The sequence below is a fragment of the Saonia sp. genome, from assembly GCF_056326165.1.
In genome coordinates this window covers 49,254-106,924 of record NZ_JBWFBN010000011.1, presented here as the reverse complement: position 1 = coordinate 106,924, position 57,671 = coordinate 49,254, and the positions used below count along the sequence as shown (strand labels likewise).

At 35.8% G+C, this 57,671-nt stretch carries 56 protein-coding genes (1 of these 56 only partly in view); 29 read left to right on the top strand and 27 right to left on the bottom strand.

Annotated elements, in window-relative coordinates; all coding sequences use genetic code 11:
• A protein-coding gene (locus AC000W_RS11165) for a Crp/Fnr family transcriptional regulator (protein ID WP_474748346.1) crosses the window boundary here: on the bottom strand, positions 1–83 show its beginning. Its footprint begins 493 nt before the window's first position; 83 of the gene's 576 nt are visible here — the first part of the coding sequence; its start codon is at positions 81–83; the stop codon falls past the left edge of the window.
• 135 nt (positions 84–218) lie between these two features.
• A complete protein-coding gene (locus AC000W_RS11160) occupies positions 219–998 on the bottom strand; it encodes a hypothetical protein (protein WP_474748345.1) in 780 nt (259 codons plus the stop codon).
• 132 nt (positions 999–1,130) lie between these two features.
• On the opposite strand from AC000W_RS11160, the gene AC000W_RS11155 reads away from it, so the two are divergent.
• Positions 1,131–1,895, top strand: coding sequence for a LexA family transcriptional regulator (locus tag AC000W_RS11155; protein WP_474748374.1), 765 nt, complete (start codon positions 1,131–1,133; stop codon positions 1,893–1,895).
• Between the two features lie 79 nt (positions 1,896–1,974).
• On the opposite strand, the gene ggt is transcribed toward AC000W_RS11155, so the two are convergent.
• Positions 1,975–3,657, bottom strand: a complete 1,683-nt coding sequence (gene ggt, locus AC000W_RS11150; protein WP_474748343.1) for a gamma-glutamyltransferase — start codon at positions 3,655–3,657, stop codon at positions 1,975–1,977.
• On the bottom strand, positions 3,645–4,238 hold the full coding sequence (locus AC000W_RS11145) for an acyl carrier protein phosphodiesterase (RefSeq protein WP_474748342.1): 594 nt from the start codon (positions 4,236–4,238) through the stop codon (positions 3,645–3,647). The genes ggt and AC000W_RS11145 overlap by 13 nt, the downstream gene beginning before the upstream one ends.
• Positions 4,239–4,333: 95 nt before the next feature.
• Here AC000W_RS11145 and glmM point away from each other — a divergent pair, with 95 nt between their 5' ends.
• Positions 4,334–5,722 (top strand): phosphoglucosamine mutase, encoded by a 1,389-nt coding sequence (glmM, locus tag AC000W_RS11140; RefSeq protein WP_474748341.1) that lies wholly within the window; start codon positions 4,334–4,336, stop codon positions 5,720–5,722.
• Here the strand turns inward: glmM and AC000W_RS11135 are convergent.
• Positions 5,719–6,609 carry a lysophospholipid acyltransferase family protein gene (locus AC000W_RS11135; protein ID WP_474748339.1) on the bottom strand — a complete coding sequence of 297 codons (891 nt, stop codon included), beginning with the start codon at positions 6,607–6,609 and terminating at the stop codon, positions 5,719–5,721. The two genes, glmM and AC000W_RS11135, sit on opposite strands and share 4 nt — an antisense overlap.
• Positions 6,610–6,666: 57 nt before the next feature.
• On the opposite strand from AC000W_RS11135, the gene AC000W_RS11130 reads away from it, so the two are divergent.
• Together AC000W_RS11130 and AC000W_RS11125 are read left to right on the top strand one after the other, a co-directional pair.
• Complete coding sequence (locus AC000W_RS11130; RefSeq protein ID WP_474748337.1) at positions 6,667–7,314, top strand: rhomboid family intramembrane serine protease; 648 nt, start codon at positions 6,667–6,669, stop codon at positions 7,312–7,314.
• Between the two features lie 116 nt (positions 7,315–7,430).
• On the top strand, positions 7,431–9,074 hold the full coding sequence (locus AC000W_RS11125; RefSeq protein WP_474748336.1) for an LVIVD repeat-containing protein: 1,644 nt from the start codon (positions 7,431–7,433) through the stop codon (positions 9,072–9,074).
• A gap of 73 nt (positions 9,075–9,147) precedes the next feature.
• Here the strand turns inward: AC000W_RS11125 and AC000W_RS11120 are convergent, their stop codons facing one another.
• Entirely contained in the window at positions 9,148–10,257 is a 1,110-nt protein-coding gene (locus AC000W_RS11120; RefSeq protein ID WP_474748335.1) for a redoxin domain-containing protein, read from the bottom strand.
• A 96-nt stretch (positions 10,258–10,353) separates the two neighbouring features.
• Positions 10,354–10,836, bottom strand: a complete 483-nt coding sequence (locus tag AC000W_RS11115) for a hypothetical protein (RefSeq protein ID WP_474748333.1) — start codon at positions 10,834–10,836, stop codon at positions 10,354–10,356.
• An 88-nt stretch (positions 10,837–10,924) separates the two neighbouring features.
• Here AC000W_RS11115 and AC000W_RS11110 point away from each other — a divergent pair, with 88 nt between their 5' ends.
• A complete protein-coding gene (locus AC000W_RS11110) occupies positions 10,925–13,834 on the top strand; it encodes an FAD-binding and (Fe-S)-binding domain-containing protein (protein WP_474748372.1) in 2,910 nt (969 codons plus the stop codon).
• Here AC000W_RS11110 and AC000W_RS11105 read toward each other — a convergent pair.
• Positions 13,831–14,712, bottom strand: coding sequence for a UDP-2,3-diacylglucosamine diphosphatase (locus AC000W_RS11105; RefSeq protein ID WP_474748332.1), 882 nt, complete (start codon positions 14,710–14,712; stop codon positions 13,831–13,833). The two genes, AC000W_RS11110 and AC000W_RS11105, sit on opposite strands and share 4 nt — an antisense overlap.
• A 183-nt stretch (positions 14,713–14,895) precedes the next feature.
• Between AC000W_RS11105 and aroC the strand changes: the two genes are divergently transcribed.
• Genes aroC through AC000W_RS11080 form a run of 5 tightly spaced genes read left to right on the top strand, consistent with a single transcriptional unit; the run spans position 14,896 to position 20,384 of the window.
• Positions 14,896–15,960 carry a chorismate synthase gene (gene aroC / locus AC000W_RS11100; protein WP_474748330.1) on the top strand — a complete coding sequence of 355 codons (1,065 nt, stop codon included), beginning with the start codon at positions 14,896–14,898 and terminating at the stop codon, positions 15,958–15,960.
• A 57-nt stretch (positions 15,961–16,017) separates the two neighbouring features.
• A complete protein-coding gene (locus AC000W_RS11095; RefSeq protein WP_474748329.1) occupies positions 16,018–17,343 on the top strand; it encodes a dicarboxylate/amino acid:cation symporter in 1,326 nt (441 codons plus the stop codon).
• A gap of 17 nt (positions 17,344–17,360) precedes the next feature.
• Entirely contained in the window at positions 17,361–18,392 is a 1,032-nt protein-coding gene (gene gshB / locus AC000W_RS11090) for a glutathione synthase (RefSeq protein ID WP_474748328.1), read from the top strand.
• Positions 18,385–19,212 (top strand): N-formylglutamate amidohydrolase, encoded by an 828-nt coding sequence (locus tag AC000W_RS11085; protein WP_474748326.1) that lies wholly within the window; start codon positions 18,385–18,387, stop codon positions 19,210–19,212. The genes gshB and AC000W_RS11085 overlap by 8 nt, the downstream gene beginning before the upstream one ends.
• Entirely contained in the window at positions 19,209–20,384 is a 1,176-nt protein-coding gene (locus AC000W_RS11080) for a flavohemoglobin expression-modulating QEGLA motif protein (RefSeq protein ID WP_474748325.1), read from the top strand. The genes AC000W_RS11085 and AC000W_RS11080 overlap by 4 nt, the downstream gene beginning before the upstream one ends.
• A 21-nt stretch (positions 20,385–20,405) precedes the next feature.
• On the opposite strand, the gene AC000W_RS11075 is transcribed toward AC000W_RS11080, so the two are convergent.
• From AC000W_RS11075 to AC000W_RS11065, 3 genes are all read right to left on the bottom strand, one after another.
• The gene (locus AC000W_RS11075; protein ID WP_474748323.1) at positions 20,406–21,653 is read right to left on the bottom strand and encodes a mechanosensitive ion channel family protein; all 1,248 of its coding nucleotides are present in this window, start codon (positions 21,651–21,653) and stop codon (positions 20,406–20,408) included.
• Between the two features lie 90 nt (positions 21,654–21,743).
• Entirely contained in the window at positions 21,744–23,834 is a 2,091-nt protein-coding gene (locus tag AC000W_RS11070) for a mucoidy inhibitor MuiA family protein (protein WP_474748322.1), read from the bottom strand.
• 106 nt (positions 23,835–23,940) lie between these two features.
• Complete coding sequence (locus AC000W_RS11065) at positions 23,941–24,351, bottom strand: thiol-disulfide oxidoreductase DCC family protein (RefSeq protein ID WP_474748370.1); 411 nt, start codon at positions 24,349–24,351, stop codon at positions 23,941–23,943.
• A 276-nt stretch (positions 24,352–24,627) separates the two neighbouring features.
• Here AC000W_RS11065 and AC000W_RS11060 point away from each other — a divergent pair, with 276 nt between their 5' ends.
• A complete protein-coding gene (locus tag AC000W_RS11060) occupies positions 24,628–24,768 on the top strand; it encodes a hypothetical protein (protein WP_474748320.1) in 141 nt (46 codons plus the stop codon).
• 11 nt (positions 24,769–24,779) lie between these two features.
• Here AC000W_RS11060 and AC000W_RS11055 read toward each other — a convergent pair whose 3' ends face one another.
• A complete protein-coding gene (locus AC000W_RS11055) occupies positions 24,780–26,663 on the bottom strand; it encodes a hypothetical protein (RefSeq protein ID WP_474748319.1) in 1,884 nt (627 codons plus the stop codon).
• Positions 26,660–28,546, bottom strand: a complete 1,887-nt coding sequence (locus tag AC000W_RS11050) for a tetratricopeptide repeat protein (RefSeq protein WP_474748318.1) — start codon at positions 28,544–28,546, stop codon at positions 26,660–26,662. The genes AC000W_RS11055 and AC000W_RS11050 overlap by 4 nt, the downstream gene beginning before the upstream one ends.
• 283 nt (positions 28,547–28,829) lie before the next feature.
• Between AC000W_RS11050 and AC000W_RS11045 the strand changes: the two genes are divergently transcribed.
• The 5 genes from AC000W_RS11045 to AC000W_RS11025 all read left to right on the top strand — a co-directional run bounded on the left by AC000W_RS11045 (position 28,830) and on the right by AC000W_RS11025 (position 34,753).
• Positions 28,830–30,863 (top strand): thiol-activated cytolysin family protein, encoded by a 2,034-nt coding sequence (locus tag AC000W_RS11045; protein WP_474748316.1) that lies wholly within the window; start codon positions 28,830–28,832, stop codon positions 30,861–30,863.
• A gap of 108 nt (positions 30,864–30,971) precedes the next feature.
• The gene (locus tag AC000W_RS11040) at positions 30,972–31,349 is read left to right on the top strand and encodes a hypothetical protein (protein WP_474748314.1); all 378 of its coding nucleotides are present in this window, start codon (positions 30,972–30,974) and stop codon (positions 31,347–31,349) included.
• Between the two features lie 344 nt (positions 31,350–31,693).
• A complete protein-coding gene (locus AC000W_RS11035) occupies positions 31,694–32,179 on the top strand; it encodes a T9SS type A sorting domain-containing protein (protein ID WP_474748313.1) in 486 nt (161 codons plus the stop codon).
• A 2-nt stretch (positions 32,180–32,181) separates the two neighbouring features.
• The gene (locus AC000W_RS11030) at positions 32,182–32,826 is read left to right on the top strand and encodes an outer membrane beta-barrel protein (RefSeq protein ID WP_474748312.1); all 645 of its coding nucleotides are present in this window, start codon (positions 32,182–32,184) and stop codon (positions 32,824–32,826) included.
• A 10-nt stretch (positions 32,827–32,836) separates the two neighbouring features.
• Positions 32,837–34,753, top strand: a complete 1,917-nt coding sequence (locus AC000W_RS11025; protein ID WP_474748310.1) for a hypothetical protein — start codon at positions 32,837–32,839, stop codon at positions 34,751–34,753.
• 5 nt (positions 34,754–34,758) lie between these two features.
• Here the strand turns inward: AC000W_RS11025 and AC000W_RS11020 are convergent, their stop codons facing one another.
• The 7 genes from AC000W_RS11020 to AC000W_RS10990 all read right to left on the bottom strand — a co-directional run bounded on the left by AC000W_RS11020 (position 34,759) and on the right by AC000W_RS10990 (position 41,093).
• Positions 34,759–36,930 carry an endonuclease MutS2 gene (locus AC000W_RS11020; RefSeq protein ID WP_474748309.1) on the bottom strand — a complete coding sequence of 724 codons (2,172 nt, stop codon included), beginning with the start codon at positions 36,928–36,930 and terminating at the stop codon, positions 34,759–34,761.
• Positions 36,931–36,994: 64 nt separating this feature from the next.
• Positions 36,995–37,690 (bottom strand): helix-turn-helix transcriptional regulator, encoded by a 696-nt coding sequence (locus AC000W_RS11015; RefSeq protein ID WP_474748307.1) that lies wholly within the window; start codon positions 37,688–37,690, stop codon positions 36,995–36,997.
• Positions 37,691–37,740: 50 nt separating this feature from the next.
• Positions 37,741–38,112 carry a VOC family protein gene (locus AC000W_RS11010; RefSeq protein ID WP_474748305.1) on the bottom strand — a complete coding sequence of 124 codons (372 nt, stop codon included), beginning with the start codon at positions 38,110–38,112 and terminating at the stop codon, positions 37,741–37,743.
• 275 nt (positions 38,113–38,387) lie between these two features.
• Entirely contained in the window at positions 38,388–38,813 is a 426-nt protein-coding gene (locus AC000W_RS11005; protein WP_474748304.1) for a VOC family protein, read from the bottom strand.
• A 181-nt stretch (positions 38,814–38,994) separates the two neighbouring features.
• Complete coding sequence (locus tag AC000W_RS11000; protein WP_474748302.1) at positions 38,995–39,336, bottom strand: nuclear transport factor 2 family protein; 342 nt, start codon at positions 39,334–39,336, stop codon at positions 38,995–38,997.
• A gap of 59 nt (positions 39,337–39,395) precedes the next feature.
• A complete protein-coding gene (locus tag AC000W_RS10995; RefSeq protein ID WP_474748300.1) occupies positions 39,396–39,734 on the bottom strand; it encodes a cupin domain-containing protein in 339 nt (112 codons plus the stop codon).
• Between the two features lie 3 nt (positions 39,735–39,737).
• Positions 39,738–41,093, bottom strand: a complete 1,356-nt coding sequence (locus AC000W_RS10990; protein ID WP_474748298.1) for a Gfo/Idh/MocA family protein — start codon at positions 41,091–41,093, stop codon at positions 39,738–39,740.
• Between the two features lie 111 nt (positions 41,094–41,204).
• On the opposite strand from AC000W_RS10990, the gene AC000W_RS10985 reads away from it, so the two are divergent.
• Together AC000W_RS10985 and AC000W_RS10980 are read left to right on the top strand one after the other, a co-directional pair.
• A complete protein-coding gene (locus AC000W_RS10985; protein WP_474748297.1) occupies positions 41,205–42,476 on the top strand; it encodes a DEAD/DEAH box helicase in 1,272 nt (423 codons plus the stop codon).
• Positions 42,477–42,478: 2 nt separating this feature from the next.
• Entirely contained in the window at positions 42,479–42,709 is a 231-nt protein-coding gene (locus AC000W_RS10980; protein ID WP_474748295.1) for a VF530 family protein, read from the top strand.
• A gap of 36 nt (positions 42,710–42,745) precedes the next feature.
• Here AC000W_RS10980 and AC000W_RS10975 read toward each other — a convergent pair whose 3' ends face one another.
• Complete coding sequence (locus AC000W_RS10975; protein WP_474748294.1) at positions 42,746–43,093, bottom strand: DUF6249 domain-containing protein; 348 nt, start codon at positions 43,091–43,093, stop codon at positions 42,746–42,748.
• Between the two features lie 180 nt (positions 43,094–43,273).
• On the opposite strand from AC000W_RS10975, the gene AC000W_RS10970 reads away from it, so the two are divergent.
• Both AC000W_RS10970 and AC000W_RS10965 read left to right on the top strand, forming a co-directional pair.
• Complete coding sequence (locus tag AC000W_RS10970; protein WP_476658678.1) at positions 43,274–43,864, top strand: RNA polymerase sigma factor; 591 nt, start codon at positions 43,274–43,276, stop codon at positions 43,862–43,864.
• A complete protein-coding gene (locus tag AC000W_RS10965; RefSeq protein WP_474748291.1) occupies positions 43,845–44,258 on the top strand; it encodes a hypothetical protein in 414 nt (137 codons plus the stop codon). Before AC000W_RS10970 ends, AC000W_RS10965 begins: the two co-directional genes overlap by 20 nt.
• Positions 44,259–44,263: 5 nt before the next feature.
• On the opposite strand, the gene AC000W_RS10960 is transcribed toward AC000W_RS10965, so the two are convergent.
• Positions 44,264–45,592, bottom strand: a complete 1,329-nt coding sequence (locus tag AC000W_RS10960; RefSeq protein ID WP_474748289.1) for a hypothetical protein — start codon at positions 45,590–45,592, stop codon at positions 44,264–44,266.
• A gap of 99 nt (positions 45,593–45,691) precedes the next feature.
• Here AC000W_RS10960 and AC000W_RS10955 point away from each other — a divergent pair, with 99 nt between their 5' ends.
• Complete coding sequence (locus AC000W_RS10955) at positions 45,692–46,357, top strand: uracil-DNA glycosylase (protein ID WP_474748287.1); 666 nt, start codon at positions 45,692–45,694, stop codon at positions 46,355–46,357.
• A 77-nt stretch (positions 46,358–46,434) separates the two neighbouring features.
• A complete protein-coding gene (locus AC000W_RS10950; protein WP_474748286.1) occupies positions 46,435–46,851 on the top strand; it encodes a response regulator in 417 nt (138 codons plus the stop codon).
• Here AC000W_RS10950 and AC000W_RS10945 read toward each other — a convergent pair.
• The 5 genes from AC000W_RS10945 to AC000W_RS10925 form a co-directional block, all read right to left on the bottom strand.
• Positions 46,840–47,688 (bottom strand): substrate-binding domain-containing protein, encoded by an 849-nt coding sequence (locus AC000W_RS10945; RefSeq protein ID WP_474748284.1) that lies wholly within the window; start codon positions 47,686–47,688, stop codon positions 46,840–46,842. The genes AC000W_RS10950 and AC000W_RS10945 overlap by 12 nt on opposite strands.
• A complete protein-coding gene (locus tag AC000W_RS10940) occupies positions 47,688–48,557 on the bottom strand; it encodes a nucleoside phosphorylase (protein ID WP_474748282.1) in 870 nt (289 codons plus the stop codon). Before AC000W_RS10940 ends, AC000W_RS10945 begins: the two co-directional genes overlap by 1 nt.
• A gap of 1 nt (position 48,558) precedes the next feature.
• Positions 48,559–49,491 (bottom strand): DUF1835 domain-containing protein, encoded by a 933-nt coding sequence (locus AC000W_RS10935; RefSeq protein ID WP_474748280.1) that lies wholly within the window; start codon positions 49,489–49,491, stop codon positions 48,559–48,561.
• A gap of 72 nt (positions 49,492–49,563) precedes the next feature.
• On the bottom strand, positions 49,564–49,893 hold the full coding sequence (locus AC000W_RS10930; RefSeq protein ID WP_474748278.1) for a translation initiation factor: 330 nt from the start codon (positions 49,891–49,893) through the stop codon (positions 49,564–49,566).
• A gap of 2 nt (positions 49,894–49,895) precedes the next feature.
• The gene (locus AC000W_RS10925; RefSeq protein WP_474748276.1) at positions 49,896–50,846 is read right to left on the bottom strand and encodes an isopenicillin N synthase family dioxygenase; all 951 of its coding nucleotides are present in this window, start codon (positions 50,844–50,846) and stop codon (positions 49,896–49,898) included.
• Between the two features lie 120 nt (positions 50,847–50,966).
• On the opposite strand from AC000W_RS10925, the gene AC000W_RS10920 reads away from it, so the two are divergent.
• The 7 genes from AC000W_RS10920 to AC000W_RS10890 all read left to right on the top strand — a co-directional run bounded on the left by AC000W_RS10920 (position 50,967) and on the right by AC000W_RS10890 (position 57,621).
• The gene (locus AC000W_RS10920) at positions 50,967–52,943 is read left to right on the top strand and encodes an alpha-ketoacid dehydrogenase subunit alpha/beta (RefSeq protein ID WP_474748274.1); all 1,977 of its coding nucleotides are present in this window, start codon (positions 50,967–50,969) and stop codon (positions 52,941–52,943) included.
• Between the two features lie 88 nt (positions 52,944–53,031).
• Positions 53,032–53,517 carry a lipocalin family protein gene (locus tag AC000W_RS10915; RefSeq protein WP_474748272.1) on the top strand — a complete coding sequence of 162 codons (486 nt, stop codon included), beginning with the start codon at positions 53,032–53,034 and terminating at the stop codon, positions 53,515–53,517.
• Positions 53,518–53,522: 5 nt separating this feature from the next.
• Complete coding sequence (locus AC000W_RS10910) at positions 53,523–54,206, top strand: YiaD family glycine zipper/OmpA-like lipoprotein (RefSeq protein ID WP_474748270.1); 684 nt, start codon at positions 53,523–53,525, stop codon at positions 54,204–54,206.
• Between the two features lie 226 nt (positions 54,207–54,432).
• The gene (locus AC000W_RS10905) at positions 54,433–54,777 is read left to right on the top strand and encodes a hypothetical protein (protein WP_474748268.1); all 345 of its coding nucleotides are present in this window, start codon (positions 54,433–54,435) and stop codon (positions 54,775–54,777) included.
• Between the two features lie 87 nt (positions 54,778–54,864).
• Complete coding sequence (locus AC000W_RS10900; protein WP_474748266.1) at positions 54,865–55,962, top strand: hypothetical protein; 1,098 nt, start codon at positions 54,865–54,867, stop codon at positions 55,960–55,962.
• Positions 55,962–57,056 (top strand): Ig-like domain-containing domain, encoded by a 1,095-nt coding sequence (locus tag AC000W_RS10895; protein WP_474748264.1) that lies wholly within the window; start codon positions 55,962–55,964, stop codon positions 57,054–57,056. The genes AC000W_RS10900 and AC000W_RS10895 overlap by 1 nt, the downstream gene beginning before the upstream one ends.
• Before the next feature lie 67 nt (positions 57,057–57,123).
• Positions 57,124–57,621, top strand: a complete 498-nt coding sequence (locus AC000W_RS10890; protein ID WP_474748262.1) for a DUF4251 domain-containing protein — start codon at positions 57,124–57,126, stop codon at positions 57,619–57,621.
• Positions 57,622–57,671: the final 50 nt, after the last annotated feature.

Here is a 57,671-nt window from a genome sequence, read left to right as displayed (position 1 = left end):
GGCTTAAAGCACTTTTGGAGTTCTTTAAGAGCATCTGCTTCTATAACATTAATTTTATTTATATACTCTAAGAATTCACTCATTTTTTTGGCCTTCCTGTTTTGTTTTTTTTCTTGTCTAAGGAAAAATTCAAATGATTTTGCGGACAACATAAAAATACACAAACCTTTTAATTAAGTCAGAAGCATGTTTTGTTTATGAACTGTGTTCTAAACGTTTTAGAAGTCCACTCCGCAATCACATTCAGTTATATAATCTGATTTGTAGTGATTCATGAATTTTGCAACAGCAATTAATGCCTTATCATATTTAAAGTTCAATGAAGATTTTATTAAATCTTCGTAATGTAATGGTTGTGAACCTTGTTTTGTGTGCACAATATCGTCTCGAAATTCTTTCAGTTTCCAAATTATTTGATTTGTTGGGGTTATTTTTCCAAAAAAATTTTTTCCAGTTGCCTCTTTTAAAACTTTGGTTATTTTGGTTTTGAAATCCAAAAACTCTTGTATTTGAGTTTTATCATAAAGTTCTGTTCTTTTAGAGACTTCAACTACATATACAAAGTCATCTCGAATCAGTTGATTAACATAAGATTCAATTGCCGTAAATAGGAATATAATAAATGCACTCGTTATACCGTAGAAATTATATATTTCATTAAGAGCTGGTTCGGTAAGTGGCTCGTCTAAATCTAGTTTGTTGAGTAAAATTACTTTTCGTTCTTTGATTGTTTTTAGACTAGTTTGAGCGTTATTGAAATATATAAGAGTTAGGTCTGGAACTGGAAAAACGTAACTCCTACCATTAACCTTATGTATAAACCCCCCAATTATTAAATCATCTTTAGTTTGAAGAAATGCGATGAGATTTTTTTTCCCTGCTAATTTCTTCTCGTTCGATTTTCCATCTGATAAGTTAATTAATTCAGCTTTATTGTGGTTAAACTTTACATTTTCTTTTTTCTCCTGAATTAAGAATCTCTTTTTAATGTGCTTCATTCATTTTTTAATTGTTCTACGATTTATTAATGTAGCGGCTATATTTCTTATATAAAACTACATAAAAATAAGTGTAAAAAGGAATTTTTCCATTTTTTATTTGGAATTATTCCATAATGTGTATATTTGAGGGTGGAGAACGAACTTACCATAAAACGTTTTATAGAAATACGCAGAGAACTTGGGTACACTCAGGCTGAGTTTGCAGCGCTTTTGTGTATTAAAAATACCACCGCAGATATTGAGCGCGGTAAGACCAAATTGTCTGGTAAATTAGTGGCGGAGCTTTTACAGCGCTTTAAGATAAACCCTATGTGGCTCTATGGAAACAGTGAGCAACAGTATTTGGAAACATCTAAAACCAGCGTTATTCCTAAAGTAGTTACTGTAGATACCAGTGATAATGAAAATATGGTTTTGGTGAATGCCAAAGCTGCTGCTGGGTATCCCCAAAACATACAGGACACCAGCTGGTACAAACAATTACCTGCCTTTGACCTTCCTATTCCAGAATTTAGAAACGCCACCTATAGAGGTTTTCAGGTAGAAGGGGACAGTATGCTACCCAATCTTAAACCAGGGGAGTGGGTATTAGCAAAGGCTGTTGATGATTTGGACGAAGTAAGTCCCAATAAAATTTATGTGGTAGTTTTGGAAGATGCGGTATTGGTCAAAAAAATAGAACGTTTACCAAGATCCAATGACATTACTCTAATTTCCTTGAACGAAAGCTATCCACCCTATAAAATAAAGCCTTTTCAGATTCAAGAATTATGGCAAGTAAACAGTAGAATCACTTTTGGTGTAGATGCCACAACAGAAAAAGGCCTGTTAAAGCAGTTACAAGAATCCATGGAGGATTTAAAAAAGCAATTGGGAGCTACCAGTAAAGCGTAATATTTGTTATTCCGCACCTGATGCGGAATCAATTCAATATTGTAGATTCCTGCCTTTGCAGGAATGACAATGTTTTATTTTAAAAACCTACCGCTGTATCATCACCACGCTTGTCCGCGCCACCTTCTAATTTACCGTTTGGCAATACACGAATTGCATCTACCTTACCAATAATAGGTGTGCGTTCTTCATTAATGATATAACCTTTGCCTTTTAGTTCTTCTTTAAGTTCTGGAGAAAATCCTTCAGGTTCAAAAATGACCATATCTGGTAACCATTGGTGGTGAAAACGAGGAGCATTCACGGCATCTTGCATGCTTAGGTTAAACTCATAGGTGTTAAGAATGGTCTGCGCCACAGCAGTAATTATGGTAGAACCTCCTGGGGTACCTACTACCATCCATAATTTGCCATCTTTTTCTACAATAGTGGGGGTCATGCTACTTAACATACGTTTTTCTGCTGCAATGCTATTGGCTTCGGCCCCAATAAGCCCAAACATATTGGGTACGCCTGGTTTGGCACTAAAATCATCCATTTCATTGTTAAGGAAAAAACCAAGCTCATCACAGTAAAGTTTGGAACCATAGGCTCCGTTCAGCGTTTCGGTAACCGAAACGGCGTTGCCTTCTTGGTCCACAATAGAGTAGTGAGTGGTTTCCATACTTTCTACCACCTCAATATTGCCTCTTTCCATATCCGATGATTTTGTAGCGGTATCAAAAGAGAAATTTTCCATACGTTCTTCTAAATATTTTTGGCTCAATAATACGTCCAACGGAATATCAACAAAATCTGGGTCACCTAAAAAGTAATTTCTATCAGCATACGCCCTACGAGAAGCTTCGGTAAATAACTGAATGGTCTTGGCAGAATTATGACCAAATTCTGAAACATCATAAGGTTCCATCATTTTTAGAATCTGGTTCATGGTTACACCGCCGCTACTTGGAGGGCTCATGGAAATCACTCTTAAATCTTTGTAATTAAATATGATAGGTTGTCTCCATTTGGCTTCATATTTAGCCAAATCTTCTTCAGTGACATAACCACCATGTTCTTGTATAAAAGCCGCTAGTTTTTGGGCTATTTCTCCTTTGTAAAACCCATCGTGCCCCTCTTTGGCTATGGTTTTTAATGTATTGGCCAAAGCGGGATATTTAATAGTATCCCCCGCCACAAATTTTGTGGCGAATTTGGTGCTATCACCACTGACCTCAACAATTTTTTCTCTGGCATAATCCAGTCTTCTAGCTTGGTTTTCTGTTACTACCAGCCCTTTTTCGGCAAGTTGAATCACTGGCTCCAATATATCTTTAAGCGGTAGGGCCCCAAATTTTTCGTGAATCTCTAAAAGCCCAGCAACACCACCTGGCACACCAACTGCCGTTGCACCAACAGTACTTTTACCTGGGATAACATTACCCACTGAATCCAAATACATATCCTTATGGGCAGATAAAGGTGCTTTTTCTCTATAGTCTATACTACCAACATCACCATTACTTTTTCTATATACCATAAAGCCACCACCGCCCATGCTCCCAGCAAAAGGATAGGCTATGTTCAGGGCCATTTCTGTTGCCACCATGGCATCAAAAGCATTACCGCCTTTTTTTAAAATTCCCAAGCCTATATTGGATGCTTCTTCCCTGGCAGATACCACCATAGCTTTATCGGCCACTAAGCCTGTAGGTTCAGCAGGTTGTTTTTTACAGTTGATAAATAAAAGGATGGTCAGTAAGAGAATCAGTTTTCGCATAGTGATATATATTTTTGTTTGGAAAAGATAATTAATTCTTCAAAAAAAGAGGTAAACTCAGCTTCAAATTCCGAGTAATGTTCTTCTAAATCTAGAATTGCAAAGTTCATTTTAGATTTATTCTTGGTTCTACGATTCATACCGTTCAAAACCCGTGATATACCATCCATTTTGGAATAGTTGTAAATCCAATTATCCGCAATCATGTATGGCATCATTCTCTTTACTCCGTCTGGCAGTATTTCATAATTGTCTTCAAGTAAATCATAAAAATTCTCCACAAATTCATCCAAAGGAATATCAGAATAGGTTTTCCAATTTTTTGCCAAGTAGTGGTCATAGAAAATATCTACAATTACGCCGCTGTAATGACCATAATTTTCATGAAGTCTTTTGGTACTTTTTCTTACGGTTGGGTGTTTATCTGTAAAAGTATCTATGTGCCTGTGCAGAATAATTCCCTTTTGGACTTTCTCTGGCAGATGTTTGTATTTATTGCCACGAATGCTATCCGCCATAAAGTTTCCAAGAGTAATCTCATCATCATTAAAAGAAAGATAAATATGCGCCAGGAAGTTCATTCGCGGAAATTAGGATTTCTTAAAACCGAATTTACAAAGAAGCAATTTCATTGAGAAGACATCGTTGTATATTTGCAAAAACTTTTTAACAATCTATGACACTTATAAAATCTATTTCTGGAATTCGTGGCACCATTGGTGGCCAACCTAATGACAATTTAACCCCAATTGATGCTGTAAAATTTGCTGCTGCTTATGGAACTTGGTTAAAGGAGTATTCCAAGAAAGAGAAACTTAGGGTTGTCATAGGAAGGGATGCCCGTTTGTCTGGGGAAATGATTCAGAACTTGGTAGTGTCTACTTTAGTTGGACTTGGGATAGATGTGGTGGATTTAAGCCTTTCTACAACGCCAACTGTTGAAATAGCAGTTACTTTGGAAAAAGCTGATGGAGGTATTATTCTTACTGCCAGTCATAATCCTAAACAATGGAATGCTTTAAAGCTATTGAATGAAAAGGGAGAATTTTTAGATGCTGCCCAAGGGGCCATTATTTTAGAATTGGCAGAAAAGGAAAATTTTGATTTTGCTGAAGTGAATGATTTGGGTACCATTACAAAAAATGATTCTTATATAGATATTCATATTGATGAAGTGCTGAACCTTTCTTTAGTTGATGCAGATACTATTAGGGCTGCTAAGTTTAAGGTGGTGGTAGATGGTGTTAATTCTACGGGAGGGATTGCTATACCTAAATTATTGGAAGAACTAGGAGTGGAGGTAGTTAAGTTATATTGCGACCCAACAGGACACTTTCCACATAACCCAGAACCTTTAAAAGAACATTTAGGGGATATATGTGAGTTGGTGGTTAAGGAAAAAGCAGATTTTGGTATTGTGGTAGACCCAGATGTGGACAGACTGGCTTTTATTAGTAATGACGGCGAAATGTTTGGCGAGGAATATACTTTGGTAGCCTGTGCCGATTATGTGTTGAGTAAAACAAAAGGAAATACGGTTTCTAATTTATCCTCTTCCCGTGCTTTGCGAGATATTTCCCAAAAACATGGTGGTACCTACGAAGCCGCAGCTGTAGGAGAAGTGAATGTGGTCACAAAAATGAAAGCCAATAACGCTATTATTGGTGGCGAAGGAAACGGCGGAATTATATATCCAGAAAGTCATTATGGACGAGATTCTTTAGTTGGTTCTGCTTTATTTTTAATGTTAATGGCAGAAAAAGGCGGAACTGTGGCTGAGTTACGGGCTAGTTACCCAAGTTATTTTATGAGTAAAAAGAAGATTCAGTTAACACCAGAACTAGATGTTGATGCTCTTTTGGTTGCGATGCACGATAAGTATAAAAATGAAGAAGTTTCTACCATAGATGGTGTAAAGATTGATTTTGAAGACAATTGGGTACATTTAAGAAAATCCAACACAGAGCCTATTATTCGTATTTATACTGAAGCTCCAAGTCAAACAGAAGCGGATGGTCTTGCAGACCGAATTATTGGAGAAATAAAGGAGATAGCTGGGCTTTAAAACTTAAACTCTGTTGGAACTTTGTCCCTGTGTTTCCAACGTCTGTGTGTCCATAAATAGTATTGCGGCGCTTCTTTTATTTGTTGTTCTGTAAGGCGTAGAAAGGCATCCGTAATTTCATGTTCTTTAGTCTTCTTTCCAGATGTTGTGATTGGAATAAATTCCGCATTGTAAAAACCACGCTTTACCTTAGTGACTTTTAAAAAGACTGCTGCCAAATCAAACTTTCTGGCTAGGGTTTCCACACCAGTATGGATGGGTACGGTAATACCCATAAAATCTGACCAATACTTAGTGTGCGATATTTGTGGCGATTGGTCACTTACCATGCCAAAAACCCCTTTTATTCCTTCTTTCTGATTCCTAAGAACCGTTTTTACGGTCTCTTGTTGTATAATAAGTTCTGTGTTCCATTTGCTTCTCACTTTTTTTATCAGTCTATCAAAATACTTGTTCCCCACTTTTTGATACACGGCGTATCCTTTGGCATTGGAATGAAGACTAAGACTTACATTCCATTCCCAATTGGCATAATGCGCACAGGGAATCAATATTGTTTTTTCTTTTTCAATCTCTTTTAAAACATCAATATTGACAATGTTGTACCTTTTTTTTATTTCTGAGGGAGACATGCCCATAGGCTTTATCATTTCTAGAAAAGTATCGCACAAATGCCCATAAAACTGTCGCTGTATTGTTTTTAATTCTGCCTCTGTTTTCTCTGGAAAAACCAATTTTAAATTGTTCCAAACTACTTTTTTTCTATAGCCAAAAACAGTATAGACCAAAAAGAAAATAAAGTCCGAAAAGAGATATAAAAGTTTAAAAGGTAATTTGGAAATCAACCATAAAAGTGGATATGCCAAAATGTAAATAACTAGCTGCATTCTAATAAAAAGTATGGGCAAATATAGCTATATTTGAGACCAAACCTTGAATGTATCATGAATTTGCACGCTGCCACTATTGCTATTATTGCTGCCAATGTACTTGTTTCCTTAAAAGGCTTTAACGACAATCTATTTTTTAATAGATATAAGTTTGAAATTGGCCCAATAAAAGCTGGGCAAAAGGAACGCATGGCCACATCTGGGTTTTTGCATGTGGATATGTCCCATTTGCTGTTCAACATGCTTACGCTCTATTTTTTTGCCAATGTGGTCATTAATTGGTTCGGTCCAACCAAATTTGCTATTATATATTTAGTGAGTTTGTTGGCGGGTAGCTTATTGGCACTGTTTTTCCATAAAGATGAACCCTATTATAGTGCTGTAGGAGCAAGTGGTGCGGTAACGGGAATCTTATATGCCGCAATTTTATTGCAACCAAACATGCAACTAGGTATTATGTTTATCCCAATTCCTTTACCTGCCTACGTAATTGGTATCGGTTACTTGCTTTACTCTATTTATGGAATGAAAAACAAAGTGGGAAATATTGGGCACACTGCTCATTTTGGCGGTGCTATGGGGGGCTATGTAACTACCTTGCTTTTTAAGCCAGAACTACTGGTTACAGACACTTTAATGGTTGCTTTACTTGCAGTACCTATCATCATCCTTTTTGCCTTAGAAAAAATGGGAAAAATATAATATTTCTTCAAAAACGGCTCTAGCCCACATTTTTAGACTGGTTTACAACATTTTTTTGCCCTGTACCTGGGGGCTACGTTATATTTATTGCCATATTTAATTAAACCTACTTTAAGATGAAGAAGATTTCTTTACTGCTGATGGCCGTAACAATGTTGATTATTTCCTGTTCGGATGAAACTACTATTTTTCACGATCCTTTAACCGATGAGTCTAGTGTTAGCGTAGAAGCTAGTGAACAAGTACTAGAAAATAGTATAGTTTTTGACAATGCTGGTGTAATAAGTATTTTTGAAGAAGATAAAGCTACCGGAAAATTCTCTAAAGCCGGTGAGGAAGAATTAGCTGGAGACTATCCACTTACATTGGTTGCACAAGTTGCTCCACCTTCTTTTAGTGGCGGTGAAAATCTTACAGCTACACATGTACACGTAGTAGGAAACTTTGCTTATGTTTCTTATAACACTGTAAATGCAGTTTATGCTGGGGGTCTAGATATTATAGATGTTAGTGACCCAAATAATCCAAGAGTTTCATCCAGACTTTATTATAGCAATGCAGATATAAATTCTTTAAAATATGACAACGGATATGTTTATGCCGTTGGTGGAGTAGATGCAGACTTATCAGTAAGAGCAACATCTAATTCTTTCTTAGCAAAAGTACCTGTCGTTAATGGAAGGTTCGACACTAATAATATTAGCTATGGTTTTCACCAAGGTTTTGTTAGTACAGATGTTGAAGTTACTAATAATACCGTATTGGTAACTAGTGGTAAAGATGGTTCTTTAACTGTTTATAATAAAAGTGACCTAGAAATTTTGGAAGAAATTCCATTTGCAGATTTGCGTTCAGTAGCACTAAAAGATGACAAAATTGCTGTATTAGATGGTAGCAAAGGTGTTAGTATTTTAGACCAAAGCTATGGTTTGATTAGAGAAATAGGTATTGATACTGATTTTGGTATAGCAAAGCGTACGATAGACTTTTCTGGAAATAAAATTATTGTATCTGAAGGAGCAAAAGGAGCTGGAGTATATGATTATACTACAGGGACATTTTTGGAATATGTACCTATATTGATAAATCCAGAAGGTGTTGACCAATCTGATATTGTGACCAATGCAGTAGCAGTCAACGAAAATGTGGTCTTAATGGCTAACGGAGGAGCTGGACTTTGTCTTTCTGAAGAGCAAAATGACAATACAGATTTAGTAGGTATTGTAGAACTAAATGGTTCAATCAACTTTGTGGAAACTAAAGACGATTATGTTTTTGCAGCTTCTGGTAAAGAAGGTTTGCAAATTATAAAAATGAACAAACCAAATGAAAGCTTAGAGACTAAATGTGAAGGGGCTGAAAGATATAGAGGAAGTTCTTGGCTAAATGTAAACCAGGGCGATGTATTGTCATATAGTGGTTATACTAGGCTTAATGGAATCAATATAGGAGGAAGCTTATTGTTATGTGGATCATGGACTGTAAGGAACGATGTAAACATGAACAGTGATGGACTATTTGAGATGAGTGGAACATTGGCTGTAGGTAGAAATTATAGTAGAAAGAATATTGTTATAAACCAGGGAGCTACCTTTAGAGTAGAAGGAAACCTTACAATCTACGGTGACTTAATACTGAACGATGGCGCAACCTTAGAATTTGTTGGAAGTGATTCCGTAGTTGATATTTTTGGATCGGTTCACAAAAATGGAGATGTTACCGTAACGGGAACTTTTGATGATGTAAGAAATAAGTTTTAACCAACCGCTTAATATAAAAATAAAAAAGCCCGAGACTATTTAGTTTCGGGCTTTTTGTTTATTTATGATGTTTTTACTGTAAAAGCTCAGCCATTTTTTCTTCCAAAGCTGGGCCTCGTAAATCCCTAGCAATGATTACACCGTTTTCGTCTAATATAAAAGTCGCTGGAATTGCATTGACATTATACAATGCAGCTATTTCATCAAAATAATTTACATTGGAAACATGATTCCACACCAGACCATCATCGTTAATGGCCTTAATCCAATCTTCCGCTTTTCTATCTAAGGAAACACCAAGAATGTTTAAGCCTTTTTCATGGTATTTATTATAAACATTTACAACATTTGGATTTTCTGCCCTGCATGGTTTGCACCAAGCTGCCCAAAAGTCAATAATAGTCACTTTACCCAAAACATCGTGTAACGCAAGTTTCTCACCCTCAGGGGTAGGAGCAGAGAAGTTTGGAGCTACGGCACCTATAGTGGTAGTTTCACTTTTTTTTAATTTATCCATCAGAGATTTACCAACACCTGTGGCTTTAATTTCTGGTGATAAGGCTTCATACATTTCTCTTAATTCATCTTCTGGCAAGGCTTTTGCACCTAAAGCTTTGTCTATTAATAAGGCGGTTATTAATGCATTGGGGTTGTTTTTAATAAAATCAAGTTCAAAATTCTTTGCTTCTTCCTGTAATTCAAAATACTCATCACGTAAAGAAATCATAGTGGCTGTGTCTCTGGCAGATTGAGCATTTCTCATATCGTTTTGCATAGATACCACTCTGCCAGACATTGCTCTAGAGCTTTCCAGATAATCAGCAAAAATGTCATTTTGTAAAGTCCCTTTTATTTTTGCAAATGCAATACTGTCCTTTTGCGCTTCTAATACAATCTCTCCATTTTCTAAAATAACAGGTATAAACCCTCTTAGTTTGTCAATAGCTATATAATGTACCTCTGGTGATTCTTGTATCCCTCCGGTAAACAGGAATTTTCCATTCTCTACGGTGGCAGTATCAATATCAATAGGTGGTTTGTTTCCTTCGGATTTTTTTAAATACACCATAGTGCCTTCTTCCAGCTCTCCTGTTAAAGTACCATCAATTGAAAAACCTTCAGGAGTGCTATTACATGCCATAAGCACTGTTATGGCACTAAAAAATAATACAAACTTTCTCATTATTTATTTTATTAAGATGTAAAGGTACTTATATAGGAATAATAAAAAAAGCCGTTGATAGAAGTCAACGGCTTTTTTTAAAGAGTATATATTTTGTTAAAATTGATACCGAATTCCCAAGGCTATGTCAAAATCAAATCCATCATCAAATCCATCATACCCTACAAGGCCAATTTCTGGTCTAAAATCAAGAGAAATTAACAATGGTATATCAAAATTATATTCGACTCCAATATCTCCTGCACCAAATATAAAAAGGCCATCCTCTGCAGGAGTAGAGAAATCAACATTTCCAAGTCCCCCACCAACACCATAGAACCAATTAAAGTTACCGTCTAGGGCATGTACCCATTGGTAGACTCCAGCTAGTTTAAATGCATCAAAATCACGATGGTCTCTCCATCCAAGGTCAACTTCCAATCGGTTGTAACGACCAATAGATTTTTGATACGAAATTTCCGCACCAAAACCATCACTATCTCCCATACGTAGACCTAGCGCATGGTCAGAGATTTCTTGCGCACCAACAGATGCAGCGGTTAAAAAAAGAAAGAAGGTAAATACTTTTACAATTTTCATAGTTTCTGTTTTAATTAGTAAATATCAGTATTTTGTTTTATGTCTGAGACAATAAAAACTTAAATTTGTGTCCAAAAATTGTTCCAAGTTGGATAAATATTTATTAAAAAGTTTAGAAAAGGAATTAGAAGGCGAGTTGTTGGCCGATGATTTATCCACTACATTGTATGCTACAGATGCCTCTGTGTATAGAAAAACACCTGTTGCCGTTTCTTATCCAAGGACAACAAACGACATAAAAAAACTTATACATTTTGCCAACAAACATAAGGTTGGGCTTATTCCTAGAACAGCTGGCACTTCTCTGGCAGGACAATGTGTCGGTGATGGCATTGTTGTAGACGTGTCCAAACATTTGACCAGAATCATTGATTTAGATGTAAATAAAAAGCAAGTTAAAGTTCAACCAGGAGTAATTAGGGATGAGCTAAATCAATATTTGGCCCCACATGGACTATTTTTTGGACCTAATACTTCTACATCTAATAGATGTATGATTGGGGGCATGGTTGGTAATAATTCTTCTGGAACCACATCCATTCAATATGGGGTAACAAGAGATAAGCTAGTTGCTTTAAAAACTATCTTGTCCGATGGCAGCGAGGTGGAGTTTAAATCACTATCAAAGGCTGAGTTTAATAAAAAAACGAACCTCCAATCTCTTGAAGGAACTATTTATGATAGCATACATAAAGAACTATCAAATAAAGAAATACAAAAAAATATTTTCAAAGAATTTCCCAAACCTGAAATTCATAGAAGAAATACAGGTTATGCCGTAGATGAGCTGTTAAAAAATGATATTTTTAGTGATGAAAGTGGAGAAATTAACCTTTGTGATTTACTAAGTGGTAGTGAGGGAACATTGGCTTTTTCAACTGAAATTACATTGCAATTGGATGACTTGCCCCCTAAACTTTCGGCAATGGTGGTTACCCACTATAAAACTTTAGAGGATTGTTTAAGTGATGTTGTCCCTGTGATGGAGCATAGCTTGCACACCTGTGAAATGATGGACAAGGTTATTTTGGATTGCACCAAAAATAACAGGGCTCAATTGGCTAATCGTTTTTTTGTTGAAGGTGACCCCGCTGGCTTGTTAATGTTGGAAGTGAAGGCGGATTCTGAAAAAGACTTGCAAAAACAGTTAAATGATTTATTAAAAAGCATAGGCGATTCTGGTCTTAGCTATGCAAACCCTATTCTTAAAGGCGCGGACATTAATAAGGCAATTGAACTTAGAAAAGCTGGCCTTGGTCTTTTAGGGAACATGGTAGGCGATAGAAAAGCTGTTGCTTGCATTGAGGACACGGCAGTGGCTTTAGTTGATTTGAAAGATTTTATAGGTGAGTTTTCGCAGATAATGAAAGGGTATGACCAACAAGCTGTTTATTATGCCCACGCTGGTGCTGGCGAACTGCATTTGAGGCCTATTTTAAATTTAAAGAAGAGTGATGATGTCGGCTTGTTTAGAGCTATCACTACGGATGTTGCCAAGTTGACAAAAAAGTACAGAGGTTCTTTTAGTGGAGAGCATGGAGATGGTATTGTACGAGCAGAATTTATTCCGTTAATGATAGGAGATGAGAATTATGAGCTTCTAAAACGCATTAAATCTTACTTTGATCCTAATAACATTTTTAATCCAGGAAAGATTGTGAACGCTTTTCCTATGGATGAGTCTCTTAGGTATGCAATTGATAGGGAGGAGCCCACGATTGATACTCTTATGGATTTTTCGGATAGCGAAGGAATTCTTAAAGCTGCGGAAAAATGTAATGGCAGTGGTGATTGTCGTAAGACCCACCATATGTCTGGCGCAATGTGCCCAAGTTATCATGCTACCAAGAATGAAAAGGACACAACTAGGGGTAGAGCAAATGCGTTGAGGGAATTTTTAACCACTTCCGAAAATGCAAATAAATTCAACCAACCAGAATTAAAAGAGGTGTTTGATTTATGCCTTAGTTGCAAAGCATGCTCTAGTGAATGCCCTAGCAATGTAGATGTAGCAACATTGAAGGCAGAATTTTTATATCAATATCAAGAATCAAATGGGTATTCTTTTAGAAGTAAATTGTTTGCTCATAACACCAAGATTAATAGAATAAATAGTAAAATAGCTGGGCTTGTTAATGCGGTATATAGATCAAAAGGCGTTGGTAGTTTTATAAAAAAGTCTAGCGGTGTAGCCGTTGAAAGAACCCTTCCTTTTGTTTCAAGTTTTAATTTTGATAAATACTTACAAAAATCTAATAATCAAATAAATAAAAATAACAATAAAGTAATTCTATATATTGATGAATTTACCCAGTACATGGATGTGGAATTAGGTAAAGATGCCATAGAGGTATTAGTGAAATTAGGTTACAATGTAGAGCTTTTTTATGCTGAAAGCGGTAGAACATATCTTTCCAAAGGGTTTTTAAAGCAAGCTAAAAAATTAGCTGAAAAGAATGTTGTAAAATTAAGCCAATTAGCTGACCAGGGGTATCCCATTCTTGGTTTGGAACCAAGTGCTATTTTAACTTTTAGGGATGAATACAAAAGATTGGTCGGGGATGTTGAAGTGGTAAATAAGATTGCAAAGCATTCTTTTTTAATTGAAGAATTTTTTGCTTCAGAAATAGAAAAAGGAAAGATAACATCAGATTGCTTTACGAAAGAGTCAAAAATCGTAAAAATTCACAATCACTGTCATCAAAAGGCACTGTCCAATCAAAAAGTAACTTTTGATATGCTGAATCTACCAGAGAATTACTCGGTTTCAATTATTTCTTCGGGTTGTTGTGGTATGGCAGGTTCTTTTGGGTATGAAAAGGAACATTATGAGGTAAGCATGCAGGTAGGGGAATTAAAATTGTTTCCGGCTGTACGTAAAAGTGATGAAGGTGTAGTTATAGCTGCCAATGGAACAAGTTGTAGGCATCAAATTTACGACGGGACTAAGCGTATCGCCCAACATCCTATTACAATTTTTAAAGAGGCTTTGCTTTAATCAAAAGCTGCATCACCTTCCTTTTCCTTTTCCTTTTCCTTTTCTTTTATGTTTGTGGGTTCTTTGGTGATAGCAGAAATAAGGTCCTGTATATCTAGGTTTTTTAAATCATCATCAACAAAGAAGGGAAGCAATTTGTCATGGTTGTATCTATATATTTTCCAGCGTTTAAAGGAGTATTCTAGTGCAGTTAGGTTTTCCACCCAATCACCGGAATTTAGATAGGTACAGCTGCCATTTCTGTTCTCGTAAATTTCTTTTTTTGGTTGGTGTATGTGTCCGCAAATAACATAATCATACCCATTCTCAATAGCTAAATCTGCTGCAGTTTTTTCAAAATCACTTATGTACTTTAAGGCACTTTTCACCCCGTTCTTTATTTTCTTGGACAGGGAGTACTTTTCTCTTCCCAATTTTGAGAGTGCCCAATTCACTACTCGGTTGATAAGGATTAACAAATCATATCCATATCCGCCTAGCTTAGCCAACCATTTTGCATTTTGAATGGAAACATCAAACACATCACCATGGAAGAACCATGCTCTTTTCCCATCTAGATTCATGGTAAGCTTATTGACAATTTTAAAGTTCCCCATGGATGTGTCAGTAAACTTCCTAAGCATTTCGTCATGGTTACCTGTTATGTAATATACTTCAGTACCATTAGAAGCCATCCCAATGACTTTCTTCAATGCTTTTAAATGCGAAGGAGGAAAGTAACGCTTGCTAAACTGCCAAATGTCTATTATGTCTCCATTTAATATCAATTTATTGGGCTTTATACTGTTTAGATAGGCTATGAGTTCATCTGCATGACAACCATAGGTGCCTAAATGCACATCGGATATTACGGCTACCTCTAATTTTCTTTTCCTCAACAGATATATTTTTTACAAAATAAACCTATGGGTATAAATTTATCATGAAGTTGAAATCAAATATTGATAAGCATATGGTTAAGTAATCATCATGTAGATTGATGTATGTTAAGCCAATATTAAGAAAGGCGTAATTTTGGTTTGCAATAATTTAAAAATTACCTTTGACACAAATACAAATTAATGGCAGGAAATTCTTTCGGAAATCTTTTTAAACTTACCACTTTTGGTGAATCGCACGGAGTGGCAATTGGTGGTGTGTTAGATGGATGTCCTGCTGGTTTGGAATTGGATTTGGATGCGATACAATTGGATTTGAACCGTAGAAAACCTGGTCAGTCCGCAATTGTTACACAAAGAAAAGAACCCGACACGGTTGAATTTTACTCAGGACTTTTTGAAGGGAAGACCACAGGGACACCAATAGGCTTTGCTATACACAACACCAATCAAAAATCTAAAGATTACGGACATATCAAAGATTCGTACAGGCCATCACATGCCGATTATACCTATGATCAAAAATATGGTTTTAGAGATTATAGAGGTGGCGGACGTAGCTCTGCAAGAGAAACAGCAAGTAGGGTAGTAGCTGGGGCTATTGCTAAGCAGTTTCTAAAGAATATTAAAATAAACGCCTTTGTTTCTCAAGTAGGCGCCTTGAAACTGGATAAAAACTATACCCAACTAGATTTGTCTTTAACGGAATCTAATCCAGTACGTTGTCCAGATGCTGCAACGGCTTCCAAAATGGAGGAGTATATAAAGGGAATTAAGAAAGAGGGCGATACGGTTGGCGGAGTTATTACTTGTGTACTTCAAAATGTTCCTATAGGATTGGGAGAGCCTGTTTTTGATAAATTGCATGCCGATTTAGGAAAAGCCATGTTGTCCATCAATGCTGTAAAGGGATTTGAATATGGTAGTGGTTTTGCTGGCGTAAGCATGAAGGGTAGTGAGCACAACGACCAATTTAATCCTGATGGTTCTACAAAAACAAACTATAGTGGAGGCATTCAAGGTGGTATAAGTAATGGAATGGATATATACTTTGACATTGCTTTTAAACCGGTTGCTACTGTTATCCAAGCCTACGAAACCATTGATAAAGAGGGTAATATTGTAAAAACCCAAGGAAAAGGAAGGCATGACCCATGTGTTGTTCCAAGAGCGGTGCCTATTGTAGAGGCAATGGCTGCTTTGGTTTTGGCAGATTTCACTTTACTGCAAAGAACAAATAAATTATAATAGTTCATTTAGGGCTTTTCACTCCAAAATAGTATCTTTCTATCCTAAAATAGGTATATGAAGAAATTGGAACTGCATTGGAAGATTCTAATAGGAATGCTTCTTGGGATTGTATTTGGTTATGCAATGACTCAAATTGGATGGGGAAAAGATTTTGTTCTTGATTGGATAAAGCCTTTTGGGACCATATTTGTTAAGCTATTAAAACTTATAGCCATCCCTCTAATACTTGCTTCGCTGATTAAGGGAATATCGGACTTAAAAGATATTTCCAAGTTTAGAAACATTGGACTTAGAACTATTATCATCTATATATGCACAACCATTGTTGCTATTGTATTAGGTCTTTTGCTTGTAAACGTATTACAGCCTGGAGAAGGTATTTCTGAAGAGACCATTGCTAAGCTTACGGAAACCTATGCAAATGATAGTGGGGTTGTTTCAAAAATGGAAGAGGCCGCGCGACAAAAAAGTGCTGGCCCACTTAAGTTTTTAGAGGACATGGTACCAGATAACGCTTTGGCCGCTATGACCAATAATAAAATGATGCTTCAGGTAATTTTCTTTACCATTTTCATGGGCATTTCTATGCTGTTGATTGGGGAGAAAAAAGCAAAACCACTAAAAAAGTTTTTTGACTCGCTTAATGATGTTGTATTAAAGATGGTGGATTTAATTATGCTAACCGCACCTTATGCAGTCTTCGCATTACTAGCAAATGTCATAGTTTCATCTGGTGACTCCGAACTGTTGCTTGCCTTGCTAAAATATGCAGGAGTGGTTGTATTAGGTCTTTTCTTAATGATAGTCTTTTACTGCATTGTAGTTTCTACGGCAACTAAAAAGAACCCATTTTGGTTTTTAAAACAAATAAGCCCAGCGCAATTACTAGCTTTTTCAACCAGCTCCAGCGCCGCTACCTTACCAGTAACTATGGAAAGGGTAGAGGAGCATATAGGAGTGGATAAGGAAGTATCCAGTTTCGTCTTACCAGTAGGAGCAACAATTAATATGGACGGCACAAGCTTGTATCAAGGAGTTGCGGCTGTGTTTATTTCACAAGCCTTAGGGTTTGATTTGACCTTGAGCGATCAACTTGTAATTGTTTTAACTGCTCTGTTGGCATCAATTGGTACCGCAGCGGTTCCTGGAGCTGGAATGGTTATGCTGGTCATTGTGTTAGAAGCTGTTGGCTTCCCTGCAGAAAAACTAGCTATAGGATTGGCACTTATATTTGCCGTGGACAGACCGTTGGATATGTTTAGGACGGTAGTAAACATTACAGGTGATGCAACGGTTTCTATGGTTGTTGCAAAATCCGTCGGGAAATTAGGGAAACCAAATGTAAAAAATTGGGATGACCATTTGGATGAAGTAAAATAATGGTAAACAAACAGAAGATGAATATTTGTTTTTTAATGTACCCGTGGGAAGATATAGATCCCGAAAATGACACAAGTTTAACATTGATACATGAATGTGTAAAGCGCAATCATGGAGTGGCTATTTGCAGCCCAATGAATTTAACAATCAGAAATAGTGTAACCAATGCCTTTTGCACAGTTGTTAATAGGATGGAGAAGGTTCCTAATAGCATGAAATCCTTTTATAAACAAGCAAAACTACGAGAAGAAATGCTGCCGCTAGCGGGTTTTGATGTGATTTTTATGCGCGCCAACCCGCCATTGGACCCCATTATGCTTAACTTTTTGGATTCAGTAAAAGATGATGTATTTATTATGAATTCGTTGCAAGGATTGCGAGAAGCAAATAATAAATTGTATACAGCGGCATTTGGGGATTCTCATAGTAACATCATTCCAGCTACCCATGTTTCTAAAAACAAGAACTATCTCATTAACCAGATTAAAGATTCCACTGCTGATAAAATGATATTAAAGCCATTGAACGGGTACGGGGGTTCTGGGGTGATATTGATTGAAAAGTCAGCGATGTCCAATATAAAATCATTATTAGATTTTTATGTAACTAACTCAGATGGAAGCTCTAATTATGTAATACTTCAAGAATACATTGAAGGTGCGGACCAAGGAGATGTTCGTATTTTATTACTTAATGGCGAACCTATTGGCGCTATGAGGCGTATTCCTGGATCAGATGACCATCGTTCTAATGTTTCCGCAGGTGGTTCTGTTGCAAAACATAATATGACCAAAGAAGAAAAGGCTTTGTGTAAACAAATAGGACCAAAGTTGGTTAAAGACGGTCTCTTCTTTGTTGGATTGGATGTTATCGGCGGAAAACTGGTTGAAGTAAACGTAATGTCGCCAGGTGGAATTTCTTATATGAACAAGGTGTACAAAACCAAAATTCAATCAAAAGTTATAGACTTTGTTGAAAGCAAGGTAATAGCCAAGCTGAATGCTTTTGATAGACGTTCTAGATTACGTAGTGAAGTAGAAAATGCATAGGCTTTCCATACAAGAAATCATTAAAAAAATAGAATCGCAACAGCATTTCGAAGCAGTTGCGGACGACTACTCATTTACCCTTAAAATTAAGGCTTACATACCCTACATATGTGGAGCTGTACATGACGGACATCAGTTTAGAAAATCACTTTGGGGAAATTGCACCCATACAGAGCATGAGCGTTGGTATGAAGAGGACCCTTGCACCAAAGAAATGGTGCAAACACACCCAATTGTCATAGCTGGCTGCGATAGTCGTTTCGTATACGATTTAAACAGAACACCTGAAAGTGCTATATATGACGATGCTTGGGGGAAACCACTATGGAAGAAAAAACTACCCCAAGAAGAGAAAGTGACCAGTATGCTACAACATACCAATTTTTACAAAGTCGTACATGCCTTGGTCCAAAAACTGGAAGAATTACATGGTAAAGTCATTGTTTTTGATATGCACAGCTACAATTGGAAAAGGTGGACAAAGCCCGTACCCACTTGGAATTTAGGAACGGCTAATATTGACAATGAAAGGTTTGGGAAAATTGCAAAATCATGGAGTGAAAAACTTGGAAAAATGATGTTTCCAAATGAAATTGAATCAACATCAAAAATCAATGATACTTTTCAGGGAAATGGGTATTTTTTAAAGTACATAACTCAGAATTTTAAGAACACTTTAGTTTTGGCTACAGAAATTTCAAAGGTTTATTGCGATGAAGAGACTGGTGTTATTTTTCCAGAAGTTGTACGTGCCGTAGAAGAACAATTAAAAGAACTTATACCTTTGCAGGTAGAAGAATTCCACAGTTCCATAGTATGATTTCAGAAAAAGAAGCACAAGAAGTCCGTCACACATATTCAGATTTATTTGAAATCGACGCCAATCTTGATCGATTGGTTAGGCGTATTGAATTGCTGACACATGTAAATCCTTTGAACAGTGAAAAGGAAAAGCACAAGTTTTTCGCATCCAAGTACTCAGAAAACCCAAGTTTTAAGTACCCAAAGTTAAAGTTTGACCCCTATAAACTCCATAGACTGTTCTTTTCACAGCGTTTGGAGCGCATTACAGACGATTACATAAGAGAACTCTACCAAGACGTTATCTATTACTACAGCAATATGATTCAGTGCATAGAAAGCATTGGAGAGGGTAAAAAGTTCTATTTTAATTCGCTTAGGGTCTATGGCACCCCCACGGAGAAAGATGTGCAAAATGCCAAATACATTCTGCATTATGCGGATGAAGCCCCAACAACGGACATGGAGACCGTTTTTACATCAGAAGAGGCCAAAGCTTATTTTGAGGACTTTGTAAAGCAATACGATTTTCCCTTAAAAATAAAGTTCTCCATACATATTGCTGCAGATGCTATGGTGAGCAACAGCTCACAGACCCTTTTGCTTAAGAAGAATGTCAAGTTCAGTAAGAACCAATTATTGACCTTGGTTAACCATGAAATAGGGGTGCACATGGTGACCACCTACAATGGATTGGAGCAACCCCTAAAGATTTTTTCAAACGGATTCCCCAAAAATGTAGAGACCCAAGAAGGTTTAGCTGTTTTTAGTGAATACATGAGTGGAGCCTTAACATTAAAAAGACTTAAAGAGTTGTCTTACAGGGTTCTGGCATCTGATAGTTTAATTAAAGGTTATAGTTTTTCAGATACGTTCGATTTAATCCATAATCAGTACAAACTCAATAGAAATGATGCTTTTTCCATTACATTGCGTGCGCATAGGGGTGGGGGGTTTACTAAAGATAGATTGTATTTAAGTGGGTTGAGAAAAATTTATAAGAGGTACAGAAAAGACGGGGATATGGATGTATTGCTGTCTGGCAAGGTGACATTGGAATACGAAGACCATATCAATTATTTAAAAAATTTGGGACTAGCAAAGGAAATTACACATCAAAATTTGGCATTTAAAGAGAACTTAAACTCCAATGCCGACCTTGATTTTATCCTGAAGAATTTAAAACAGTAATTTCCTGCGATTCGCCCTGTGTTATTTCAATTTAAAATTGGTGCTACTGGGCAATTCAAAGCCCTCAAGATAAAAATAAGGGATAGAGGCCAAAAGATGGTCAAAAATATCCGCCATAATATATTCATAGTTTTCCCAACGCTTATCACTACTAAAGGCATAGACTTCTATCGGCAAACCTTGTGTAGTAGGGGCAAGTTGCCTAACCATAATCATCATTTCCTTGTTAATTCCTGAATGCTGATTTAAATAGGCATCAATATACTTTCTGAAAACACCAATATTGGTCAGGTTTCTTCCGTTCACCATCAAATTTTTATCAATAGTGTTTTGTTCATTGTACTGATTGATATCTACTTGTTTTTTATCCAGATACTTGGCTATTAAGCTAATTTTTCCAAGTTCATTGATGTCATCTTGACTAAGAAATTTTATACTTTCCTGTTTAATTAACAAAGCCCTCTTTATACGCCGCCCTTCGGAATTGGTCATTCCTCTCCAGTTTCTGAACGAATCGGAAATCATGGCATAGGTTGGTATGGTAGTAATGGTCTTGTCAAAATTTTGAACCTTTACTGTAGCTAGGTTTATTTCAATAACATCTCCATCTGCACCATATTTGTCAAAAGTAATCCAGTCACCAATGCGTACCATATCATTGATAGAAACCTGTATACTGGCCACGAATCCCAATATGGTATCACGAAAAATCAGTATAATTACCGCTGAGGCCGTACCTAATGCAGTTAAGAACTTCCATAACTCTATACCTGTAACTATTGAGAAGGCATAAAACATACCAATGGCCCACGAGAAAATCATAAAGACCTGGATATAACTATCTATAGGCTTATCCTTAAGGCTTGGAAACGTTTTAAGGTAGTCTTTAAACGTATTCAGCACACTCTTGATAACCCAAAGAAAAAGAACAATACCAAATACCTCTATTCCCTTTAAAATAACATTTTCCGCTATAGGAAAATCGCGAAATATATTGGGAATTGCCTTATAGGCCAAAAGAATTGGAAAAATATGCGCTATGTTCCTTGGCACCTTGTTTTTGACCAATAAATTGTCAAAGTTGGTTTTGGACGCAATGGATAGCCGGTTAAAAATACCTATGATGATTTTCCTAACTAAAAAATCCAATACAAACATGGTCAATAGGGTTGCCAATAGTAAAACAAACATGTTTATATATGCTGCCCATTCTTCGGACAAGCCCTTACTGGCCAAAAAATCATAGATCCAATGAGATATTTTATTCATCTGATACTGTTTTAGGGTTCATTATGGTTTAATGAACCCTAATTAGTGTATGCAAAACTAGTGGATTAAGAACGATTTAATACAATTGTTTTAAAGAGAAATATTCCTATACTTTGGATATTTCACTTGAAAAGAAAAGGATTCTTTTTGGGTTTCTTTACTAGTTAACTTCATTTTCCATGTTAGAAGTCCCTTCTTCTTATCATATTCCGCATTGTATGTCTCAATATCATCTACTTTAATTTCCTTATTCTGTGATAATGGAATTCTGTCCATCAATTTTAGGTCAATAGTAATGTTTTTGTTGTTTTTCACTTCCAAATCATAGGTTCTGTCCAAAATTCTTGTGCCGCTGGTAAAAGATTTGCTCTTAAAGTTCTTGTTCTGTTTTCTTTCCACAGTTATGTTGGGGTCTATGCCGAGGGAAACAATCATTTCTTTAGTAGTAGTGTATGGGTCTATGGCGGTTTTTCCTGCATAGCCACCTTCAAAGTACAGGTTGGCCTCACCTGGCAATAGGTTAAACTGCTCCCAATCGTTGAACATGGCGGTAAGAAATACATTTTCATTGAGAACAGGCGCAGCAAAGTATTCGTATTTGGCATTCAATTGATGCGTATTGATCTCTATGGCAGTAATATCCCCATCCGATGCAATGGAGTAGGTTTTTTTAATTTTGAATTCCGTACTGGTCATACTATCGCTGGCATTACTTTTTTTAGTGGTAATGACCACTACACCATTATTTCCCTTGTTTCCGTACAGTGCAGATGCGCTTTCACCTTTTAAAACTTCTATGTGTTGAATTTCATTTTCATCCAAGTCCCCTTCCATAAAACCATCCATGGGAATACCATCAACAATATAAAGAGGAAGTTTTGGTTCTGGTGATTTTGTTCTGTAAGAGGAGGATGGGCCTCTTACAGAGATTCCAGCTGCTCTACCTTGTACAATTTGTTCAGAACTTACGGTACTTACTGCTCCAGTTATATCTGACCTACTACTGGATCCATAGGCAGTAACAACCACTTCTTCAAGCATTTGTACATCTTCATCCAAGCGAATGTTCATGATAGAGGAATAAATAGGTAATTGCTTGCTGCTAAAACCAAAATAAGAAAACTCTAATTCTTGTCCTTCGGCAACTTCAATGGAGTATTGACCGTCAAAATCCGTTGTGGTGCCATTTGTTGTGCCTTTTACAACAACATTGCATCCAGGTAGTGGTAATCCAGATTCATCAGTAACCATTCCAGTAACTTGTTTTATCATGGGATTATAGGCATATCCTTGTTTTTTGGAGGTTGGCGCATATCTTTTTTGATAACCGTTTACAAAATTTAAATATTTTGTTCCAACAATTGGTTTTGCAATATTTATATTGGGGTTGCCTGTAGATAGCGTTACCCTCACATCGTCCCAGTCCATTCCCGTTTTTTGATATACATGTGCTTTGTATGTTAATTGCAGGGGATCGTTTATTTTTTTTGATTTGATGTCATAGGTGGGAATCCATCCTGCGTCTTGTACCGAGTATGATAAAATTAAATTCAAGGAGGCTGGGATAGGGGAGTCAAATGTTATTGATATTTTTCCTTGTTCTTTTACGGGAGCATTGTTTATTTCGGCCATTTGATTTTGGTGCGCCCTAATATTGGCCTTAATGGCATTTATTTTAAGGTTATTCTTAAAGATTTCATTCTTGATTTGGGTGATACGTTCACGGTAATAGGTACTTACCTGCTTTACTTTTTCCAAATCCAAGTCTTGGGTCCTAGAGCTTATAGCTCTATTTGCGGTAATGACCAATTCTTCCTCTTCCAAACCCACATTCTTGTTTTTTAAAAGGGCAATCTCCATTTCCAGGCCTTCAATGATGTTTGTCAAGGACTCAATTTCTGGATTGTCCTTGGATTTTATTAAGTAATCCATATCATAATCCATGGACAGAATGGAAACATACTGCAAACCTGATATTTGAATACTGCTTTCATCAATTTTTGGTGAAAGTCCAACAAAGTCAATCTTGCTGATGCCAGCTTTTATGTTATAGTTGGCGGAACGGGTAATTTGTGCACTATTTAGGTACACAGTTACCTCTTTTATTTTGGATGGAATTTTAATATCGTTCCCAAAAACGAAAAGAGGGCAAAGGATGAGTAAAAGAATTAGATTTTTCATGTTTTTTGGTTTTAAAGTTGTTCAAACCTAGCTTGGGAATAGGTATTTTAAAACCAATAGTGTGTAAAGTATGACTTCTATTGAGGGAAGTGTTTCTTTTGGTGAGTCAGTCTAAAAACTTAGCCTTTAATTCTGGTGTAGGTATCATACATGCCTCTTTTTTACCGTACCATTTGTACCTGTTCTTGGCGACAAAATCGTATACGATATTTCTTAATCTTACAGGAATCCAAGTAAATACAGTGGTTAAGCTCCATAGTCCGCCAAACTCCTTTACAATATTTAGAATAGCATCAGATTTGGTGAAGTAGGCAACACCGGGTTCAATCAAAATAATGGAATCTATTTCTGAAGTATCAATTCTGCGTTCTTTTAGCAATCTTTCGCCTGTTTCTCCCTGCAGGGCAGCGTAACGAAAGACATCTTTTTTGTCCCTTTTTATGACAAATTGTACAGAGCTATTGCACAGATTGCAAACACCGTCAAAAAGAATGATTTTTTTGTCCATTGCTTTCATATTGTCATTCTCGCGTATGCGGGAATCTTTTTCCACTGTACAAAGATACGGTGGATAACTTTAAAATGTCATTTCGACTTATAGGAGAAATCTCAATGGTAAAATATATCGCTGTTTAGATTTCTCAGTCATTTCATTCCTTCGAAATGACAATTACAGTTAGACCAACTTTTGTTGATTAGTTTTTTTTAGTGCATATTGTAACAAAAAATTACTTGTAAAATCTTCAACTCAAAAAAAACAATTATTTTTAGAATGAATTTAAAAACTATAAAAATGAAAAAAATCATCTATTTGTTCGTTTTAGGATTTGCCTTGACTTCATTGGTAGCATGCACTTCAGATTCTGAAGCTGATAACTTATATGAAGAATTAGCTGATGAAAATGCAAATACAAGGAATAATCAATGGCAATGAAGGGAACTAGACTATAATGTATTTAAAAATTGGTTTAAATCCACATTCTTATCCAGCTCCAATTTCTTTTTAAGTCGGTATTTAGATTTTAGAATACTATCAGGCAATACATTTAAGGTGGCTGCAATTTCCTTGGTGGTAAGGTTCATTCGTAAAAATGCCGCCAAGCGAATCTCTTTTTCGGATATATCTGCGTACAGTGTTTTCAACTTTTGGTCAAAATCATTATGCACATCGGCGAAATAGGTTTTAAATACTTCCCAATCTTTATCGGAAGCATTTTCTTTTTTTAATAGCATCACAATGCGTCTAAACTCCATTTTAAATTTCTCAGGAGAGTTTTTTATGCTCTCCAGATTTTCCATCAGTTCCTGAATGAAGGTGTTCTTCTGGACTAAATGCAAGGTTTGACTGGTCAATTCCTTTTGTTTATGTTCAATTTCTTGTTTGTAGATTTCCTCCTGCTTTTCACGGGCAATGCGGTTCTTTTTGATCCGTTGGCGATAGCCAAAAACAGAAAGTCCAAATAAGGCTAGGGCAGAGGCCATACCCCCGGCAAATAAACCTTTGGTGAGTTTGTCTACCTTTGCTTTTTCGTTTAGTGTATTGATTTCCTCTTCTTGTAAGGCTATTTCTGCTTCTTTTTGTTCCGTTTTGTAAATAGTCTGCAATTCATTTACCTTATTTTTCGTTTCCCTGCCATAAATGCTGTCATTTTGGATTTTAAAAAGTTCAAGATAAGCTAGTGCTTTTGATGTTTCACCTTTACCCTTATAGGCTTTATATAAATTCTCATAACTTCTGTTTATCCCTACTTCAATACTAATATTTTTGCTTAATTCTAGTGCTTGATTCGAATAATTTATAGATGAATCATAGTCTCTTTTTTCTAATTTTAACTCAGATAAATCAAGCAAAACAATTTGTTTGCTAAATTCAGAATTAATTTTCTCCGCAATTTTGAGGCTATTGAGATAAGTTTTCTCCGCAGCATTATAGTCTTTAGTAATAAACTGAATCCTTCCATATTCGTTCAAAGCTGTGGTCAATAGAATGGAATCTTTCATTTTTTGAGCTAAATAAATAGCTTTTTTAATATTTACTTCTGCACTATCTTTTTGAACAGGCTCTTTGGAATACAAAATGCTTAAACCCTCATGCGCTAGCGCTAAAGTATAATCGGAATTGTATTCCTGAAAAATTGGAATACATTCATAATAGTATTCTAGTGCCTCACTTCTATTATCTAAGGATTCATGAACACACGCTACTATATAGCATCCTTTTGCATACCCAACCTCATCCTTATGCTTTTTAAAAATTTCAGCAGATTTCAATCCATACTTAAGCGAAAGTTGAAAATAGCCTTGTTCCAAATAGATAGAGCTATTTAACAAATAAGAAGAACCAAGTTTTAAGGAATCTCCAATTGAAATCAGAACTTTTTCAGCCAACTTGTTGTAATAAACTGCGCTATCATATTTTGATTGATAGAAATAGTCCCTTGCAATATTGCTAGTAGCTAAAACTTCTTCCTTTTTAAAGTCATTTTCTTCAAATACTTTAGATGCTTTTTTTAACTCGTATGATGATTTGTCAAATTCACTTAATTGTGAGTAAATAGCACCTCGATATAAATGACCAAGCCCTATGCCTTTTGAATAATTCAATTGATTGGAAAGTTCCAATATTTGATTAGCATAATTCATTGATTTGTCTGTATCGTTATCGAGATAATATTTCCAAACCTTGGAAAGGATATCTATATGATTGGTATCTTTTTTTGACAGTTTAACTTCATTTAAAAGACTATCTATATTGGTAAATGACTGTGAATGGACATTCAATTGTATGCATACAATAGCTATGATTGATATGTATATCGTTTTTTTCATAATGCGTTTAAAAATTGGTTTAAATCAATTTCTTTATCCAATCCCAATTTCTTTTTAAGACGGTATTTGGATTTTAGAATACTGTCTGGTAACACATTTAGTGTAGCTGCAATTTCCTTGGTGGTAAGGTTCATTCTAAGAAAGGCCGCCAAACGAATCTCTTTTTCAGAAATATCAGAATATAGGGTTTTTAGCTTTTGGTCAAAATCATTGTGTACTTCTGAGAAGTAAGTTTTAAAGACTTCCCAGTCCTTGTCAGATGCATTCTCCTTCTTTAAGAGCATAACAATACGTCTAAACTCCATTTTAAACTTCTCTGGAGAGTTCTTTATATGTTCCAAGTTCTCCATAAGCTCTTGGATAAAAGTATTTTTTTGTACTAAATGCAGTGTCTGGCTAGCTAACTCTTTTCTTTTATGTTCAATTTCTTGTTTGTAAATTTCCTCCTGCTTTTCACGGGCAATGCGGTTCTTTTTCATCCGTTGTTTAAACCCAAAATACAAAAGACCGGAAACAGCCAAGAAAGTGAACATACCCCCTGCATAGAGCCCTTTGGTCAATTTGTCTACCTTGGCTTTTTCATTCAGAGTTTTAATTTCTTCTGTTTTTACAGCGATTTCAGCTTCTTTCTTTTCGGTTTCATATATGGTTTGCAACTCATTTATTTGCCTTGTTTTTGTGATTGAAAAAATGCTGTCGCTTATTAATCTTGAGCGTTTTAAATCCTGAATAGCTTGGCTTAGTGCTCCATTTTTTTCATGAGCCATAGCTCTGTTTTTTAGAGTGTTTTGTAATTCATTGGAAACTCCTATTGAATCAGATAGTTTAACAGCTCTATTTAACAGCTCAATGCCCTTATTATATTTTCCGGTCATGGAATATGCGAGACCAAGGTGAGAAAGGTCATTTGCTAAATTGTTGTCAGCTGAAGTGTTTTCGCCTAATGCCATACTTTTTTCTAGATATTCTATTGCTGTCTTATAATCTTTCATCGCTATATATTCACTTCCAATATTACCGTATGCTATTATTGCTGCTGATGGAAAATTATTTGACAAAGCAACTTGGAGACCTTCTTTGTATTTTTTTAGAGAATTGTCATGCTCATTCATGGAGGAATAGACATTACCAATGTCGGAAAGGGTATTGGCCAAAAACATATTATCCTCTAACTCTTTGTAGACTTTAGCAGCGTTATCAAAATAATCAATTGATTTTTCATAGTTGTCCTGTACATTGTGTAATTTGCCTAGGTTACGATATAAATCTGCTTTATGGTAAGTTGTTATTTGTAAAGTATCATACGTTTCAAGTGCTTTTTTATAGAATTCCATAGCTTTAGGATAATTTCCAAGTTCATAATAATGAACACCACTATCGCTTAATGCAGATCCGTACCGCAAATAATCTTTATCTACTAAATTAATTTTTGCAACACTGTCCATTAAAATTATGGCTGTTTTATAATCTCCTTCATGCGCATATAGTATGGAGAGGTTTTTAAGCGTACTTCTTATAAAAGAATCATCTTTGTTTTGTTCGGATTGCTTTAATGTTTTATTGAAATAAAACTTTGCAGAATCCATTTGTTGTAGATTAAAATGATGGTAACCAAGGTTAAAATCTCCTCTAAGTTTACCATGTGGGTAGTTTGCGTCGTTTGATATTTTTCTCATTAAAGAAATATAGCTCTTTGCCTTCTCTGAGTCATTATATATTAAAAGGTCTATGATATCATCCAGAAGCTCCACTCTTATTTCTATTTTTTCGGTGACTTCATATATGTTAAGTAGACTATCAACTTTTTTTTGATTTTGTGCATTGAGAAGCGCAGTAAAAAAGTAAAAAAGAATAAAAACTAAGAAAAGAGTTCTTTTTTTCATGGTTTGTTAGGTTTTTTACTAAGATAAACCATAAAAAATGTCAAAAAGGGCTTGTCCATACTTTGTCCATACTTTTTTGGAGTCAACATTGAATAAAAATAAAATTAATTAACTGTAAAACAATAAGTTACGTGTTTTTTATAAAAACAAGGATTTAGCCTGTCCATGGTGTATTTCATCGATTTATATAATAATTGTCCATGTTTTGTCCATGGACAATATTAGGTAAGGGCTTGACTTGAAGATAGTTTTGGGGTGTTGAACCTTTAAAACCACAAAATTTATGAAAACAAGTAAAGTAATTTTAAAAAGATTTATGCTGCTAACAGTTGTTTGTATGGTACTAACAGCCTGTAGCAAAGATGAAAATGATACTGGAATCATTGATGACGACAATCCACCAGTAGGTACAAACCTCACTTTTGACTCTGTAATCGGCCAAGGAGGGGAATTCCAAGAAGTGCCCCAGTCTAGAACCGAAGAAACCCTTGAAGAAGGAGAAGAATATCCAGAGGACTATATAACAGACACTGGTTCGGAGACAGAAACCTTAAGATATATATGTAAATCAAGAACGGTTAGTGTTACAGATGGTACAGGAGAATTTCAGACTTTGGGCGGAGTAGCATCTGAAATTTACCCAGGTGCCCTACTACAAGGCAAGACCATAAATAATGTAAAGCCACAAGCAATACCATTGAAAAGAGCTGGCGGTAGCATTTCGTACAATTTAAACGATGGAAATTTAAAAGCATCCCAAGACTTGGATGAAATGAGCGAGTCTCAAGTGAGACAGGCAATGAACAATATTATCTCCGGTAGTAGTGGCGTTGTTCCGTCAAATTTCGTTTTAACCTATGAAAATGTGTTTTCTGAAGAACAGCTTGCACTAAAAATGGGACTTTCTTACGAAGGATATGGTATTAAGGCAGAAGGTAAGTTATCATTTAGCACTGAAAGCACATATAATAGAGTACTGGTAAAATTGAATCAATCTTACTATGATATCAGTTATGACTTTCCAACAAGCTATGATGATGTTTTTGATGAAAGTGTTACACCTGAAGATTTAGACAAGTATATTCAAGCAGATAATCCTGCAACCTATATTAAAAAGGTGACCTATGGTAGAATTTTCTATATGTTGATAGAATCTACCTCTTCATTGGAGGAAATGAACACGCAAATATCTGCTTCGTATGACGGTTTTAAAAATGATATAGAAGGTAATCTTGAAGTTGATACAATGAAGAAGATGGAAAACCTAAAGGTAAAGGTGATTGCTTACGGCGGTGATTCTCAAAATACATTTGCAAGTTTAGGTGAGACAAATGTAGAAGCTTTGGCAAATATGTTGGCAGCAAGTACAGACATAAGAACAGCACTACCTCTTTCCTATGAAATATACTCATTAGCAGACCCATCAAAACAAGTAGGAGTTAATATTTCGACTGAAATGGAAATTGTGGAGTGTGATTTAAAGGGGGTTCTTCCTCCACAAGGCTATAGTAATCTTGTTGAACTCTTTGATGATGGTATAGGAGCAGCAACGGCAGTGGCTGGCTCTAACTCAATACTCTTTAATGGTGCTGGTACGGAATATGTTTGCTTTAATGGTAATACGGGAGCTATTTCACAAAAATTTTCAATAAAAGATGCTAATGCTCCTTTGGGGGTCATACAATACGATGCTGTGAGTGCAGGTTTACTTTATATACCTGGCGAAATTTGGCTGTATGATAAAGAAAGTTTAGAGTTTGTGATATTTAAATTTGACCCAGCACCTTATGCAGGAAACAGCAATACTATTCCCAACTCCTATATTGGCATACAATATTACGGCCCCTTTAACACTAATGAGGTGCATAACGCAAGTCTTGGTTCGGGAGAAAGCTTCCCGTTTGCAAGTGTAGGTTTTGGTGGTGCTGCCTATTTAGGATATACGAAAACTACAGAGCAAGAAAATTATTTTGGTGGTGTTATTGTTCATAACATCTATAAATACCGTCATATTTATATTGAAAGGGGAGCAGGAAATAAGTACGCCTATGAGGACTATATTGTTGATAGATGGACAAGAGTTCCTTTGGTAGGTTCTGAAACAACAGGTACAGATATAACTCGTAAATGGACTGAGAAAAGGGATTTTAGAGATTACGATAAAAGCACATGGGCATTAGATGCTGTTGGTGCAGGTTGTAAGATTACTTTGGGTAACGAAGATTTAAAACTACTTTATTTTGGCACTGATGGTAAAACATTTTTTGTTCGAAACGATTTGTATGGAGCTGCAGATGGCCCATACGTAATTAATTAATTTAAATTCATACGGTCGGTATCATAAGTTATGATTCAACAACTTGATATCGGCTGTTATTTTAAAGAATACATATAGTTAAAAAACATAAATCTAAAAATAAAACCGATGAAAAAACCAATTTATATAGCAATACTGATTTTTGCAATAGTAATTACGTCCTGTTCAAAAGATGAGCAAGGTACTGATATTGATTCCAATTTAACGGGAACCTGGAACGGAACTTATTCAGGAGATGATCGAGGAATTTGGACAGTAAATGTGGATGCCAATGGTAATGTTTCTGGAACAGCAACTTCGGCATATACCCAAGACTCCCAAAATATCTCTGGAAAAGTCACTGATAATGGTACTCTGTCTGCCACTTTGGGCAATACGGAAGACCGTGAGTTTGTAGGCCAATTAAAAGAAAATGACGAAGCTACGGGTACCTGGATAGATGCCGGAAGGGATATGGAGGGCACTTGGGAAGGCAGCAAACAATAAAGCCATTTTAAAATCAAGAATCAGCTTCAATTTACTGTTTTGTAATGTATGAAATGGCAGCTGGCCGCTCAGGTTGGGTTCAACAACTTGATGCCGGCTGTTTTTTACAGTGTTTTATTGAGCTGTCCATGACTTTACACCATCTTCCTCTTTATGCGCATATTTAAGTAATTGATTTGTAGAATTTTATAAATCTCATTCTTTTTCATATAAAGTACTTGTCCATAGGGTCCAAACGCACAGCCCATCAATTTTGTCCATACTTTGTCCATGGACAAAATTAGGTTCAACCCCACATCATAAGTAATTTGGTAGTGTTGAACCTTTAAAACCAATCAATTATAATGAAGAATTTTTTACTCTTATTACTGTTGCTTTCATTTTATGGGCATTCCCAAGTCTTAGTGCGACAGGCTTTAGCAATAAGTGGGAATAGTAAAATGGTTACCTCTACACAAGGCAATTACTTTTTACAGCAAAGTATTGGGCAAACCAGTGTCATTAATACATTTGCAACAGAAAATAAAACCTTACGCCAAGGATTTTTGCAGGTTCTTAGACCAGGTGTCATTGGGAACAATCCCAACGAGCTGGAAATGATTGTATATCCAAATTCGTTTACCAATGGAGTTGTGGTGAATCTTGAAAATACAGAGGACGAAAATGTGGATGTGTTCTTATTTGACATGACCGGCAGATTGATTCTGCACCAAGTCCGTGAAAATAATACACAAATAACGGTACCCTTGGAGAACTTGTCACATGGAGTCTACTTTTTTAAGCTTCAGGTGGGTCAACAACATAGTATCAGACAACTTATAAAGCAATAAAAATGACCAAGTATCTATATTTAGCCATTTGTATGTTGTCTGCCATGTCTTATGGACAAATATTGTATTCTGATGTTGGACAGACCATATCCTCTTTTGAATACAGAAACTCGGCTGGAGGATCATTGGAAAACTTACAAAAGGGCAGTAACACCTATATGAGTGCCGGTTATGCCTTTCAACTTCCAGGAGATAAAATACATATTATGGCTGGAGGTGTTTTTGCCAACTATAGCGCTTTGGGAAGTGATGAGCTATTGGATAATTACTATGAATGGGACCTTACTTATTTGGGTTTACAGACAGGGCTTTGGTACAATTTTGCCAGATCCAGGGACTTTGTCTTTTTTGCCAAGCTAAGTGCCTCTATGGAGTATTTGTTGCGTGGAACGCAAACCTTGAACAACCAAGTATTTGATTTAACAAGAGAAGATGAATTTGACAACTTAATAGTGGTGCCAAGATTGGGGCTGGGGGTAGAGTACCCCATGTCCAACAAAGCAGCATTATTTGTCCAATATCAATACGGAAGGAGTTTTTCCTTGATGAATTCCAACCCGAACGATAATGAAAAATTAAATATTTCTAACCATAATTTTGGAATGGGCATCATTATACAATTACCAGGATGTAACTGTTCTTTTTAACAACCATATCATGAAAAAAATATACATATTCACCATTTTTAGCCTTTTCACCCTTTATATCGGAATAGCACAAACTGAAGGTATTACCTATCAAGCGGTATTGGTCGATAACAACCCAAATGAAATTCCGGGTGTGGACATTCCGTCCAACAACATACCGGACCGCCCAATAAGTATTCGTTTTACCATATTGGACGCTTCTGGCAATTTGGAATACCAAGAGACCCAAGAAACCCAAACGGACCCATACGGAACCATAAATCTTACAATAGGACAGGGCCAACCTACTTCTGAAAGCTTAGGGGCTTTTACTACCATTGATTGGGATGGCCCCAAGACCTTAAGAGTGGATATCGATATGGATGCGGGGACCAATTTTGTGGAGTTCAGTGTGCAATCCCTGACTTATTTGCCTTATGTTAGGCATAGGAATCTTGTAGCGGATGGGGTTACCCATTTGAACAGTGATCTTAATGTCAATAACCAAAGTATTTCCCGATTTTCAGGGGATGTCTTTGTGGAACAGGATACTCGTTTGCAAACACTGACAGCGGATGGTGCATCAGATTTTAATAATAGGGTAACAATTACGGCCCAAGTTTCGGAAACCAACCAATCGGATATTGATGCATACCCCTTGAGATTGCAAGGTAGTGCAAACGGCATGGCCATTCAATTGAACGATGCCGTGCCCAGCCGAGAGCGTAATTTTATGTCCTTTTGGAATGGTGAAGGTGAGCCAATTGGTAGAATAGAAGGATTTCAGGCCTATACTGATGTTAGTCAAAATTTTATTTTAGATGTTATTGTTGATAATGAACCTACAGAGGATGAAGCCAAGGATCAAGATGATGATGACACGGCTCCACCTGCAGAGGCACCAAGTGCTTTTAGTGTGTACTTGAATAATGATTACTCACTGAATCTACTTTTGGAATATTTAGATTTAATACAATCATCGGCCAGTTTTGGAATTAACCTAGGTGCTTGTATTGCAGGTGTTGGTATTGCGGGTGATTGTGATGATGCTGTGGATGCAGCTTTTACCTTATTCATTCAGGGTGTACAGATATCCTTATATATATGGTATAATGAGGCTAATGTTGGGGTGGCCTTTGAGTCTGGAGGTGCTGATTATGCGGAATGGTTGAAAAAGTATGATGCTAAGGAAACATTTACTTATGGAGAAATTGTAGGGTTGAGGGCTGGTGAGATATCCAAAAGTTTTGTAGATGCCGACCGTTTCATGGTTATTTCTAAAAACCCCATTGTATCTGGAGCAATGCCCAAAGAGAAGGAAGTAAGCCAATATAAGCAAGTAGCTTTCTTAGGTCAGGTACCTGTAAAAGTTCTAGGTACTGTTAATAAGGGAGATTATATTTTACCTTCTGGTAATTTAGATGGTATGGGCATTGCAGTTTCACCACAAAATATGCGAACAAACGACTATAAACGAATCATTGGTGTAGCCTGGGACGAGTATTTTGGTAACGACCTGTTTTCTTATATAAATACGGCAGTTGGAATAAACACCAATGATTTAGTTAATGTAGTGTCCAATATGCAGCAGGTTATGAATCGTATGCAAGATGCTTTGATAGTAGCAAATCCGGCATATCAACCTACTTATTTTGATGTTGAGACCGTCACGGTGGATAATAATATAAAAACTACAAAATCCAAAACTATGCAACAGCTTCTGATGCAGCAATATGGATTTGAACAACAGACAACTACCGAGCAAAAGTTAGGAAAGCTCAAAACAATGATGCAATCCAAGGATTTGAGCAATGATGTGTTTAAATTTTCTGATATGCCATACTTACAGAGTGTATTGGAGAGCCCCACCGAAGAAAACATAAAAAGATACAATGACTACTATGCAAAAGCATTGGAGAATTTAACTGCTATGGTTCAAGGTAGATAAGTGCCTTAGTTCTTTCTTTCGACCAAATCAAGTTGATCCACACTTACATTTGTAGTGAACAGGCCGTAGTTTACTATGGCCTTATTCTTTTCTAGCTTATCAATACTGCCAACAGCTTTGCCATCTTGTATGCGAACCCTGTCACCCACTTTAAAAATGGGTCGAGGTTTGTTTTTTTCCTTTATGACGGCTTTTTTCTTTTTGGCAACTTTTTCTTTTCTGACCTTCACAATTTTCTGCTCAAGTTCTTGCGCAACCTGCACTTTCTTTTGCCTGTCTTTTTTGGTCTGTTGGGCTGTTTTTTTCTTGCGTTTGCTGTTTTCGGTTTCCACAAGTCTTAATAACTCTGATACCAATGGCCTTTTCTTTTTATCCTGAAAATACTTTTCTGCAGCCGTATTTACCTTGTTGCCCAAATAGATCATCCGTTGGTTATGGTCATATAGCTCCTGGTAGTTTTCCAGTTTTGACTTTATTTTGCTGTTCAATTCTTCCAAACGCTTGGCCTCTATGCGTGCCTTGGTCTCTTCTTCTTCCATCCTAGAACCAGTCTTTGCCATTTTACTACGCTCCTTTTGTAGTTTGGCTATGGTAGCATCAAAACGAACCTTGCCGCGCTCAATCTTTTTCTTGGCTCTATTAATAAGTGAGTAGGGGATACCGTTTTTTTGTGCCACCTCAAATGTAAAAGAACTACCTGCCTGCCCCAAGATCAGTTGGTAGGTAGGTTCCAATGTTTTATTATCGAACATCATATTGGCATTGGTGGCATGGGGCAACTCATTAGCTAACATTTTTAAATTGGCATAGTGTGTTGTAATAACTCCGTACGATTCCCGTTCATAAAAAACTTCTAAGAATGTTTCTGCCAAAGCCCCACCCAATTCGGGGTCACTACCCGTACCAAACTCATCAATTAAGAACAAAGTTTTGTTATTGCACTTGCGCAAAAACTGATTCATGTTTTTAAGCCGGTAGCTGTATGTGCTTAAATGATTTTCAATGGATTGGTTGTCTCCAATGTCTGTCAATATTTTATCAAAAAGACAAACGGAACTGCGTTCGTGTACAGGAATCAGTAAACCGCTCTGTACCATTACCTGCAAAAGCCCAATGGTTTTTAGCGTGATGCTTTTTCCACCGGCATTGGGACCAGAAATCACAATGATTCGGTTTTCAGGATGTAATTCAATGGTCTGCGGATAGGTTTTTTCCTTTTTGTACTTGTTGGTTAAATAGAGCAGGGGATGGTAGGCGTCCCTAAGATGCATTTCCTTTGTGTCATTAATCGTTGGCAATACAGCGTTCATTTCATCTGCATATTTGGCCTTGGCTGCCGTGATGTCCATATGTGCCAAGAAATCTTGGTACTTGGTCAAAAGATATCCATATGGACGAATGCTATCAGTAAGCTGATTTAGTATTTTTTGTATTTCCTCTTTTTCTTCAAATTCTAGATTATTGAGTTCTCGGCTATATTTTAGAGAGGCTTCGGGTTCCATGTATACAATGCTCCCCGTTTTGGAAGTTCCCATGACCATTCCCTTTATTTTTTTGCGATACATGGCTTTTACAGCCAAAACACGACGATTTTCAACAACCGACTCCCTAATTTCATCTAAATAGTCTGAAGATTGATAAGAGCTCAGCGCAGCAGCAAAACTTTGGTTTATCTTGCCCTTGACCTCATTGATTTGTACACGGATTGATTTCAATTTTGGGGATGCCGAATCCTTTATTTCACCAAACTTATCCAACACTTTGTTAATTTCCGTAGGAATTTCAGTATTGGCATCTATGGTTTCAGAAAACTCAAACAGAAGGGGGTAATACTCTTTAAATTTTTTTAGAAATTTCTTGTGTTCGTTTATGGTATTGCAGATGCTCCCAATCTTTTTGAAACCACTGACTTCCAAGGTGGTGTTTTCAATCTTTAAAAGTTTTATCTCGTTAGAAATGCCCTCAAATCCATGGTTGGGAATGCGGTTGTCATTGGTGAATGAGGATAAGTATTCAGAAGTTTGCCCAAGAATAGTTACCACTTCTTCTTTGCTGGCAAGCGGTTTAATGGACAATACCCTTTCCTTGCCCAACTCTGTATGACAGCGCCCTACTAGTTGTTCCAGAACTGTAGGGAATTCTAGGTCTTGTAGGGTTTTAGGGTGAATTTTGTCCATCTTGGAATTTTAAAGGGACAAAGGTAGGGATTAGGTGTGAGATGAAAAACGAGAAAACTTCCGTTTACGCTTTATGACGATATTTATCTACTTGAAAATAGGCTTTTAACGTAAATTTTCTGTCCTCAAATTTATCTGGTAGTATTTTAAAATGCTGAATTCTATCAATCCTAAAAGACCTGTAGTCTTTTCTTAAATGGCACCATGCTATTAAAATCCATTTGTTTTCTGTGGAATAAATAGCACAAGGTTCAATTTTTCTAAAGGTAATGTTTGGGTCATCTGCCTTACGGTAATTGATTTCAATATAGCTAAAATTGGTAATAGCTAGTTGTATTTCTGATAAGGCATTACTAGGAACTTTAACATTATGTTTGTTAAATACATACAGTTTATTACTTAACATTTCACTTTTAGCTTGTATGGAGGTTCTAAAAACAGATTTTATCTTAGTCATAGCCTCCTCAAAACTTTCTATAAAAGAAGAATCTTGAGTTTGATTCACCAAATGATTTGCTGTAATTAAGGCATTAGCCTGTTTCTCTGTAAATTGTACTGGAGCCACAGAATATCCATCCATTAGAGAATAACCTCTGCCTTCAATAGTAATAACGGGCACACCAGCTTCAATAAGTTTGCTAATATCTCTGTAAATGGTTCTAATACTTACATCAAACTTAGTAGAAAGTTCGGTAGCTGTTAAAACTCGTTTCGATTTTAGCAGTGTGAGTATGGCAATAAGTCGGGCTAATTGAGACATAAAACAAAGATAGCAAACCCAAAAATGGGTTTACTATCTTAAATTAACTATTAATTAAAGGAGTGTAAGGCAACTCTGTTTCCTTCGGTGTCTATAAGATGCGCCATAAAACCGTTTTCACCAATATCCGTTTTAGGAATAATAATAGAACCACCAGCACTTTCAACTCGTGCCAAGGGAATACTTAAATCATCTCCTCCTGGCAAATAAATTACAACACCATCTTTAGAAGGCGTGTATCCTTCTGATTCTACAATGCCGCCACCAACACCATTATTTTCATTATCATACTTAAATACGCCGTATTTAACATTGGGCATGGGTGCATCTGTAATTTCAGTATCCAAAACAGTGCTATAGAATTTTTTTGCTCTTTCGAAATTTGTAACAGGAATTTCGAACCAATTAATTGCATTTGTCATGATTTTCTTTTTTTAGAGATTAAACATGCAGCAAATTTAATTGGGGGGTGTGTCAGAATATGTCAGGGGTGTTTTTATTTTGTAAGAGGATGGGTAAGTGGGCTTCGTTATAGGTGCGTATATGTAACATAGCTTGAAAAAGTGGGCTTTCAAATCTAGGTTCAAAAGAAAAAAGCCTTTTAAAGAAACTTAAATCATTTTGTCTTTTTTAAATCTTGGGCTTATGCAACGATTACCATTGTTGATAGTAGTTATTTGTATACTTATAATTTTAGTTATTCAGTAAGTACAAATTGCCACGATATACCATATTTGTCTTGACACCATCCGAATTTCTTGCCAAATCCGTAATCTCCATCACCTTGATAACTGTCTAAAGGAACCATCACCTGACCACCATTTGAAGATAGCTTTTCGAAAAGTGTTTGTATAACATCATTAGAATTATCACTTATAAAAAGTGAAACTGCGGGTGTAAATGACCAAGCATGATTATAATTGCTTTCAGAAACCAAATAATCAGTTCCATTTAATGTAAATTCCCCATATTTAATAAGCTCAGGTGTACCTCCCATTTCTCCTTTCGAGTATTTTTTTACGCTTTTAATTTCCGAATTTGGAAAGATGGAAATGTAAAACTTAATAGCTTCCTCAGCTTTTCCACATTGGTCGCCTACAAATGTTAAAAATATTGTTGTCATGTTATTTATTCAATTCTCAATATTGGTTATTTGCAACTTTTATCTAGATACTACAAATACCAAGATATAAAAACGTTTTGATACTGAAACCCACCTTTTCTCGGGCAGGCAAGTTTAGTAGAACTGATTTATATCGGCTGATAAACAAGTTAGTTTTTAAAATTTGAATGTCATAGTGCTATTAGTCAAGATATGCATTGATTTTTGTTACAAGCCCTTCATTATTCAGTTCAAAGATTAGACCTCCAGTTTCATGCCCAAAGTTACCTGTAAAGTCAACCTGTGCCTTTGCATTCCTGCTGTCTTGCACCTCAATGGATTCAATTTTAGTTACTGTTTTATAACCAACAAAAAATGTCTCAAGGTATTTACGTATACCTTCAATGTTCTCAAACTTGTCGCCTACAGAAACATCATCAATAACTGCATTGTTTGTAAATAAAGTCAGTGCCGTTTCAACATTAAAAGTGTTTGTTGCTTTTATAAATTGTTTAATGATTTTTTTTATATCAATTTCTTTCATTTTCTATTTTTTGGGGTCAAAGAATAAAGTTTATAGATTACAGACTAGTTTTTAGCCCTTTAATCTGTAGCTACACCAAAATAAAGCAGTACTACATCTTCTTTAAAAGGATTGCTTTGCGCGTGCATTTCCTTGGGTGCAATGGTAATACAATCCCCTTTTTTTAGCAAGCTAGTTTCTCCGTTAACTGTAAATTCCATTTGACCACTTTGAACATAAAAAACTTCGAACATGGTATCGTGTTTATGTGCTTCAGTTTTTTGGCCAGGTTCAAAAACAGAGGTAGAGAAATTTGTTAGTTGTGGAATTTCACCATTACGGATAAACACTTTTTTTTGAATAGGTGTTTCATGATTTGCAAATTCTTCTAAAAGCTCATCTTGCCGTATTACTTTCATAAATTACACATTTGGTTTTTTCCAACCGTTGTGGTAGTTGGAGTTAATAAGTGCATTTGCTTTTTTATTATTCCCAAAATTACCTTGTTCGGCATTCCAATATATTTTTTCTCCTGTTCGGTAGGCTATATTTCCCATTTGGGCATTAATCGCTGCTACACTGCCAGATTCAATAGGTGTGTTAAGGAAATCAGTATTATGAGCCCTTACAGCTTTAGCAAAATTTGCTGTATGTAAATCTAGATAATTTACACCTTCTGGCACTCCACCACTAGCAATGGGATCAATTTTAGATTCTCCTGCCACTCCATAACCTACCGGTTTATTTTCCAAAAGCACATCAAATCCACCACGATTCAATACCAAAGTTGCATTGTTCCCAATAAAGGCAATTCCTTCTGGTTTCTCATACGGCCCAAGGTCTATGCCTGTAGCATGCTCCCAAAGCATATTAAAACCATCGTACTCAAAAACAGTTTGTAGGGTGTCTGGTGTTTCTGATGCATCATCAGGATAAGCCAACTTGCCACCGCTTGCCATTACCGATTTTGGAGCTATGGCCTTCATGGCAAAAAGGGCAATGTCAATTTCATGCACTCCCCAATCTGTCATTAGTCCACCAGCGTAATCCCAAAACCATCTAAAACTAAAATGAAATCTATTTTGATTGAATGGTCTTGTTGGTGCAGGACCTAACCATTGCTTGTAATCCACGCCTTGGGGTACGGCTGAATCTGGAAGAATTGGAACTGGTTTCATCCACCCTTGATAGGCCCAAACTTTTACAAGCCTTATTTTTCCCAATACTCCAGATTGTACAATATCAATGGCCTCTTTATAATGCGGACCACTACGTTGCCATTGACCAACCTGTACTACCGTATTGTATTTTTTGGCAGCTTGCATCATAATATTGCATTCCTCAATAGTATTGGCAATGGGTTTTTCCACATACACCTGCTTGCCTGCTTCACAGGCATCTACCATAATCTTACAATGCCAATGGTCTGGGGTACCAATGATAACAATATCTATATCTTTATTGTCTAATAACTCTCTGTAGTCAGAATAGGTTTTTATTCTTTTTGCAGCTTTATCCGGGCTGGCGTCTGCCATTTCCGATAGCCTTCTATCTAGCACATTTTTATCTACATCACATAATGCAATTAATTTTATACCTTCATTTTTAAGAATGGATAAGGTATTTGTCCACCCCATTCCATTGCACCCAATAACTCCCAGATTAATTCGGTCATTGGCTCCCAATACAGTGGCAGGAAACATTTCTATGGGCAATGCAAAAGCACCAGCTCCCAAGACTGATTTTTTAATAAAGGTTCTTCGGTCATTGGTATTCATAATTATTTGGTTTTTAGGATGTGGAGGTAAGTTAACAGCTTTTTCCTTCAAAGACAAGTAATTAACACCTCACGCAAAAAATTGCAGTACCTTTGCCGCTTAATAAAATATATGTCATTTAAATCATTAGGTCTATCCGAGGCTTTATTAAGAGCAGTTAGCAAAAAAGGATACGATACACCATCTCCCATACAAGAAAAAGCAATACCACTAGTTTTAGAAGGAAAGGATGTTTTGGCATCTGCCCAAACAGGCACAGGAAAAACAGCGGGCTTTACATTGCCCTTATTGCAATTATTATCCAAATCACAGACTTTAAGACATAGACCCGTAAGGGCTTTGGTTTTAACACCGACCAGAGAATTAGCTGCTCAGATATACGATAATGTAAAAGAGTATAGTGAGTTTTTGGACATTAGATCCACTGTTATATTTGGTGGTGTAAATCAGCGTCCACAAATAGCCACCTTAAGAAAAGGAGTGGACATCCTTATTGCCACACCTGGTCGTTTATTGGACTTGCACAATCAAAGAGCATTGTCATTGGCCAAAGTAGAGATTTTAGTGCTGGATGAGGCCGATAGAATGTTGGATATGGGCTTTATTCATGACATTAAAAAAGTAATGGCAGTAATGCCAAAGCGAAGACAAAATTTATTGTTCTCTGCTACTTTTTCAAAGGATATAAAAAAATTGGCGAGCGATATTTTATATAATCCAGTACTGGTAGAAGCTACTCCTGAGAATACTACGGTTGATAAGATAGAACAGAAGGTTTACCGGGTTGCAAAGGGTTTAAAAGCTGGACTTATTATAAAATTGATTTCTGAAGGTAATTGGAAACAAGTTTTGGTTTTTACCAGAACCAAGCATGGAGCAAATAATCTGTGTAAAAAAATGATTGGCAGTAATATTTCTGCTGCAGCTATTCATGGAAATAAAAGTCAAGGAGCAAGAACAAAAGCTTTGGCTGGGTTTAAAGATGGTTCGGTCAGGGTATTGGTGGCAACAGATATTGCCGCTCGTGGGTTGGATATTCCCTTACTACCACATGTTGTAAATTTTGAATTGCCAAATATACCAGAAGATTACGTTCATAGAATAGGTAGAACGGGTAGAGCTGGGGCAGAAGGAGAAGCGCTTTCTTTGGTAAGTGCAGATGAAACCAGTTATTTGCGCGATATTGAAAAGCTAATTGGCATACGTATAGAAAAACAAATTATTGAAGGTTTTGAACCCGACCCTAATGCTTCTACAGAACCTATTAAACCAGGGCAACGTTCTGGACGTGGCTGTTCATCAGGAAATTCTTCTAATAGAAACAAAGGAGGGAACTCAAACAGACCAAAAAATAATAGGAACCGAAATAGAAGAAGAGATTAATTTTGAGTGCGCAGGCCAATAATCCTTTACATGGAATTAAACTAGAACAAATTATTAATGAACTGGTTGATTATTATGGTTGGGAGCATTTGGGAACCAAAATTACCATTCGGTGTTTTACACATGACCCATCAATAAAGTCTAGTTTAAAATTTTTGAGAAGAACTCCATGGGCAAGAGCCAAAGTGGAGGCTCTGTACCTAGAGGTTTTGAAAAAACAAAAACGCCCCTAAGTAGGAGCGTTTTATCATGACTGTAGTTTTTTGATGTTATTCTTTATCTAGCTTTTTGGTCATTGTAAAACCAACAAATAACCCAATACCCGCCATTAAGAAAATGGTTCCCGGGTAGGCAACATCCTCCTCAATTCCAGAATTTTCCAAAATTGCTGCAATAAAGACACCAATGCCAATACCCATAAGTATTAACGATGCATTTAAAATAAACACTTTCCAAATAGGGGCTGTTCGGTTGTCATTCATTGCAAAAATACTTGCCTCTGCACCTTTTTCTATTAAGGCCAGTCTTTCTTTATTTCTCGTAGAAAAATATAAGTAGACAATTCCAAAGACTGCTGCAAAAAATGCAATTGGTATTATTACTTCTCCTGCTTCCATAACTGTTTGTTTTTATGCTGAACTTGTATAGTATATGTTACAAGTTTCAAGCTGATTGATAATTAATATATTTGTTTCATAGCCTATGACGACATCATTTAAATAATGGTTACAACTTTTTCAAATTATTTTTTCAGCACTCCTGTAACCATTGATGGATTTTTGTCGTCTTACAATCAAATGAGCACAACCAAAGACCAGCAAGACATTGCCAAAGTACTTAGCGGTGACACCAATGCTTTTGCCGCATTAGTGAATCGTTACAAAGATTTGGTATTTACCTTGGGGTTGCAAATGCTGAAGAATAGGGAAGAAGCCGAGGAAGTTTCTCAGGATACTTTCTTAAAAGCGTACAAGAATTTAAGTTCTTTTAAAGGAGATTCAAAGTTTTCCACTTGGGTATATAGAATTACTTATAATTCCTGTCTAGATAGAATTAAAAGCCAAAAGAGGCAATATAAAACAGTAACAATTGATGAGTTTACAGAACATAACATAAAAACCTTGGAAAATGCCTTGGATGATATGGAACGGCAGGAACGTAAGCAAGCTATTCAGAACTGTTTAGAGTTATTGCCAAAAGATGATGGGGTTATATTGACATTATTTTACTTTGAAGAAATGTCACTAAAAGAAATATCAAAAATAATGGGAGTTACCGCTAATAATTTAAAGGTAAAACTCTTTAGGAGTAGAAAACATTTGGCGGCTATTTTAAAGGAAAGATTACAACCAGAAGAAATTGAAGGTTATGAAAGACAACATAGATAACAATTTGGATGAACTAATTGGTAAAGTATTGAAGCAGGTTCCATTAGAATCTCCTTCTAAAGAATTTACTACTAACATTCTATCAAAAATTGAGGGTTTACCTCAAAGCACAGTATTTGTATACAAACCATTGATTTCCAAAAATGTATGGATTGTAATCTCTTTAATAATTTTGGGAGTTATGGGGTATATGTTTTATGGCCCAACCGTTCAAGAATCAGTATGGCTAAGTGCAATAAACCTAGAGAAGCTACCTTCTATTAAATTGCCAAAATTTATATCTGGATTAGCATTTTCAAAAACGTTTAGTTACTCCATATTTGCATTGGCTACACTATTGCTCATTCAAATCCCTATGCTTAAGAAGAATTTTGATAAGCGTTTAGGCTTTTGATTTATTTAATCTCTATAATACCAAAATGGGACTGTTTCAAGGGAGTTTTCAATTGTATCACTTTCTTTTTTGGCCAAACGCCCTATTTTCACCAAGTGCTTGCCTTCTGTAATGGAATCTAACTTTAGATAAGTTTCAAACCCAAGTTGGTCTTTATGGTTGGATGTGACAATAAAGTCACTCTTAAACTTTATGGAATCTATATATATATTGTGAATGGCATTGTATGTTTTTAAATACTCCACACGAATACTGTCATATTTTTTTGGGTTAAGATATTCATCACTAGCTCCAAAACTAATACTGGCGGAATACCCTCGCTTATCTTTTTCTGGTTTTATTCCTGGGTTAAAATCAAAAACTACATTTTCTGTATTGTTAGTGTGCTTTATAAAAAGTTTTAGGTACGGAACTGTAATTACTTTGGATGGAATTGATGCGTAGTTAACAAAATCGTCTTCGTCCTGCAATAGATCATCATAATTGTTGTTGTTTGCAAATACAGTTGAAGAATCTCTATTGGTATTTAAATAGTTAGAATCTTTATGGCCTATAGTGGTCAATAACAGAATTGTCGTATAAAGAGGGATTAACACATAACTGAGACGTTTACCAAATTTGTTGTCCAGAAAATTGTGTACCAACGGCCTGTATAAAAAAGACAATGTAATAAAACTGAACACCCAATAGATTGGAAAATAAATTTTGGTCGACCATTTTTTCTTTTTTAAATAGCCTTGGGTCAAAAAATCTATAAGAGTCAATAATATGCCCAATAAAAATATGCCCAGTAGGGTTATACCAATAATATTCTTATAGTTTTCTGATAAATCATCATTGTCAAAAATGAATTGCCCAACTACTCCAATAAGTCCCAGTATAATAAAAATGGCCAACACATAAAAAATCAAAAGAAATGTAATGGCAAAAAGGACGCTGCAATAGTTTTCTAATTTGGCTATATACTTATCAAAAGAACCAATTTTTTTCTGGAGATAATTTGTGAATTTGGGCGTGTAGTTCAACCTTTCATAATCTATGTCCCCAGAAACGTATCTAAGCCCTAAAGCTCCTATCCAGAGACCGCGCAAGATTACATGGAGAATTAAGTTGAAAATTAGAATGGAACAAGAAGATAGTGTAAACATCCATATTAGGGATACAAATCCCTTGCTGGAATTATCTGCCTCTTTTATGTTGAGTAATATTGGATCAAAGGCCATCATTAGCCCATATATTGCAAAACCAGATATAATAAGTTCTAACTGCCAACTTTCTTGTTGGAGTTTATCCAACCACTTCTTAAATTTTGGATCCTTATAGTCGTTGCTCATTTTGTAAAGTATTCTTAAAGATAAAAGTTTCTTTATAATTTTTTTACATTTATTTTTTTTGAATAGTATTGAACAATAAGGAACCGTATTTTAGTTTTTATGAATGTTAACATAGAGCCGGGTTGGAACGAAATATTAAAAGATGAATTTGAAAAGCCTTACTTTTCTGCTTTAACTTCTTTCGTAAAAAAAGAATATTCAGAAAATATCTGTTATCCAAATGGCAAAAATATCTTTGCGGCTTTTGATAATTGCCCATTTGATAAAACCAATGTGGTCATTATTGGTCAGGATCCCTATCATGGACCAAACCAGGCTAACGGCTTGTGCTTTTCGGTGCAAGATGGTATTAGGCACCCACCTTCACTTATTAATATACTTAAAGAATTAGAAAGTGATACAGGAAAACCCTATCCACAAAGTGGAAATTTGGAACATTGGGCAAAACAAGGGGTTCTGCTATTAAATGCTACTCTAACGGTAAGAGCCCACCAAGCTGGAAGTCATCAAAAAAAAGGATGGGAAACTTTTACTGACGCTTTAATTTCTATAATTTCCAAAGAAAAAAAGGGTGTTGTTTTTCTGCTTTGGGGAGGATTTGCAAAACAAAAAGCAAAACTTATTGATAGTAAAAAACACTATATTTTAACTTCAGGACACCCTTCACCTCTTAGTGCAAATAGAGGATTATGGTTTGGAAATAAACATTTTAGCAAGTGTAATGAACTACTTATGACCATGCAAAAAGAGCAAATCATGTGGTAAAACATTGTCTTTCACAACAAAAATGTTTTATGATTTAGGAAAAGGACTACTTTAAGGGTAGTAAAAACCGAACTAAAATGATTGCAACGGATTTAAAATCAATTTTATTGGTGGATGATGACAGCACCACTAATTTCTTAAACAAAATTTTTATTGACAGGCTAGATTTAGATATTGGAGTGGATATTGCATTAAATGGAAAGGATGCTCTGGATATTATAAATGTAAACATGGCAGACCCGGACTTTGGACATTGTCTCATTGTATTGGATTTGAATATGCCAATAATGGATGGATGGGCATTTTTAGAGTATTGCAATGAAAGTCTAGAAAGAAAGATTAGAGACAAAATCTCTATTGTTGTACTTACCACAATGGAAATTGACCCAGTAATGGCAAAAAACCTCAATGATTTAAATGTGAAGGATTTTGTTCAAAAACCACTTTCTGATGACAGTTTTGATAAGCTTATAAATAAGTACTTAGTTGATTAAAAAGTATTCATTTGGGTGAATATTTTTAATTAGCTCTAAGTTTTTCAGTCTATTTTGAACCTCCAAAAGAGTAGAGGCAGTTATTTGTTGCTGTCCCCATACAGTTTTGGATAACCATTCCTTTATATCTTCTAATTGCTGGCCGTATTTATTTGCCAAAGTTCTATCTATGCTTGGAATTGACTTAAATTCTTGAGTATATAGATTTATTACCTCCAGAATATGTTGCATTGTACTTCTATTTTCTAAAATAAATTTGTTTGTGGCCGCTATTACAAAGCAGGGCCATGGAGTAGGACAGTCTCCCAATCTTCTAAAGATCCCATTGTCTACCAATGGTTTTGTCGTAAAATGCTCCCACATAAAATAGTCCGCTTGCCCATTGGTTAAGGCTTCAATAGCTCCATTAAGATTATTAATTACTTCAAATTGTAATGCACTAGTATCCCATTCTTGGTTTTGTGCATGTACATAAGCCATTAAGTGACTTCCACTGCCATAACGACTTATAGCCACTTTTTTTCTTTGAACATCTTCAACATTTTCATAAGTGCTATTTGCACCTACATGAATACCCCACAACAATGGTGAGGATATATATTCCTGAACAATTTTTGAGGAATTTCCTTCGGAAATACTTTTTACAATACCCTCTGTAAGTATAATTGCTAAATCAGTTTTTTCTTCTGCCAATAACTGGCACATTTTTCCCGTGCCTTCTGGTATATCTTCCCATTGTAAATCAATTCCCCGTTCTAAAAAGGCGCTTTCTTCAATGGCCATATGCCACGGAAGGTTAAAATGCTCTGGAACTCCAATAATTTTTACTGTCTTCATTACGATGTTAGTTTGTCCAGAGTGTATTTTATTAATTCGTCAACTGATTTAGCAGGTTTCTTAGAAAATTCACCAGTACTTCTATTGGCTAAGATGCAGTTCATGGAAACTGCCCTATGTCCATGCAATTTTGCCAGTCCATAAATACCAGATGTTTCCATTTCTAAGTTGGTAATTTGCAGTTTTTTATAATTGAAAGACTGTAGTTTTTTATTTAGTTTATGATCTTGAGTGTTTAGACGTAATGTTCTTCCTTGTGGGCCATAAAAGCCTGTATTTGTAACGGTAAAGCCTAATCGTATATGATTGTCTGTTAATTGTAAACCCAAGGTGTTATCAAATTTCACCACATAGGGAATTGATTTTTGGGAATGCCAATCTGCATGTTTGGTGAATGCTTTTTGAATTTCTGGGAACTGTACATGTTCACTGTCATAAAAATGCAATAGGCTATCAAAGCCCATAGCATATTCGCTCATAATAAATGAGTCGACAGGTATATCTGGTTGTATGGCTCCAGAAGTCCCAATACGCACAATGTCCAGATTTATTTTATCAGTATTTATTGTTCTTGAAACAAAATCAATATTAACCAAGGCATCTAATTCATTTAAAACAATATCTATATTGTCTGTTCCAATACCTGTAGAAATTACAGTGATACGTTTTCCATTTTTGTGGCCAGTGTGCGTAATAAATTCCCGTTTTCCTTTTTTGATATCAATAGAATCAAAGTATTTGGAAACATCATGTACCCTGTCTGGGTCACCAACAGTAATAATGGTATGAGCAATGTCCTCTGGGAGTAAGTTTAAGTGGTATATGCTGCCATCTGCATTCAGAATGAGTTCCGATGGACCAAGTTGCATACTATAATTTTAGTATTCTATCTGTGTTGGTATTGTATAAGTAGTTGTACTTTAGTGAACCACCTAAATACAATTCGCTATCTCTTATTGCGGAATAATAATTTGCCTTACCTAGCAGTATTTCCTTCCCCTTCCTTGTCACTTTTACAGGATTGAATGAAGTAAACAATGGTTTTAAAGAGTTAATAATTCTTTCGTATTGTACATCGCCATACCCATAAAGACCTTGGTTTTGAAGAATTGTTCTCATAAGACCATTTTTGCTAAGAGGCTTTTCTTCCATAGCCAAGTTTAAAATATGATTCTCTATTTCGTTTAAACCATTTTTAATTGATGGAAAGCGTTTAAGATGAGTTTCAATGGCATCAGGAAGGTAATCAAATTGATATGTGTCCGAATCTCTTAAACCCTCCAAACGAATTGGGTTGTCACTGCAGTATAATTGCCATACATAGTCGGCATATTCAATATCGTCTTGTGTTAGCACTTTTCTATTTTCATAAAGTGTATGCAAGTGTTCATCCCCCAATTCAGAAAGGCCGTACATCTTATCGGTTTCATCTTCTTTACCACTACATACCAATGATATTTGGGCATGTTTTCTATGTGTCTTTAACCAACTTAGGACCGCTAACATATTTATTTGACAAAACAAATCATATTCAAACCACAAAACAATTTGATCTTCTTTCTTATGGTTACAAAGAGAACGGTATTCCTTAAGGGTGAGCTCAATAAATTTTGATTTAGAAACTTTGTAGTTCTTATTTAAAAAATCAAACCTAGTTTTCCAAAATGATTCACTACCAACATTAGTTAATGTTTTGCCTTCGCATAACATTTCTCTCCACGTGATTATATCACCCTTAATATTTAGGGATTTCAGTTTTTGGGTAAAACTGTCACCATTTGTAATATGCAATAGGGAACTCATGTTGGTTGTTGTTAGGTTTTGGACGATAAATTTAACGTTTAATAGAACATATCAAAAAAAATTAACGAAAAACTATCCTCCAACACGTTTAGTTGCAAAGCCTTTCGCTTGTAAAATTTCCATAATCTGGTCTCTATAATCTCCCTGAATGATAATTTTGTCATCCTTGAAACTACCACCAACACTAAGCTTGACCTTAAGTTCCTTAGTGAGTTTTTTAAAATCTGAATCTGCGCCGGTATACCCCTCTAAAATTGTAATTGGTTTGCCTTTTCTCTTTTCATATTTGCATATTATGGGTGCATCTTGCATCCATATGTCAGGTTTTTCTGATTTTTTTTCCACATTTTCACTAGAAACATGCTCGGGGAAAAGATTTTTAAGTTGGTCTTGTAAATCCATTTTTACTTCTTAATCAGTCCTAACTCAATTAATCTTTCATGCAAAAATTCTCCTGCGGTAATATCATCAAATAGTTTTGGATGTTCCTCATCAATACAATTCTCTAAACAATTCAATGACATTTCACTTATTGGGTGCATAAAGAACGGAATGGAATACCTAGAAGTGCCCCAAAGTTCTCTAGGTGGGTTTACAACTTGATGAATGGTCGACTTTAATTTATTATTAGAAAGTCTAGAAAGCATGTCCCCGACATTTATCATTAATTGATCTGGAGCAGCAATAGCATCAATCCATTCTCCATTGAGGTTTTGTACTTGCAAACCTTTACCGTGAGCACCCATTAGCAAGGTAATCAAGTTAATGTCACCATGAGCTGCAGCACGAATTGCATTTTTAGGCTCTTCTTTAATCGGTGGATAATGTATAGGTCTTAAAATGGAGTTTCCATTTTTTATAAACTCATCAAAGTATGTTTCTTCTAAGTCCAAGTGTACGGCAAGGGCCCTTAGGATATACTTTGCTGTCTTCTCCAACATTTTATAGGTTTCCTTGCCAACCGTATTAAAATTTGGAAGTTCTTTTACCAATACATTGTCAGGATATTCTTGGAGCAGTTTTGGATTGTCCACAACATACTGTCCAAAGTGCCAAAATTCTTTTAAATCCCCTTCTTTTCTACCTTTTGCATGCTCTTTTCCAAAGGATGTGTATCCTCTTTGCCCGCCTATGCCTTCAATTTCATAACTATTCTTTACATCTTGTGGTAACTGAAAAAAATTCTTTATCTCACTGTACAGATTCTCCACCAATTCATCTGATAAAAAGTGCCCACTTACAGCTACAAAGCCAATATTCTCAAAAGCACCTCCTAGTTCTTTGATAAACTTTTGTTTTCTTTCTGGATTACCAGAAACATAATCTTCTAGGTTTACACTTGGTATTGCATTCATTTCATATAGTTAAACATAACTATCAAATTTATGAAATAAAAAGGAACTTTTTGGAGAGGAAAGAAAGATTCATTTGATTGGTTTTTTGCTACTTTTATCTCATACTATTTAAATGTAAAAATGGAATACCTCAATACCGGAATAGACAAAAAGCTGCAATTAAAGTTGTATAGAGATATGTTGTTGCCGCGTATGGTAGAGGAAAAGATGCTGATTTTACTTAGACAAGGTAAAATATCCAAGTGGTTTAGTGGAATAGGACAAGAGGCCATATCCGTGGGTGTAGCCAATGCCCTTAAGAAGAAGGAATATGTCTTGCCCATGCATCGTAATTTAGGTGTTTTTACGACTAGAGAGGTTCCTTTGGACAGGCTTTTCTCCCAATGGCAAGGAAAAGCCAATGGCTTTACAAAAGGTAGGGACCGTAGCTTTCATTTTGGAACGCAAGAATATAAAATTATTGGGATGATTTCCCATTTGGGACCCCAATTGGGTGTGGCAGATGGTATTGCTTTAGCCGATAAGTTGCTAGAAAAGAAACAAGTTACAGCTGTTTTTACTGGGGAGGGAGGTACTAGTGAGGGTGATTTCCATGAAGCATTGAACGTAGCAGCGGTATGGGATTTGCCTGTTCTTTTTTGCATTGAAAATAATGGTTATGGGCTTTCTACGCCTACTTATGAACAATATAAATGCACTGATTTAGCGGATAAAGGACTTGGTTATGGAATGGAATCCCATATTGTAGATGGGAATAACATCTTGGAGGTTTATACAACAATAAATAAGTTATGTATAAGCATGCGCAAGAATCCTAGACCTGTATTGGTCGAGTTCAAGACTTTTAGAATGAGAGGACATGAAGAGGCTAGTGGGACAAAATATGTCCCTAAAGAATTAATGGACTATTGGGCAAAAAAAGACCCGGTGGTTAATTATGAAAATTTCTTAATGGGGGAAGGGATTTTGGATAAAGCATTGAAAGCAACAATAAAGAAGGAAATTGAAGTATTTATTGATAGCAATTTAGAAAAAACATTTGCTGAAGAATCTATATCATTCAATGAAATAAATGAGTTAAATGATGTATTTAAAAATATTGATTATCAAAATTTTACACACGGGAGTGTAATTAAAAGCATTCGGCTGGTAGATGCCATTTCAGAAGGGTTAAAACAATCTATGGAAAGGCATGATGATTTAATAATCATGGGCCAAGATGTTGCAGAATATGGTGGTGTCTTTAAAGTTACAGAGGGTTTTGTTGATGTCTTTGGAAAACACAGAGTCCGTAATACTCCTATTTGTGAATCTGCTATTGTTTCTGCCGCCATGGGTTTATCTATTAATGGTATGAAAGCTGTAGTGGAAATGCAATTTGCAGATTTTGCCAGTTCTGGTTTTAACCCAATAGTAAATTATTTGGCAAAATCTTATTATAGGTGGGGGCAACATGCCGATGTAGTTATAAGAATGCCTTGCGGGGGTGGAGTAGGAGCTGGACCTTTTCATTCCCAAACCAATGAAGCCTGGTTTACAAAAACACCTGGGCTAAAGGTTGTATATCCAGCATTTCCATATGATGCAAAGGGTTTGTTAGCGACCGCAATTAATGACCCAAACCCAGTATTGTTTTTTGAGCACAAAGCGTTATACAGAAGTATTTATCAGGACGTTCCTACTGACTATTACACATTGCCATTAGGAAAAGCCAGTAAGCTAAAAAGGGGAACGGATATTACTGTAGTTACGTATGGGGCTGGAGTACATTGGGCTATGGAAATTTTGGAAAAGAACTCCAATATAAAAGCGGACTTAATTGATTTACGAACCTTACAGCCATTGGATGTGGAATCCATCTATGATTCAGTTAAGAAGACAGGTAGACTTATTATTTTACAAGAAGATAGCATGTTTGGAGGTATAGCTAGTGATATTTCTGCACTGGTCATGGAAAATTGCTTTGAGTTTTTAGATGCTCCAGTAAGAAGAGTAGCTAGTAGGGAAACTCCAATTCCCTTCGCTAAGAATTTGGAAGAACATTATCTTTCAAAAGGGCGTTTTGAGAGCAATCTTTTGGAGCTTCTTGCCTATTAACAAAAAAACGCCAAGGCATCTTGTCGAAAAGTAACGTCTAAGCATAGTATATTCTCGTATACATAGTTAATAAACAAAACTATTAACTATGAAGAAATCTATTTTATTTATTACCACCCTTGCTTCAATTGCAGCGACATCCTGCTCTGCAACAAAAGTAGCTAGGGATGCAGGCAACAACCTAAGCGGTAGTTGGACCTTAAATGCTATTTCCTATGAAGGAAATTCAGGAAATTTTAAATCGGTCATTTTTAATGATGCCGATGATATTTGCTTCGAAGGCAGTGATTGGTTCTTTAGAGACAATAATAATACAGCTAGGTACACTATTCAAAACAGTAGCCTTTGTGCTGGTGGGGACCGTTTCATTCGTTGGTCAGTTATTGATAGAACGGATGCACTGGACCAACTTCAGTTTAAATTTATTGATGAAAAATTGAAGGACATTTCTAGTGGTGTTGGGTATCGTTTGGAAATTCAAACCCTTACTCAGCAAGAAATGATTCTTAAATCAAAAGTATCTGTGGATGGGGAACCTGTCTCAATAGTCTATAATTTTACTAAAAAACAATAAGCAAGATGAAAAAAGTAATATCAATATTTATGATTTTAGTACTGATTACGAGTTGTAAGACAGTTCAAAATGCAAATAATAAGCAAAAAGGAGCAGTAATTGGCGCTAGTGGTGGCGCAGTAATCGGTGGAATCATTGGAAACAATGTTGGCAAAGGTAATAATACAGCTATTGGAGCTATTATTGGTGCCGTAGTTGGTGGAGCTGCTGGTGGTTATATTGGAAATAGAATGGACAAGCAAGCGGAACGTATAGAAGAAGAAATTCCTGGCGCAGTTGTTACAAGAGTAGGAGAAGGTATAAACGTTACCTTTAATGAAGATGCTGGTGTTTATTTTGACACCAATAAATCCAATGTAAAAGGAACATCTGCTGAGACTTTAGATCGTTTGGCTGGAATTTTCAAAGAATACCCTAATACCAATATCCTTGTTGAAGGACATACTGACAGTGCTGGAGCGGATGACTATAATATGGCATTGTCCAAGCAACGAGCAGAATCTGTTACCACTTACTTGGTGGGTAAAGGAATTTTATCGGGTCGTTTTACAACGAAGTGGTATGGAGAAACCCAACCAAAGGGAGATAATGCTACCACAGAGGGAAAAGCTACTAATAGAAGAGTGGAATTAGCAATTATAGCCGATGATACTTTAAAAGAAGAAGCAATAGAGAAAACTAAAAACTAGTTTTTTAAATTAAGTATTTAAAAATCCCAATAGTGATGTTGGGATTTTTTTTGCTTCTTTCGAAGCGATAAAGAAAAATGGTTTTACCAAAAAAAATATCAATCGTTTTCGTTGTTAAATCTGCTTTAAATAAATGTTAAAGTCTGATTTTATGATGTTTACGTGTCAGAATATTCATAACTTTTATAGGGAAATAGAATTCACTTACCCTAAATATTGCAGTGCTATGAAAACAGTAGAAAAAAAAGAGGTAAATCAAATTGCTGATTCAGATACACATGCTTATATCTTAAGAATGGAAAGAAACAATAGAGAACTTTCCCAATTGAAAAACAAGTTAGCATCTTACACATGTGAACCACAGACTCATGGATTATATGAGCGAATAGAACTATTAAAATCTTGTTTGGAATCTCTTTTAAATAAAAACAAAGAAATTATGGTTTCGTTAAAAAAGAGTGGACCAGGCGTGGAATCTCAATGGAATGGTGTAAAGCAACAAATAGCAGAGTTTAAAGAAATAAAGCAAAGTGTGCAAGATTATATGGGTGGGCTTAGTAACTACCGATGAATCAACACGTTAAATTTTAGTTAATAGATTCTTAAATGAGAAGGGGTTGTATGATAAATACAATATTTTTAAGAAAAACTATCAACCATGAAAAAACTACTATTTGGCATTATCATATGTGCCGTGGCAATTTTGACAATTTCTGCAATAAACCCTAACAAGAACTCTCTTTCTGAAAACTTTATTATTGGCACTCCAGATATTGCATCGGTGAATGCCTTAAGCTTTGGCCCCGACGGTATTTTATTTGTTGGGGATTCTAAAAATGCATCTATCTATGCGATAGATACAAAAGATGTGGAGAATAAAATGGCCCCTGAGAGCATTAACATCAATGATTTTGATGCTAAAATTGCTGCCTCGTTGGGTACAACCGCTGATAATATTAGTATTACAGATATGGCTGTAAATCCAATATCTAAGATTGCATATTTTTCAATTAATAGTATGGATGGCACACCAGTTCTTCTAAAACTCAATGGGGACAACATGGAACACGTTTCACTTAACAATGTTAGTTATTCAAAAATTGAGTTAAAAGATGCAATTGCTGTGGACGCAAAGGACAGAAGAGGTCGCTCACAACGTGTTTGGGCCATATCTGATATGCAATATCATGATGGAAAGATTATGGTTTCTGGATTGTCCAATAAAGAGTTTGGTTCAACTTTTAGAAGCATCCCATTCCCATTTAAAGATAACCAAGATTATGCATCTTTGGAAGTCTATCATGCAGCTCATGGTAGATATGAAACTTATGCACCCATCAAAACATTTGATGTAGTTGAAATTAGTGGAAAAGATTATTTAATGGCAAGTTATACCTGTACGCCTTTGGTATTATTTCCTATGGATGAGTTAAAAGCAGGAAAGCATGTAAAAGGAAGAACTGTTGCCGAATTTGGTTGGGGAAATTCACCTTTAGATATTGTTTCGTACAAGAAAGATGGGAAATCATATTTTTTAATGTCTAATTCCAATAGACCTGTTATGCGCATCGATTATGAAGACGTAGCTTCTTCCAAAGATGATATTACAGAAAAGGTGGATACAACTGAAGGGGTAGATTATTTCTCATTACCAATGGTAAATGTTCAACAAATGGATGTTTTAAATGGAAATACTATACTATATGTTCAAAGAACATCAAATGGTGATTTAGTTCTTAGAACCCGTTCTATTTAATGCCAAGAAATATAACTCACATATTTAATAATGGGATTAAGTTTTTCTTAATCCCATTTATTTTATTGACTATAGCTAGCTGCAAAAATGTTCATAATCATATAGACGTGCATGTTGATTTTGAAAATGAAAAAGCTATAAGCATAACATTTATATCAGATAAAGCCCCTGAAAGTTATCAAGTCTATATATATGGAAATGATGAAATTCCGGTATTGGGAAGCTTTTTGTCAGTTAATGATTCAAAAACCTTTAGACCAATCATTCCTTTTTCCTCTGGACAGCAGTACGAATTAAAATGTGATGGGGAAATAGTTGGTAGCTTTGCAATTCCAAAATTAAAAAATAGAACTAAACCAGAACTTTTAACCATTTACCCGAGCAGGGATACTGTGCCAGAAAATTTATTAAAAATGTATTTTGTCTTTTCTCACCCCATGCAAGAGGTAAAAAACTCTTTAAATTACATTACAGTAAAAAATATTGAAACAGGTAAAGAAGAATCCATTTTTTTAGAGTTACAACCAGAACTTTGGAATAAAGAACATACACACCTTACTTTGTGGCTAGATCCAGGACGCATAAAGACCAATTTAATCCCTAACAAAGAACAAGGCTTACCAATTATAGATGGTTCTACCTATGAAATTAAAATTGCAAGTAATTGGAAGGATTCCAACGGAAACCCTATAGGTCAAGAATATAATAAACAATTCTTTGTAACAGAACGAGATACCTTAAAACCTGCATTAAGGGATTGGAAGTTATATGTTCCAAACAATAAAAATAATAACACTTTAAAAATCAATTTTAATGAATCTATGGATGCCATTTTGGCCAGGGAGACCATCCATATTTTTGATTCCGACAATAATAGTATAGATGGAGCGTATGTTTTGTTGAACAATGAAACTGCTTTGGAATTTACTTCTAATACAAAATGGGAAAAAGGGAGGTATAGAATACAGGTTGAATCTAAATTAGAGGATTTGGCGGGAAACAATTTTAATCACCTATTTGATGTTGATTTGGAAAAGGAATCTTTTCAAGGAAATTCTCAACCAAATCATGTTTTATATTTTAACATTCAATAAAATTATAGTTTAAATAAATGGAATGGTTTATGATATAAAATTAGTAGAGAGATTTAATTTTAATAAAATGAAAAATACAATTTTAATTGTTCTACTTTTCTTTGGAGCTTCAGCCCTAAAAGCACAAGCTCAAAATGAAAACCAGTTTAAAGAAATAAAAAGAATGATTGCATCCGAGTCATTCTATTTTGATGCAATTACTGCGTTGCCATCATATGGAAGCAGTGTAAGTCTAACAACGAACCCTGGGCATTTCAAATTAAATAAGGATAGGGTAGAGGTGTTCTTGCCTTTTTTCGGCGAGATGTACCAAATGGGTGGTTATGGCACTAATGGCCCCATAGAAATTAGTAATAGGGTTTTAGACTATAAGGTAAAGTTTAATAATAAAAAACAAAAGGTTATTATAACATTTAATGCTCGAAATAAATCTGAACGGTTTGATTTTACTGTAAGCATTAATAGAAGTGGAAAATCAAATGTTGTGGTACGAAGTATGAATCGAAGTATTATTAGCTATTATGGTAAAATGACTCCTTTGTTAGAAAATAGTTATACAAAATAAAATAAGGGATATCATATGATATCCCTTATTGTTTAACCTAAGATCGTAAT

Excerpts from the sequence above, each read along its gene's own strand:
- AC000W_RS10905 (WP_474748268.1), top strand. The coding sequence starts at position 54,433 with ATGAAAACAGTAGAAAAAAAAGAGGTAAATCAAATTGCTGATTCAGAT.
- AC000W_RS11005 (WP_474748304.1), bottom strand. The coding sequence starts at position 38,813 with ATGACAACAATATTTTTAACATTTGTAGGCGACCAATGTGGAAAAGCT.
- AC000W_RS11055 (WP_474748319.1), bottom strand. The coding sequence starts at position 26,663 with ATGAAAAAAACGATATACATATCAATCATAGCTATTGTATGCATACAA.
- AC000W_RS11075 (WP_474748323.1), bottom strand. The coding sequence starts at position 21,653 with ATGAATAAAATATCTCATTGGATCTATGATTTTTTGGCCAGTAAGGGC.
- AC000W_RS11095 (WP_474748329.1), top strand. The coding sequence starts at position 16,018 with ATGAAGAAATTGGAACTGCATTGGAAGATTCTAATAGGAATGCTTCTT.
- AC000W_RS11000 (WP_474748302.1), bottom strand. The coding sequence starts at position 39,336 with ATGAAAGAAATTGATATAAAAAAAATCATTAAACAATTTATAAAAGCA.
- AC000W_RS11145 (WP_474748342.1), bottom strand. The coding sequence starts at position 4,238 with ATGAACTTCCTGGCGCATATTTATCTTTCTTTTAATGATGATGAGATT.
- AC000W_RS11125 (WP_474748336.1), top strand. The coding sequence starts at position 7,431 with ATGAAGAAGATTTCTTTACTGCTGATGGCCGTAACAATGTTGATTATT.
- AC000W_RS10955 (WP_474748287.1), top strand. The coding sequence starts at position 45,692 with ATGAATGTTAACATAGAGCCGGGTTGGAACGAAATATTAAAAGATGAA.
- AC000W_RS10890 (WP_474748262.1), top strand. The coding sequence starts at position 57,124 with ATGAAAAATACAATTTTAATTGTTCTACTTTTCTTTGGAGCTTCAGCC.
- AC000W_RS11015 (WP_474748307.1), bottom strand. The coding sequence starts at position 37,690 with ATGTCTCAATTAGCCCGACTTATTGCCATACTCACACTGCTAAAATCG.
- AC000W_RS10995 (WP_474748300.1), bottom strand. The coding sequence starts at position 39,734 with ATGAAAGTAATACGGCAAGATGAGCTTTTAGAAGAATTTGCAAATCAT.
- AC000W_RS10985 (WP_474748297.1), top strand. The coding sequence starts at position 41,205 with ATGTCATTTAAATCATTAGGTCTATCCGAGGCTTTATTAAGAGCAGTT.
- AC000W_RS11035 (WP_474748313.1), top strand. The coding sequence starts at position 31,694 with ATGAAGAATTTTTTACTCTTATTACTGTTGCTTTCATTTTATGGGCAT.
- AC000W_RS11070 (WP_474748322.1), bottom strand. The coding sequence starts at position 23,834 with ATGAAAAATCTAATTCTTTTACTCATCCTTTGCCCTCTTTTCGTTTTT.
- AC000W_RS11160 (WP_474748345.1), bottom strand. The coding sequence starts at position 998 with ATGAAGCACATTAAAAAGAGATTCTTAATTCAGGAGAAAAAAGAAAAT.
- AC000W_RS10965 (WP_474748291.1), top strand. The coding sequence starts at position 43,845 with ATGAAAGACAACATAGATAACAATTTGGATGAACTAATTGGTAAAGTA.
- AC000W_RS11020 (WP_474748309.1), bottom strand. The coding sequence starts at position 36,930 with ATGGACAAAATTCACCCTAAAACCCTACAAGACCTAGAATTCCCTACA.
- AC000W_RS11040 (WP_474748314.1), top strand. The coding sequence starts at position 30,972 with ATGAAAAAACCAATTTATATAGCAATACTGATTTTTGCAATAGTAATT.
- ggt (WP_474748343.1), bottom strand. The coding sequence starts at position 3,657 with ATGCGAAAACTGATTCTCTTACTGACCATCCTTTTATTTATCAACTGT.
- AC000W_RS10940 (WP_474748282.1), bottom strand. The coding sequence starts at position 48,557 with ATGCAACTTGGTCCATCGGAACTCATTCTGAATGCAGATGGCAGCATA.
- AC000W_RS10930 (WP_474748278.1), bottom strand. The coding sequence starts at position 49,893 with ATGGATTTACAAGACCAACTTAAAAATCTTTTCCCCGAGCATGTTTCT.
- AC000W_RS11135 (WP_474748339.1), bottom strand. The coding sequence starts at position 6,609 with ATGCAGCTAGTTATTTACATTTTGGCATATCCACTTTTATGGTTGATT.
- AC000W_RS11030 (WP_474748312.1), top strand. The coding sequence starts at position 32,182 with ATGACCAAGTATCTATATTTAGCCATTTGTATGTTGTCTGCCATGTCT.
- AC000W_RS11130 (WP_474748337.1), top strand. The coding sequence starts at position 6,667 with ATGAATTTGCACGCTGCCACTATTGCTATTATTGCTGCCAATGTACTT.
- AC000W_RS10925 (WP_474748276.1), bottom strand. The coding sequence starts at position 50,846 with ATGAATGCAATACCAAGTGTAAACCTAGAAGATTATGTTTCTGGTAAT.
- AC000W_RS10895 (WP_474748264.1), top strand. The coding sequence starts at position 55,962 with ATGCCAAGAAATATAACTCACATATTTAATAATGGGATTAAGTTTTTC.
- AC000W_RS11120 (WP_474748335.1), bottom strand. The coding sequence starts at position 10,257 with ATGAGAAAGTTTGTATTATTTTTTAGTGCCATAACAGTGCTTATGGCA.
- AC000W_RS10950 (WP_474748286.1), top strand. The coding sequence starts at position 46,435 with ATGATTGCAACGGATTTAAAATCAATTTTATTGGTGGATGATGACAGC.
- AC000W_RS10960 (WP_474748289.1), bottom strand. The coding sequence starts at position 45,592 with ATGAGCAACGACTATAAGGATCCAAAATTTAAGAAGTGGTTGGATAAA.
- aroC (WP_474748330.1), top strand. The coding sequence starts at position 14,896 with ATGGCAGGAAATTCTTTCGGAAATCTTTTTAAACTTACCACTTTTGGT.
- AC000W_RS10970 (WP_476658678.1), top strand. The coding sequence starts at position 43,274 with ATGAGCACAACCAAAGACCAGCAAGACATTGCCAAAGTACTTAGCGGT.
- glmM (WP_474748341.1), top strand. The coding sequence starts at position 4,334 with ATGACACTTATAAAATCTATTTCTGGAATTCGTGGCACCATTGGTGGC.
- gshB (WP_474748328.1), top strand. The coding sequence starts at position 17,361 with ATGAATATTTGTTTTTTAATGTACCCGTGGGAAGATATAGATCCCGAA.
- AC000W_RS11065 (WP_474748370.1), bottom strand. The coding sequence starts at position 24,351 with ATGAAAGCAATGGACAAAAAAATCATTCTTTTTGACGGTGTTTGCAAT.
- AC000W_RS10935 (WP_474748280.1), bottom strand. The coding sequence starts at position 49,491 with ATGAGTTCCCTATTGCATATTACAAATGGTGACAGTTTTACCCAAAAA.
- AC000W_RS10990 (WP_474748298.1), bottom strand. The coding sequence starts at position 41,093 with ATGAATACCAATGACCGAAGAACCTTTATTAAAAAATCAGTCTTGGGA.
- AC000W_RS11025 (WP_474748310.1), top strand. The coding sequence starts at position 32,837 with ATGAAAAAAATATACATATTCACCATTTTTAGCCTTTTCACCCTTTAT.
- AC000W_RS10910 (WP_474748270.1), top strand. The coding sequence starts at position 53,523 with ATGAAAAAAGTAATATCAATATTTATGATTTTAGTACTGATTACGAGT.
- AC000W_RS11060 (WP_474748320.1), top strand. The coding sequence starts at position 24,628 with ATGAAAAAAATCATCTATTTGTTCGTTTTAGGATTTGCCTTGACTTCA.
- AC000W_RS10975 (WP_474748294.1), bottom strand. The coding sequence starts at position 43,093 with ATGGAAGCAGGAGAAGTAATAATACCAATTGCATTTTTTGCAGCAGTC.
- AC000W_RS11085 (WP_474748326.1), top strand. The coding sequence starts at position 18,385 with ATGCATAGGCTTTCCATACAAGAAATCATTAAAAAAATAGAATCGCAA.
- AC000W_RS10915 (WP_474748272.1), top strand. The coding sequence starts at position 53,032 with ATGAAGAAATCTATTTTATTTATTACCACCCTTGCTTCAATTGCAGCG.
- AC000W_RS11050 (WP_474748318.1), bottom strand. The coding sequence starts at position 28,546 with ATGAAAAAAAGAACTCTTTTCTTAGTTTTTATTCTTTTTTACTTTTTT.
- AC000W_RS11045 (WP_474748316.1), top strand. The coding sequence starts at position 28,830 with ATGAAAACAAGTAAAGTAATTTTAAAAAGATTTATGCTGCTAACAGTT.
- AC000W_RS10920 (WP_474748274.1), top strand. The coding sequence starts at position 50,967 with ATGGAATACCTCAATACCGGAATAGACAAAAAGCTGCAATTAAAGTTG.
- AC000W_RS10900 (WP_474748266.1), top strand. The coding sequence starts at position 54,865 with ATGAAAAAACTACTATTTGGCATTATCATATGTGCCGTGGCAATTTTG.
- AC000W_RS11115 (WP_474748333.1), bottom strand. The coding sequence starts at position 10,836 with ATGAAAATTGTAAAAGTATTTACCTTCTTTCTTTTTTTAACCGCTGCA.
- AC000W_RS11010 (WP_474748305.1), bottom strand. The coding sequence starts at position 38,112 with ATGACAAATGCAATTAATTGGTTCGAAATTCCTGTTACAAATTTCGAA.
- AC000W_RS11080 (WP_474748325.1), top strand. The coding sequence starts at position 19,209 with ATGATTTCAGAAAAAGAAGCACAAGAAGTCCGTCACACATATTCAGAT.
- AC000W_RS10945 (WP_474748284.1), bottom strand. The coding sequence starts at position 47,688 with ATGAAGACAGTAAAAATTATTGGAGTTCCAGAGCATTTTAACCTTCCG.